This is a genomic window from Aquimarina sp., assembly GCF_977115655.1.
In genome coordinates, this window is the sequence record NZ_CDSBKO010000009.1 from 56,620 (window position 1) to 114,290 (window position 57,671).

62 protein-coding genes (1 of these 62 running past the window's edge) are annotated in these 57,671 nt (G+C 31.1%); 17 read left to right on the forward strand and 45 right to left on the reverse strand.

Going from position 1 to position 57,671, the window contains the following annotated elements:
• The 31 genes from ACZIYX_RS05665 to ACZIYX_RS05815 form a co-directional block, all read right to left on the reverse strand.
• Positions 1–308 carry the start of a hypothetical protein gene (locus ACZIYX_RS05665; protein WP_462681236.1) on the reverse strand. The gene continues 382 nt to the left of window position 1, outside the view, so only the first 308 of its 690 coding nucleotides appear in the window; its start codon is at positions 306–308; the stop codon falls past the left edge of the window.
• 186 nt (positions 309–494) lie between these two features.
• Positions 495–1,001 (reverse strand): hypothetical protein, encoded by a 507-nt coding sequence (locus tag ACZIYX_RS05670; RefSeq protein ID WP_462681237.1) that lies wholly within the window; start codon positions 999–1,001, stop codon positions 495–497.
• 10 nt (positions 1,002–1,011) lie between these two features.
• Positions 1,012–1,257: a hypothetical protein gene (locus ACZIYX_RS05675; protein ID WP_462681238.1), complete on the reverse strand. Its 246-nt coding sequence runs from the start codon at positions 1,255–1,257 to the stop codon at positions 1,012–1,014.
• Positions 1,247–1,549 (reverse strand): hypothetical protein, encoded by a 303-nt coding sequence (locus ACZIYX_RS05680; RefSeq protein WP_462681239.1) that lies wholly within the window; start codon positions 1,547–1,549, stop codon positions 1,247–1,249. Before ACZIYX_RS05680 ends, ACZIYX_RS05675 begins: the two co-directional genes overlap by 11 nt.
• Positions 1,546–1,965 carry a DUF6678 family protein gene (locus ACZIYX_RS05685; RefSeq protein WP_462681240.1) on the reverse strand — a complete coding sequence of 140 codons (420 nt, stop codon included), beginning with the start codon at positions 1,963–1,965 and terminating at the stop codon, positions 1,546–1,548. Before ACZIYX_RS05685 ends, ACZIYX_RS05680 begins: the two co-directional genes overlap by 4 nt.
• Before the next feature lie 14 nt (positions 1,966–1,979).
• Positions 1,980–2,429 carry a DUF6756 family protein gene (locus ACZIYX_RS05690; protein WP_462681241.1) on the reverse strand — a complete coding sequence of 150 codons (450 nt, stop codon included), beginning with the start codon at positions 2,427–2,429 and terminating at the stop codon, positions 1,980–1,982.
• Positions 2,422–2,838: a hypothetical protein gene (locus ACZIYX_RS05695; RefSeq protein WP_462681242.1), complete on the reverse strand. Its 417-nt coding sequence runs from the start codon at positions 2,836–2,838 to the stop codon at positions 2,422–2,424. The genes ACZIYX_RS05690 and ACZIYX_RS05695 overlap by 8 nt, the downstream gene beginning before the upstream one ends.
• Before the next feature lie 10 nt (positions 2,839–2,848).
• A complete protein-coding gene (locus ACZIYX_RS05700; protein WP_462681243.1) occupies positions 2,849–3,286 on the reverse strand; it encodes a hypothetical protein in 438 nt (145 codons plus the stop codon).
• 13 nt (positions 3,287–3,299) lie between these two features.
• A complete protein-coding gene (locus tag ACZIYX_RS05705; RefSeq protein WP_462681244.1) occupies positions 3,300–3,716 on the reverse strand; it encodes a hypothetical protein in 417 nt (138 codons plus the stop codon).
• A gap of 2 nt (positions 3,717–3,718) precedes the next feature.
• Complete coding sequence (locus ACZIYX_RS05710) at positions 3,719–4,096, reverse strand: hypothetical protein (RefSeq protein WP_462681245.1); 378 nt, start codon at positions 4,094–4,096, stop codon at positions 3,719–3,721.
• Position 4,097: 1 nt separating this feature from the next.
• Positions 4,098–4,457 (reverse strand): hypothetical protein, encoded by a 360-nt coding sequence (locus ACZIYX_RS05715; protein WP_462681246.1) that lies wholly within the window; start codon positions 4,455–4,457, stop codon positions 4,098–4,100.
• A 104-nt stretch (positions 4,458–4,561) separates the two neighbouring features.
• Entirely contained in the window at positions 4,562–4,933 is a 372-nt protein-coding gene (locus tag ACZIYX_RS05720; protein WP_462681247.1) for a hypothetical protein, read from the reverse strand.
• A 113-nt stretch (positions 4,934–5,046) separates the two neighbouring features.
• Positions 5,047–5,340, reverse strand: a complete 294-nt coding sequence (locus tag ACZIYX_RS05725) for a DUF7677 family protein (RefSeq protein ID WP_462681248.1) — start codon at positions 5,338–5,340, stop codon at positions 5,047–5,049.
• A gap of 29 nt (positions 5,341–5,369) precedes the next feature.
• Positions 5,370–5,681: a hypothetical protein gene (locus ACZIYX_RS05730; RefSeq protein WP_462681249.1), complete on the reverse strand. Its 312-nt coding sequence runs from the start codon at positions 5,679–5,681 to the stop codon at positions 5,370–5,372.
• Positions 5,678–6,124, reverse strand: a complete 447-nt coding sequence (locus tag ACZIYX_RS05735; RefSeq protein WP_462681250.1) for a hypothetical protein — start codon at positions 6,122–6,124, stop codon at positions 5,678–5,680. The genes ACZIYX_RS05730 and ACZIYX_RS05735 overlap by 4 nt, the downstream gene beginning before the upstream one ends.
• 15 nt (positions 6,125–6,139) lie before the next feature.
• Complete coding sequence (locus ACZIYX_RS05740) at positions 6,140–6,454, reverse strand: hypothetical protein (protein ID WP_462681251.1); 315 nt, start codon at positions 6,452–6,454, stop codon at positions 6,140–6,142.
• Between the two features lie 81 nt (positions 6,455–6,535).
• On the reverse strand, positions 6,536–6,847 hold the full coding sequence (locus tag ACZIYX_RS05745; protein WP_462681252.1) for a hypothetical protein: 312 nt from the start codon (positions 6,845–6,847) through the stop codon (positions 6,536–6,538).
• On the reverse strand, positions 6,828–8,834 hold the full coding sequence (locus tag ACZIYX_RS05750; RefSeq protein WP_462681253.1) for a PA3715 family protein: 2,007 nt from the start codon (positions 8,832–8,834) through the stop codon (positions 6,828–6,830). Before ACZIYX_RS05750 ends, ACZIYX_RS05745 begins: the two co-directional genes overlap by 20 nt.
• A 13-nt stretch (positions 8,835–8,847) precedes the next feature.
• The gene (locus ACZIYX_RS05755) at positions 8,848–9,420 is read right to left on the reverse strand and encodes a hypothetical protein (RefSeq protein ID WP_462681254.1); all 573 of its coding nucleotides are present in this window, start codon (positions 9,418–9,420) and stop codon (positions 8,848–8,850) included.
• Positions 9,421–9,439: 19 nt separating this feature from the next.
• Entirely contained in the window at positions 9,440–10,213 is a 774-nt protein-coding gene (locus ACZIYX_RS05760) for a hypothetical protein (RefSeq protein ID WP_462681255.1), read from the reverse strand.
• Between the two features lie 7 nt (positions 10,214–10,220).
• Positions 10,221–11,201, reverse strand: coding sequence for a hypothetical protein (locus ACZIYX_RS05765; RefSeq protein ID WP_462681256.1), 981 nt, complete (start codon positions 11,199–11,201; stop codon positions 10,221–10,223).
• Positions 11,202–11,265: 64 nt separating this feature from the next.
• Complete coding sequence (locus ACZIYX_RS05770) at positions 11,266–11,715, reverse strand: hypothetical protein (RefSeq protein WP_462681257.1); 450 nt, start codon at positions 11,713–11,715, stop codon at positions 11,266–11,268.
• Positions 11,716–11,739: 24 nt separating this feature from the next.
• Positions 11,740–12,330 carry a hypothetical protein gene (locus tag ACZIYX_RS05775; protein ID WP_462681258.1) on the reverse strand — a complete coding sequence of 197 codons (591 nt, stop codon included), beginning with the start codon at positions 12,328–12,330 and terminating at the stop codon, positions 11,740–11,742.
• Between the two features lie 38 nt (positions 12,331–12,368).
• On the reverse strand, positions 12,369–12,782 hold the full coding sequence (locus ACZIYX_RS05780) for a hypothetical protein (RefSeq protein WP_462681259.1): 414 nt from the start codon (positions 12,780–12,782) through the stop codon (positions 12,369–12,371).
• 29 nt (positions 12,783–12,811) lie between these two features.
• Positions 12,812–13,153 carry a hypothetical protein gene (locus ACZIYX_RS05785; protein ID WP_462681260.1) on the reverse strand — a complete coding sequence of 114 codons (342 nt, stop codon included), beginning with the start codon at positions 13,151–13,153 and terminating at the stop codon, positions 12,812–12,814.
• A 25-nt stretch (positions 13,154–13,178) separates the two neighbouring features.
• Entirely contained in the window at positions 13,179–14,612 is a 1,434-nt protein-coding gene (locus ACZIYX_RS05790; RefSeq protein WP_462681261.1) for a hypothetical protein, read from the reverse strand.
• A 17-nt stretch (positions 14,613–14,629) separates the two neighbouring features.
• Positions 14,630–15,019 carry a hypothetical protein gene (locus ACZIYX_RS05795; RefSeq protein WP_462681262.1) on the reverse strand — a complete coding sequence of 130 codons (390 nt, stop codon included), beginning with the start codon at positions 15,017–15,019 and terminating at the stop codon, positions 14,630–14,632.
• Positions 15,020–15,054: 35 nt separating this feature from the next.
• A complete protein-coding gene (locus ACZIYX_RS05800) occupies positions 15,055–15,621 on the reverse strand; it encodes a hypothetical protein (protein ID WP_462681263.1) in 567 nt (188 codons plus the stop codon).
• 165 nt (positions 15,622–15,786) lie between these two features.
• A complete protein-coding gene (locus ACZIYX_RS05805) occupies positions 15,787–16,524 on the reverse strand; it encodes a LytR/AlgR family response regulator transcription factor (RefSeq protein ID WP_462681264.1) in 738 nt (245 codons plus the stop codon).
• A complete protein-coding gene (locus tag ACZIYX_RS05810) occupies positions 16,524–18,716 on the reverse strand; it encodes a tetratricopeptide repeat protein (RefSeq protein ID WP_462681265.1) in 2,193 nt (730 codons plus the stop codon). The genes ACZIYX_RS05805 and ACZIYX_RS05810 overlap by 1 nt, the downstream gene beginning before the upstream one ends.
• Positions 18,717–19,059: 343 nt before the next feature.
• On the reverse strand, positions 19,060–19,737 hold the full coding sequence (locus ACZIYX_RS05815) for a DUF2461 domain-containing protein (protein WP_462681266.1): 678 nt from the start codon (positions 19,735–19,737) through the stop codon (positions 19,060–19,062).
• A 1,098-nt stretch (positions 19,738–20,835) separates the two neighbouring features.
• On the opposite strand from ACZIYX_RS05815, the gene ACZIYX_RS05820 reads away from it, so the two are divergent.
• From ACZIYX_RS05820 to recQ, 6 genes are all read left to right on the forward strand, one after another.
• The gene (locus ACZIYX_RS05820) at positions 20,836–21,399 is read left to right on the forward strand and encodes a Crp/Fnr family transcriptional regulator (protein ID WP_462681267.1); all 564 of its coding nucleotides are present in this window, start codon (positions 20,836–20,838) and stop codon (positions 21,397–21,399) included.
• A gap of 117 nt (positions 21,400–21,516) precedes the next feature.
• The gene (locus ACZIYX_RS05825) at positions 21,517–21,726 is read left to right on the forward strand and encodes a tautomerase family protein (RefSeq protein ID WP_462681268.1); all 210 of its coding nucleotides are present in this window, start codon (positions 21,517–21,519) and stop codon (positions 21,724–21,726) included.
• The gene (locus tag ACZIYX_RS05830; RefSeq protein WP_462681269.1) at positions 21,716–22,459 is read left to right on the forward strand and encodes an SDR family NAD(P)-dependent oxidoreductase; all 744 of its coding nucleotides are present in this window, start codon (positions 21,716–21,718) and stop codon (positions 22,457–22,459) included. The genes ACZIYX_RS05825 and ACZIYX_RS05830 overlap by 11 nt, the downstream gene beginning before the upstream one ends.
• A gap of 6 nt (positions 22,460–22,465) precedes the next feature.
• The gene (locus tag ACZIYX_RS05835; RefSeq protein WP_462681270.1) at positions 22,466–22,834 is read left to right on the forward strand and encodes a nuclear transport factor 2 family protein; all 369 of its coding nucleotides are present in this window, start codon (positions 22,466–22,468) and stop codon (positions 22,832–22,834) included.
• Between the two features lie 111 nt (positions 22,835–22,945).
• A complete protein-coding gene (locus ACZIYX_RS05840; protein ID WP_462681271.1) occupies positions 22,946–23,326 on the forward strand; it encodes a RidA family protein in 381 nt (126 codons plus the stop codon).
• A gap of 106 nt (positions 23,327–23,432) precedes the next feature.
• Positions 23,433–25,553 carry a DNA helicase RecQ gene (gene recQ / locus ACZIYX_RS05845; protein ID WP_462681272.1) on the forward strand — a complete coding sequence of 707 codons (2,121 nt, stop codon included), beginning with the start codon at positions 23,433–23,435 and terminating at the stop codon, positions 25,551–25,553.
• A gap of 9 nt (positions 25,554–25,562) precedes the next feature.
• Here recQ and ACZIYX_RS05850 read toward each other — a convergent pair whose 3' ends face one another.
• The 4 genes from ACZIYX_RS05850 to ACZIYX_RS05865 form a co-directional block, all read right to left on the reverse strand.
• Positions 25,563–26,480: a hypothetical protein gene (locus tag ACZIYX_RS05850; RefSeq protein WP_462681273.1), complete on the reverse strand. Its 918-nt coding sequence runs from the start codon at positions 26,478–26,480 to the stop codon at positions 25,563–25,565.
• A gap of 222 nt (positions 26,481–26,702) precedes the next feature.
• Complete coding sequence (locus tag ACZIYX_RS05855) at positions 26,703–27,509, reverse strand: aldose epimerase family protein (RefSeq protein ID WP_462681274.1); 807 nt, start codon at positions 27,507–27,509, stop codon at positions 26,703–26,705.
• Between the two features lie 13 nt (positions 27,510–27,522).
• Entirely contained in the window at positions 27,523–28,158 is a 636-nt protein-coding gene (locus ACZIYX_RS05860; protein WP_462681275.1) for an MOSC domain-containing protein, read from the reverse strand.
• Between the two features lie 16 nt (positions 28,159–28,174).
• Positions 28,175–28,960, reverse strand: a complete 786-nt coding sequence (locus ACZIYX_RS05865; protein ID WP_462681276.1) for a tRNA pseudouridine synthase A — start codon at positions 28,958–28,960, stop codon at positions 28,175–28,177.
• A 149-nt stretch (positions 28,961–29,109) separates the two neighbouring features.
• On the opposite strand from ACZIYX_RS05865, the gene ACZIYX_RS05870 reads away from it, so the two are divergent.
• The 3 genes from ACZIYX_RS05870 (at position 29,110) to ACZIYX_RS05880 (ending at position 34,054) form a co-directional block, all read left to right on the forward strand.
• On the forward strand, positions 29,110–29,487 hold the full coding sequence (locus ACZIYX_RS05870; protein ID WP_462681277.1) for a LysM peptidoglycan-binding domain-containing protein: 378 nt from the start codon (positions 29,110–29,112) through the stop codon (positions 29,485–29,487).
• Positions 29,488–29,857: 370 nt separating this feature from the next.
• Complete coding sequence (locus ACZIYX_RS05875; RefSeq protein WP_462681278.1) at positions 29,858–33,205, forward strand: reprolysin-like metallopeptidase; 3,348 nt, start codon at positions 29,858–29,860, stop codon at positions 33,203–33,205.
• 516 nt (positions 33,206–33,721) lie between these two features.
• Positions 33,722–34,054, forward strand: a complete 333-nt coding sequence (locus tag ACZIYX_RS05880) for a hypothetical protein (protein WP_462681279.1) — start codon at positions 33,722–33,724, stop codon at positions 34,052–34,054.
• A 19-nt stretch (positions 34,055–34,073) separates the two neighbouring features.
• On the opposite strand, the gene cmk is transcribed toward ACZIYX_RS05880, so the two are convergent.
• The gene (gene cmk / locus ACZIYX_RS05885; protein ID WP_462681280.1) at positions 34,074–34,772 is read right to left on the reverse strand and encodes a (d)CMP kinase; all 699 of its coding nucleotides are present in this window, start codon (positions 34,770–34,772) and stop codon (positions 34,074–34,076) included.
• A gap of 256 nt (positions 34,773–35,028) precedes the next feature.
• Between cmk and mreB the strand changes: the two genes are divergently transcribed.
• The gene (gene mreB / locus ACZIYX_RS05890; RefSeq protein WP_462681281.1) at positions 35,029–36,075 is read left to right on the forward strand and encodes a rod shape-determining protein MreB; all 1,047 of its coding nucleotides are present in this window, start codon (positions 35,029–35,031) and stop codon (positions 36,073–36,075) included.
• A 79-nt stretch (positions 36,076–36,154) separates the two neighbouring features.
• Here the strand turns inward: mreB and lon are convergent, their stop codons facing one another.
• On the reverse strand, positions 36,155–38,605 hold the full coding sequence (gene lon / locus ACZIYX_RS05895) for an endopeptidase La (protein WP_462681282.1): 2,451 nt from the start codon (positions 38,603–38,605) through the stop codon (positions 36,155–36,157).
• Between the two features lie 219 nt (positions 38,606–38,824).
• Here lon and ACZIYX_RS05900 point away from each other — a divergent pair, with 219 nt between their 5' ends.
• The 5 genes from ACZIYX_RS05900 to ACZIYX_RS05920 all read left to right on the forward strand — a co-directional run bounded on the left by ACZIYX_RS05900 (position 38,825) and on the right by ACZIYX_RS05920 (position 42,732).
• The gene (locus tag ACZIYX_RS05900; RefSeq protein ID WP_462681283.1) at positions 38,825–39,373 is read left to right on the forward strand and encodes an RNA polymerase sigma factor; all 549 of its coding nucleotides are present in this window, start codon (positions 38,825–38,827) and stop codon (positions 39,371–39,373) included.
• The gene (locus ACZIYX_RS05905; protein WP_462681284.1) at positions 39,370–39,930 is read left to right on the forward strand and encodes a hypothetical protein; all 561 of its coding nucleotides are present in this window, start codon (positions 39,370–39,372) and stop codon (positions 39,928–39,930) included. Before ACZIYX_RS05900 ends, ACZIYX_RS05905 begins: the two co-directional genes overlap by 4 nt.
• Positions 39,911–41,002 (forward strand): DUF4097 family beta strand repeat-containing protein, encoded by a 1,092-nt coding sequence (locus ACZIYX_RS05910; protein ID WP_462681285.1) that lies wholly within the window; start codon positions 39,911–39,913, stop codon positions 41,000–41,002. Before ACZIYX_RS05905 ends, ACZIYX_RS05910 begins: the two co-directional genes overlap by 20 nt.
• Positions 41,003–41,029: 27 nt before the next feature.
• The gene (locus ACZIYX_RS05915; RefSeq protein WP_462681286.1) at positions 41,030–41,764 is read left to right on the forward strand and encodes a head GIN domain-containing protein; all 735 of its coding nucleotides are present in this window, start codon (positions 41,030–41,032) and stop codon (positions 41,762–41,764) included.
• Between the two features lie 230 nt (positions 41,765–41,994).
• On the forward strand, positions 41,995–42,732 hold the full coding sequence (locus ACZIYX_RS05920) for a tyrosine-protein phosphatase (RefSeq protein WP_462681287.1): 738 nt from the start codon (positions 41,995–41,997) through the stop codon (positions 42,730–42,732).
• Here the strand turns inward: ACZIYX_RS05920 and ACZIYX_RS05925 are convergent.
• From ACZIYX_RS05925 to ACZIYX_RS05940, 4 genes are all read right to left on the reverse strand, one after another.
• Positions 42,729–45,077 (reverse strand): GumC family protein, encoded by a 2,349-nt coding sequence (locus ACZIYX_RS05925; RefSeq protein ID WP_462681288.1) that lies wholly within the window; start codon positions 45,075–45,077, stop codon positions 42,729–42,731. The two genes, ACZIYX_RS05920 and ACZIYX_RS05925, sit on opposite strands and share 4 nt — an antisense overlap.
• Before the next feature lie 7 nt (positions 45,078–45,084).
• Positions 45,085–45,864, reverse strand: coding sequence for a polysaccharide biosynthesis/export family protein (locus ACZIYX_RS05930; protein ID WP_462681289.1), 780 nt, complete (start codon positions 45,862–45,864; stop codon positions 45,085–45,087).
• 404 nt (positions 45,865–46,268) lie between these two features.
• A complete protein-coding gene (locus tag ACZIYX_RS05935; RefSeq protein WP_462681290.1) occupies positions 46,269–48,200 on the reverse strand; it encodes a polysaccharide biosynthesis protein in 1,932 nt (643 codons plus the stop codon).
• A complete protein-coding gene (locus ACZIYX_RS05940; RefSeq protein WP_462681291.1) occupies positions 48,197–49,330 on the reverse strand; it encodes a DegT/DnrJ/EryC1/StrS family aminotransferase in 1,134 nt (377 codons plus the stop codon). The genes ACZIYX_RS05935 and ACZIYX_RS05940 overlap by 4 nt, the downstream gene beginning before the upstream one ends.
• Before the next feature lie 820 nt (positions 49,331–50,150).
• Between ACZIYX_RS05940 and ACZIYX_RS05945 the strand changes: the two genes are divergently transcribed.
• Both ACZIYX_RS05945 and ACZIYX_RS05950 read left to right on the forward strand, forming a co-directional pair.
• Positions 50,151–51,431 carry an MBOAT family O-acyltransferase gene (locus ACZIYX_RS05945; protein ID WP_462681292.1) on the forward strand — a complete coding sequence of 427 codons (1,281 nt, stop codon included), beginning with the start codon at positions 50,151–50,153 and terminating at the stop codon, positions 51,429–51,431.
• Between the two features lie 35 nt (positions 51,432–51,466).
• Entirely contained in the window at positions 51,467–52,438 is a 972-nt protein-coding gene (locus tag ACZIYX_RS05950) for a hypothetical protein (RefSeq protein WP_462681293.1), read from the forward strand.
• Positions 52,439–52,453: 15 nt separating this feature from the next.
• Here the strand turns inward: ACZIYX_RS05950 and ACZIYX_RS05955 are convergent, their stop codons facing one another.
• The 4 genes from ACZIYX_RS05955 to ACZIYX_RS05970 all read right to left on the reverse strand — a co-directional run bounded on the left by ACZIYX_RS05955 (position 52,454) and on the right by ACZIYX_RS05970 (position 57,656).
• Positions 52,454–53,608, reverse strand: coding sequence for a GNAT family N-acetyltransferase (locus ACZIYX_RS05955; protein WP_462681294.1), 1,155 nt, complete (start codon positions 53,606–53,608; stop codon positions 52,454–52,456).
• Positions 53,605–54,693: a GNAT family N-acetyltransferase gene (locus ACZIYX_RS05960; RefSeq protein WP_462681295.1), complete on the reverse strand. Its 1,089-nt coding sequence runs from the start codon at positions 54,691–54,693 to the stop codon at positions 53,605–53,607. The genes ACZIYX_RS05955 and ACZIYX_RS05960 overlap by 4 nt, the downstream gene beginning before the upstream one ends.
• A 37-nt stretch (positions 54,694–54,730) precedes the next feature.
• Positions 54,731–56,962 carry a NeuD/PglB/VioB family sugar acetyltransferase gene (locus ACZIYX_RS05965; protein WP_462681296.1) on the reverse strand — a complete coding sequence of 744 codons (2,232 nt, stop codon included), beginning with the start codon at positions 56,960–56,962 and terminating at the stop codon, positions 54,731–54,733.
• Between the two features lie 88 nt (positions 56,963–57,050).
• Entirely contained in the window at positions 57,051–57,656 is a 606-nt protein-coding gene (locus tag ACZIYX_RS05970) for a sugar transferase (RefSeq protein ID WP_462681297.1), read from the reverse strand.
• Positions 57,657–57,671 lie beyond the last annotated feature (15 nt).

Consider the following 57,671-nt stretch of genomic DNA (forward strand, 5'->3'; position numbering starts at 1 on the left):
GAGGAGAATTCAGTTGTTTCTCCATGTTGATGCCAAACCACAGGAACTGTATCAGAAAGATACCCTTTTTTTGATAATAGTAAATCCGCAAAAATTCCTTTAGTACGGTTCATTTTAAAAAAACCGTTGCTGTCGGTTAAAGTTTTGTTGGAATATTTCTCAGCAATATCTTCTTTAACTAATACAGATTGGACAGGTCTCCCTAGTTCGTCAACAATAATTCCAGAATAATAATTATTCAAGTTTTCGCCACATGAATTATAGACTAGAAATATTCCTAATAGTAAAAAGGTTGCAATATGTTTCATTTTTCGAATTATTACTGACGTCAAATTTTGTTGATTCTTGTTCAAATCTCTTTGTTTATAATGCGTTTCATATTTTTAATTTTAAATTTTTCAAAAAAAGCCTTGTCATCTGAGCTTGTCGAAAGAGCGATACAATTTTTCTCCTTTACCCTATGAAAAATAACTTAATTTGACGGTTTTTTAAAACTAAATCTTTACATCAAATTCGCGTTTCAAATAATATTCAAACCATTCGGTTCTACACCACAATCCACTCATTTCCTGACATAATTCAATTTTATCATTTGTGAACAACAATTCTAACTCAAGCGTATAATCCCCATCAACAAGTTTCCATTTTGTTTCTGGAAGGAATAAAGCATATCTGTTTTTTGATTGGGCATGTTTTGGAATACATATTTGAGTTTCTTCCCAATTAATAGTTTCCAGGATGTCGACAAATTCAATTTTCTTAATCGTATTCTTTTTAAGTTCATTAAGATAAAGTTTTTCTAGTTCGATGCATAACGCTGCTTTATTAGAAATTAAGATAAACTTCTCTAAGGCATCTTTTTGATTTGGAGTAAACCATTGCTGATCGGTATCTAAATCCACCCAAACCTCAAAAGACCTTTCCAGCCATGGGATATATACCTGCGAAACAGATTTCATATATATACCATCCTCATCAATTTTCCAATTTTTTGTATCCATTACCAACCTTTTATTTCCAAACTCTTATCTCAGGTCTGCACCAACCTGTTACAATATCTAATAGGTCATATACTCTGTCTTGAAGGGTTTCGTTATCCGATAAGTTGAAAGCTAACTCTTCCAACAATTTTTGAGCAACTTCTTGCGTGCCTCCAGATTTTTTAAATTCTAGTAATATATCACGATCTTTATTTAGATGGTGATTTCCTTCTGCAATATATTCTTGTACTAGCGCTATAAATTCTTTATTTGTCATTTTTTTTAATTCTAAATGAAATATCCTTTAGTTCAAATACCTGAAAATTATGAACCGTCCAGCCTTTACCCTCTACTTTCCAATTATAGGCATCTAATTGATCGGTTACCTCATCCAACAATTCTCCTATACAAAAACTATTTACAAGCTCTTCAAACTCTGTAATTTTTTGAATCAAATCGTTATCAAATGAATGTGAAACAATAACACCTTGCACCAAATTATCCTCAAAACTTTCTACAAGCACTTCAGTTTTTTGCTCGTTGTTTTTATCTGTGAGTATTAGCTTCATTTATATCCATAAATTTTTAATCCTGATTCAACAATTTCATATTCAAACTGCTTTCCTGTTTGTAGTACTTGTTCTATGAATTCTATATTTTGAGTCTTAATTTTTGGGGCTAACGATTCTTCTCGATTTTTTCTTTCAGAACTAATTTCCGAAGGGATTAATATCCATTCTATCTCTTTTAACTCAAACACGCCCCAGCATTCTTCAAGGTATTTTTTATGGATAAAATCTGCTGTATCCGGCAAAGTTAATTCTCGTATTTTATCGTCTAAAAGCAGTTTTACCTTTACAATACAGGGTGGATTTGTTTGTTTTAATATTGAAAATAAAGCTTTCCATTTTGTAGTGTTCATAAAACTAGCTCTGCTATCTATTTCCTGTTGTAGTTTTAGTGGATATTGTTCTGGTTTAGTCATAAAAAAAGAATTAATTATCTCAATCTACTGCTATTTAATGTTTTTAGCTCTTTTCCTACTCCGATTAATTGGTCACTATGATTTTCGCAGAGTAACCATTGTTTGTTTTTATCGATCACATAATACTCAAACGCAGAGCATTCTCCAATCAATTCACCAATCACAGCCGGTTTACAATTATAAATAGGATAATACTCCTCTTGGTCATCTTCTATCATAAGCCAAACAGTATCAGATTCTTTAGGGATAATATGGATTAGCTCTTCAAAAGGTCTCTCATACGCTACAAAATAAAATGCTTCTTGTTTAAAATCTTCCCACCACCATTTTCTGTCTCCTGATTTCACAAAGCAATCCAACAATTCCAGATACAGTTTTTTTATATTTATTACCTCACAAATATCCGTCTGTTTTAATTGTAATGTTTTTATTGCTTGTTCTATTTCTACTTTAACCTCACCCATTTGTTCTTACATCGTTTTTTATAATTTCGAAGCAATCATCCAAAACATTGACCTGAACCTCAAACCCGAGTATTTCTTCTATTTCTGTTTTTCTAACTTTTTGAAATTCTAATCCAAAAACATATATTTTGTTCCATGCATTAACATTTGAATACCCGCTTTGATGATGATCATCTATGACTCCCAGAGTATTATAAAATGTGTCTTCAATAGTATCTTTAATTTTGAATGCGGTAACCCCTTTATTAGGATGGTAACTATTATTATCCTTCTTCCAAACATCGTTTATTTGAATATCATTTGATTTGGAGTTACATATCCAAACTGGATACTCTCGGGAAACAGTGTATACGTCCTTTTTCCAGTTTGTATCCAAAACAAAGTATATTTTGGTTTTTATGCTCCTCATTTTTACATTATCATTTATTACAAAGCGGGTCTATCAAATCAAACATTTCTTTCCGAGTGGGATTTTTGGGAAATGGCTTATCCAATATCTCCCTAAAGAACAGTCTATAATCGGTTACAAAATCGTTAAATTCTATATTTGTTAGTTTATTATAATCCTCTACGGTATCGGGCAGAGCCCTGGATAAAACTGTATTGTATATGTCTTCTTCAAAGTGTAAACTGTTTTGCCAATCATCGCCGGTATTTTCCCAAATTGATATCAACCCTAATACTCGTAATGGATCACTACCCATAAACTGTCGGGATCCTTTGATCGCTATAAAATCACCATGAAAATCCTCTGTGTTATTAGGATAAAAAAATAGTTTATAGCCTTTAGATTTTATAATACTTAGTGCGCTGTTATACGTATTCATTGCGTCTGCAATCCGGCATCCTTGCTCCATGTTTCTTGTGTTTTTAAGCGGTTATGATGTCTTGCCAATAGGCATCAAAGCCATTGATTTTAATTTCTTTTATATCGGTATCTGTAAAGTGAATATGAAAATCCATGCCATTTAATATAGGTTCTTCAGGAAATTTTTTGTTATAACCATCTTTATCTATTCTCCATAAATTAAAGTACACAAAAGTAGATTCTTCTTTCTTTACCTTTTGTATTCGGTGCTTTAACTCCTGTTTGGTTACATATTTGTAATAATTACCATCATTACTAAATTCTTCAATAATAAAGAAGGGAAAACTTGCATCTATTTTTATCACATCCAGTGTATTTTCATTCTTTTTACTATGGGGCTTTACTGTGGCTTCATCTTCAAAAACCGCATAAATAAGTTTGAATGTGTTGTATGTTATGAGTTCTCCTATAATATACATACTTAGTTTTTTATATCGTAATATTCAAAAGCATCTTTCAATGCATATTGTTGCTTCTTCTTTGTTTCCCAAGCCATATATTCTTCTTTAAAATCATTAAAATCACTTGGAATGCCTTTGAGCCAGTACATCTCTCCATGAAGTGTCAACATTGCCCAATGATACTCTAATTCATGCCCTAAATACTCAACATCATCTAATGATTTTGGTTCTTTATGTAAAAAACTTTGCTTTAGTTTTTTATCAGCTTGTGCATAAGTAGTATTTCCGTATGCAACCATAATATGCTTGATTAATTCACAAAATGAATAGTGATTAAAAATGACACCTTCAGTTTCCTCTTTATATTGTAAATTGTCTCTTAATTTTTGATCTTTCATCTTACTTTTTCTCTTTAAAAATGTGCTTAACAATTTGTCCATTCCAATGTGTTGTATTTCCTGTTAGTTGTTGACCCCGTAGTTCTAAGACTATGTTTTCTGCGTACGTATCTTTTGTTTCTTCCGGAATAAAATCAATACTGATTTCCTTATTGTACAACAATTCCCAGTTATAAGTTCCTATTTCGTATACTGATTCTTTACCACAGGTTGATATTTCTATTTCTGATATCTTTACCTGTTTTTTATCAAACCATAATGCTAAATAGATTGTGCTACCTGCACAGGGGTTATCGTCTGGTGTTTCTTCGCAAACCGTCGCTACCTCTGTTCTTAATTCTTTGTTTAAGTATTTTTTCATTTTCTGTGCATGTGTTGATAAACAGCAGGTACACAGTATCAAAACCATTGTAATGCTCTTTTTTCTACTTGTATTATTGATTTTAAATAATTGCACTTTATGTATCATATACTATTGCTTGTTGTTTGTTTTTCTATCCTTAGTTTTTTACAATGAATATTTATTGGTTGATATCCATCAAGGTTTAGCACAAGATTCTGATCTAAATCTTTAGAAATTTTCTTGGTATGGTAATTCAAATTATCAATTCTTGTTCCATTCCAATTAGGTTCGACAGCATCCTTATTCAGTACATCAATAAATTCATTTACTTTTCCAGAATTGAAAATTCCAGAAAAGGTAATTTTTAAATACACCTTGTTTGGATAAAAAATCTCATATAACATTACTACCAAGCTTAACCTATCTTCTTTTTCCATTTCACAGGAAACAACAATCGCGTCATGAAAATTATAGTCTAGTTCTTTTTTAAGCATTTAAAAGTATTTTATCCTTCATTTTCTTCTTTTATAATTTATTCTTCTCGCGTAGCCCACATAATCACATCACGAAAATCAATTTTAGCGCTTTTGGTCAATTCTATAAAACATTAATGCAATTCTGTTTCCCAATCTTCATAAGGGGGCTCTACTTTAAACTCCGGATCACAATAGGAACGAAGGTAATCTACGGCTCTTTTTTCTGCATATTTTGCATTAAGTACTTCTCCGTTTTCATCTAGTTCAATAACATTGGCAAATATGGCAAAGACTTGTTCTATGGCGCTTGGTTCTTCTCCATATAGTTTTATGTAATCAATACCTTTTAGTTGGTAATGTGTACCACTTGCCATAAAATATGCAAAGGTTCGTAAGGCACCGCTAAAGGATTCGCTTAGTTTCATGTGTTGTGCTTTTGGTTATCGCTAATGGGTTAAAGGTTCGTTTTAAATTTTTTCAGGATTTTACCAATCGTCTTATTATCTATTTTTTGAATAGGAAATTCTGCTATTAAAAAAGATATTCCCTCTGTACTCTTAGCGTCTATTCTTTCATAGGACTCTGTTTTTCGGTATCTACATCGTAAAAGATACACTTCTTTTCCGTTAGAGCAATAAAAATCCATTTCGTGGTTTTCTGTAAATACTAGGGGAATTTGATGTATATCGATTATTTGCCAATGATCGATTTCCCTGTCGTATCCATTTTGATATGCTGCGCGTTTTTCAAATTCGGTTACAGTCATTTCTGTATGATTTTTTCTTTTATCTCAAGGTTTTCAGAAAACACTTCAATCACTCCTTCTTCAGACGGAAATTTAGCCCTGAACACCATTTTTTCATTCTTAAAAATATCTTTTTCAATTCCTACTTCATACGTAATTAAGTCTTTATACATATCGCCAAAATGTATCTGGTTAATGTGTACCTGACTAACATTGACAAAGTATATTTTGAATACCCTGTTTTCCCCTGTTAATAATAACGTTATTTGATAATCTTCTTCTGAAACACATTTATATTCTATTTTTTGAATACGACAATCATGCAAACTTTTTTCTCCTAAATTGTGCCTTTTCGGATCAGAAATAAAAGCAAACAATTTTAGAGAAATTCTATTTTTAATGGTTTGAAGATATTCTACATAATCTTCGAACTTACCTCCTTCATAAGATTTGTTAAATTTCATTACGCCCATAAAGGATTATTTTTTAGGTATTAAAATTTCATCGGTATCCTCATCAACTATTTCCCAATTCATTTTATTCGCGATTCTAGTACCAATTTCCAGATAATGTTTTAGGGATTCGTCTGTATCAAAAAACAGTATTTCAATAAGATTTACTTCTGCAAAGCATTCTCTTTTATTTAAACTAAAGTTTCCGTGCTTATCACATTTTATTAGCGAAATCACCCCCCAGGGATAATCATCTGCATTTTTAAACTGGACTTTATCGGTTTGCTTTAACTCAGGGATCGTTTTTATAAACTCTATTAATCGCATTGTATGTTTATACATTGAGTATTTTGAATCAAATCGAATGTTTAAATATTTATATGCCACTGTAATTATTTAATTCTTTTTAACCTGAACAAAAAATCATTCTACAATTTTATAATTCTTGTCTTTATATACAATTTTAAGCTTGCTATTATGCCGTTCTATATCCCATCCGTTATTTAGCGCAAATTTTATAGAATCACTTACAAATTTTGGTGTAACCACCTTGGGTTCAAACCTGGATGGTTCATTTTCCTTATCATTTACAAATTCCCATACATCGTACCACCCAAAATCTATAGTCAAACTATTATTTTTATTACCATTAGGTCTAACATCAATAATTCCTTGAAAACGCCAGTTAAAATCAAGGTTTTCAACCTTTATAGGCCTAAACCTCCTTTTTTTCATAGGTTTTACCATTAAATTTCAATACCAAAGTTTCATTGGTCATGGTTTCTTTAGAATCGCATTCTCCATTTTTATCTTCAACATTTTTGGTTTCAGTAATCTTACTTTTTACTATAATATCAAAGTATTCATTGGTTTTTTCTTCAGACATAATGAGTGTGCGTGTAAAATCTGTAAATTCTCCTGCACAGTTAGTATCCCATTCTCCTATGTGATTCATTACCTCATAATTATGCAATACTTTTTTCAAGGTATTTCCTGATTTTATGAATAAAGAAATGGTTCTATTGCTATATGGGTTTGGTTGAGAATTATTATAACAATAGATTCTTACCCCAAAAGCCCTTTTATTTTCAGAAACCATATATGGCGCTGTGTCTATTTTTATTTCAGCTAATCTTACGGCATCAGAAATCCAACCATTTGTTTTAGAACTTTCAAAGTATTTGTGCGTTATTTCACCTGTTGTATTGTTTACCAATACTATATGACTGTTTAACTCGAACATTTGTGCATCGTATTCTCCATAAATTTCAGGAATCACTACAATGGTCTCGTTGCTATTATTGGGCTGAACTTTTGAAACAATGAGATCTGTTTTAATTTTTTGCTTGTTTAAATGGAGTTGTTCTATGACCTTGTCTACTAAACTTGCGTTTTCAGAACCATCTGTAATTATGGGCGTTATTTTTCCGTTATCGAGTATTTTAAAAACTTCGATTGTCTCACTTTTTTCTTCCATATCAGCAATACTGTTAATGGTGAGTTTATCAAGTTCTATTTTAGACTCTATTTTAAACATCCCTTCTGCTATTTCGTCATAGGCAATGACTTTTGAGTCAATAATATTTCCATCTAAATCGTAGTTAATTAAAGTGGACTCCATTTCGTGTTCTCCTTTTAGAATAGTTACCACTACGGTATGAAATTTTTGAGAGAACTCTAATCTATAGGAAGCTATTGCCCGATAGTTATGGCCTTCTTTATTAAAATCGGGATATAATTTCTCTAATTTTAACGCCTGCTCGTCAACTTTTTTATAGTCTTCTTCTTCTATAAAATTATCAAAATTTGTGTTCTCTACGAATGGTAAAGTTCTAAATAAAATAGAAGACCGTAGTTCTTCAAAACTTGAATTTCCCGAATCAGCTTCTTCCAAAGTTGCATTTTCAACTAAAACTTTAAATTGATATTCAAAATCTTTATCGTATTCTATAAATTTTCCATCTTGATGTGGGTTTTGATAATGATGCGTTTTTTCAAAATGGGCATCTGGTTCTTTATGGCGATGTGTTGTTTTCCAAATCTCTCCCGTAAAATAGTCTTCTATTTCCAGCTTTGATGTATCATAATTTTTGGCTTTTTTATAGTCTGTCAAAAATTGTTGATATTCCAGCTTCGTATTTTTCATTGTCTTAACTAAAGAGGTTTGAAAATCTTTATCCACATCCTTTTTTCTGTAGAGCATATAGTTCCTAAAGTTTCCTCCATATTGTACAATTCCTAATGAATCCCCCTTTTGGTAGATGAATACCTTATTGCACAAATAGAGCCCTTTTGTGAAATCATCTTTGGTATATCCTTTAACGTCTTCCACATCGCAAATTGCCAGTTTATGAAAGTTATTTTCAATTTTCCTTATGATTCCAAAATCCCCTATGGGTGAAATGTCTTTTCTTTTATACGCCGAATAGAACCCAAAATCGGTCTCAGATAGTCTTTCTATTACAATAGCTGCTTTATAAATCTCAAAATTTTCAGAATCGATCATATATGTAGTACCATCTATCAACTCGTATACCCCCGAAAAATCTACAACGGTATTTTCATCAGTAGTGCTACTTAAATCTTCTGCCTTAATAGTTGGTGATCCTTCTACTTGTTTAATTGCGTCTGTGGCATTATCTTCTACAGCTCCTTTTTTTTCTTTGTTATTTTCGGCACAAGAAAGTAGTGCAACAATTAATAGAATGTATAGTTTTTTCATATTGTATACGTATTTAGTTCCACACCCTCATTTCTAAGTTACAATAACCTGTTGCAATATCAAGAATATCATCTGCTCCGTCTTGCAAGATATGGTTGTTTATCTCTGTGTTTTTAATCGTGTGCAAAACACTAATTGCTTCCTCTTGGCTTCCTCCTGAGTTTTTAAATCTCAAAAGTATTTTTCTTGTGTCCTGATTGAAGCAATTGCCTTGTTTTGCAATCTTAAGAAGCGTGTTGTAAAGTTGTTTTCTTATTAGGTTTTTTAATGAAATTATTAATTCATCCAGATTTTCGTATATATGAACAATAGTGTGTATGGAAAAAACACCTATTTTATCCTTATCAGGCAAAAAACAGTAAAAATCTTCATTTACGGTATCTACCAAAAAAGGAAGAAAACCTGTATGGCTCATAAAGTGGCTTTTACCGGTGAAATGAATATCACTGTTACGATACGATATGGTATTCCATTCAAAACCATCATTAATTATAAAATAATGAGAAAACACATCTTCATTTTGGTTTTTAAGTAAAGTGAATTCCTTTTTAAAATGATTATATGCCCCTGAGTTTATACTATTCATCCTCTTAACGTCTTAATTGCTAATGAGCTTCATCATAATATGCTTTGATTTCTTTTAATATAGCATATAACGTTTTATCGTTTTTTTCTAAAGCCCTTCGTTTCCAAAATGTTATATTCCAATATTTACCATGTAAATTCTGGGAATCGGCTTTAAAATAGATATCTTTATAAAAAGCTTCTTTATCTGGTTTACTTGCTATTTCTTCATAAGCGGCAATACATGATGCTAGTTTTTTGTCGAATATTTTTTGATAAACACTTTTAGGTATACTCTTGCAGACACTATACTTATACTTATTAAAAATCTGCCCTAATCTTTCAGGGTTTCGGTATTTGTTTAAAAAACTTAAAATAAGTTTTGACTTTAACGATGCACTTTCTGTAAACAAATCATTAAAAAAAATATGATTAAATGAACGTGTTGAGTAATTGATTGATTCTCCTATAATACCATTTATCATACCTTCTTCCCCAAAATCATCAATAATTACTTTTAATAGTTGCTCGTCACAATTTGAAGGCAACTCTTTTTTGTTTATATAATCTTGCAAACAGGGGTTAACTGTATTATAATCAGCTTGATTTAGCTCTAAATATTGGTGATTCATCGTGTTATTTTGAAGTTGGGCAAGGCTGTTTTCTACTTTATCTTCATCATTAGCTATATGTATTAGCCGTTCGGTTTCTTTTTCACTTTGTGCTATAAGCTGTGAGGATTTTTCAGAAAAATAATAGCCCAGAGCAACAAGAGCAAGTCCTGTAAAAATTAATATAACAATGATCTTTTTCATAAGAAGCTTAATTACTATAGTGTTCTTGAATTTCTTTTAATATGTTATAAACCTGTTCGTTGTTATTTTCGCTAAATCGTCTGTCCCAAAAACTAAAGGGCCAGGACAATTTATAGGTGGTGGTAAATTCCCTGGAAGGGAAATCCAGAAATTCCTTATCTGAAACATCATATTGTTCATAAAAAGTTTTATATCCGGGCTCAGCAACAATACGGTCGTAAACGGTTATCAAATCATCCACTACTTGCTTGCATAATCGATCATATTTGGTCTTTGAAAAAAAGGTATAGATAAAGGCTTTGTTATACTGCCATAGTGTTTGCATACGCTCTGCAGATCTACTATCAAAGTCTTTTAGTTTGCCTTCTATATACAATAGGTTACAAAACGCTTCAAAATAACTGAAGTTTTTAGCATCATTCAAATCCCCATAATCATCTTCTAACTCACGGTACTCGTGATCGGCAGGAATTATGTACAAGACCTCATAATTAGATTTTAAATACGGTGCAGAACTGTCTTTTTGTTGAAAAACAATAGCAAAAACCTTGTTCCAGTAGTCCTGACTGTATTCTTCACTTTTAAATTGTTCAATAATTTTATTTTGTAGGGTATAAAGGTACGATGCTTGTTCTTGATAACTGTTTTGGCTCATATTGATCAAAAAATATTCATACCCATTTAAAGAATTGCGGTAGTTATGAAAATATTCAAAAGCTTTGAGTTCTGCTTCCCTTATAGAGGCATTGGCTATCGTTTCTACTATATTGTCATCTTGTTTGGTATACCGCTGCGCTCTTTTTTTATATGTGGTAAATTCTAAATAGCCATAAAATAGTGCCCCAAACAGGAATAAGACTGATGCCATTAACACTAAAATGCTAAAAGCTTTATGTTTTAGATAGCCTTTTTTTTGAATACCCAAAACTAAAAGTGTCATAACACAAAAAATAATCGAGGCGATAAGTATTTGTAATGCAAATGTCATTTTAACTTTGTTAGATTTAGTAATTCTTTTTTTTTATCAAACAACTCATTTCCAAATAGTATTGTTACTTATATTGTTTTTTTACAGGATGCACAATCATAAACCAATTGGTCAAATAGGTTACCTCAACAGTACGTTTGTTATAACCTAATGCTCCAACATCTTGTATTTGATATTCTATTTTTTGGAAAGATGCATGTTTATTTTGATATACTACTTTTTGCGTTTGCCAACTAGCAGATGAAAAAATGATTTTTATAGGGTGGATAGCCAAAATCCCAACAAGTGTAAGTAAAGGAACAATGGTGGTAATTGTTTTTGTCTTTAATCTTTTAAAGAACCAGAGGTTCCAGATTAAAACTATGGGAGTTATTATTATAATTCCTACATAAGAAAATGATTTTATAGCCTGGTTTTTAATATCAAAATCCGTAAAAGCATCTAACACAAATAATAAAAGTATTAGAAAAAAAATACTATTTAAGAATAATGATATGTACCTTTTAATAATCATTTTTATCTGTTAGCTTTTTTGGTTTTAGTCGATATCCACCGTTTTTACAATATAACCATCTTTATAATACTCTAATATCCCACAATAGCGAGTAGTGTCATTTTTACAGGCGCGAATGTTGTATGTTGCCAATTTATAGTTTTGATACATAGACAAGTCTTCTACAATCATACCGCTAAGGTCTTCTTCATTATCGATAAAATATGCAGTACCGTAATCTTGAAACACGTACAGTTTTGAACTCTTGGTATAGGTATAAAAAGCCAGAGTAGCATAAGGAGCTTCATGTGTATTCTGCGAGTATCTTTTCTCGGTATCCACCAAATTATTGTCTATCATTTCCACGACCCTTTCTTTTATGATTTTATTCAAGGAGTCCCGATCTTTAATTTCATTTTTTACCAGGTATAGATTAGGATATACTTTGGATTGTACAAACTCCATTTTTACAAAAAACAGCCTGTGGATTGTTATACCAAGAATACTGCTCCCTATTAAAAAAAGTGCCCCGAACATTCTTGCTTTTTTTTGAAAAACCCATCTAACGATTTTATAAAGCAAAAACAGCCCTATGCTTGCAAGTATGACTAAGAAAATGATTAGTAGTATTCCCATTTATTGGTTTTAGATTTATCAGTTCATACCATTTTGTTCTAAAATTCTGCTCCTTTTTCCCAAACAAGTATATGTTTAGGTACTGATGTTTTTTGTTGTACTTCGTACCAAACCGTAATCCGGGTATTTTTATCTTTTTCCCACGTAACTTCGTCTATCAAAATAGATTTACTTTGCCTTTCTTTTCGGGTGTATTTATCAGATATTTCAACTCTGAACTCTCCTTGGGCATCGTCTAAAATAAATTGCTCTATAGAGTAAGGGGTTCCGTATTTTTTAATAGCCTTTACTTTTGTTAAAAGCATTAATTCTTGAGTAGAAATAGTGTCTTTAGAATATATTAGTTCTGAATTATCAGCATGGTATTCTGAGTTTGTGATCGTTTTTTTCTCTTTTGAACTTTTAGAACAAGAGATTAAAATACACAGGATTAGAATATATGGACTCTTCATTTTTTTAATTTTATATAACTTTATTCATTTTAAATAACATCAATAACTTTTTCTAATATATAATGTATAACTCCTACTATTGCAGTAATAACAAGAAGAACCACAAGTCTGGTAATTATCGATTTTATGTTTTTTTTCAGTTTCTTTTTAAGGTAAAACACATCTAAAAGAATAAATAAAAATGCAATTATAAAGCCAATGATTAATCCAATGTGAAGCAATCCCCAATTGTAAAACATATACAATAAATACCATATTCCTTCATCAGATGCGTTGTTGGGACCTAAAACAATTCGCATATAGCATATCCCCAGTACAATAGCTGTAATTGTCCAAATTATATAGATTAAAATTTGTTTTAAGGTTTTCATCTAATTAGTGTATCTATATATTAGTTTATTTATTTTTTTGTTCCCAACACATTTTTTTTCTATCAGCCTCCTCTGGTATTTGTTTTAGATTTTGCAAAAGCTCAGGATCACTAATATCTACACCTTGTTTAACATCACACACATAGATAAAAGCATTTTTCTGGTTACCAGACGTGGTTTTGTAGACTGTATTTGTTAGTATCCACTTACCCTCTGTAAAAGAAATATAATAGTGTGCTTTATAAAATCCCCTGTCCGGAAAAGCCGTTAGGATCACAAAACCGTTGTCGTTCTTTTTTATATCAACAATTTGATTCCCTCCATCCTCTGAAAAGTTGCTGGTTTTTAAGGTTAATTTGTACTTATCACTATCATTAACAAACAATAGTAACTCATCTCCCTGATACGGTTTACTGCTTACAATCTTATCCGGGATATTATCGTTGTTTATATCGATATCTTTTATAAAGTATGAGTTATTTTTTTTATAATAGGATATATCATTGGTTTGCAATTCTACTTTATGAGATATATTTGTTTCTAACAACTCGTCATGAGTTAATATAAATCCCGTTTCGCAAGGAGTCATGACATGTGGATATGAAGGGGTAATTGTTATTCCTTCTTTGGTAAGCACCCAGGAGTAATATTCCCAATATGCTTCGCCATCTGTAAAATAGTCACACTCCTTATCTAAATCCGTATCGCTCGCATATTTTCTTTTTAATACCTGAAAGTGATCCAAATTAGGATATATATCGGTTATTCTATCCAATTTCCTTTTGTTTTTGTAATCAAAATTGTGACCTGTTGTATTATGATTTGGGTGCGCGCCACCACAATAAATAGAAGAATATTCTGAGAAGCTAAGGTATTGATCAGAAACAAGCTCTATTTTAATATTTATATCTGCCCAATCACAATCCAATCCTATCGTAGCGTATCTTGTATGTATGGTATCCAGTTTTGGGTTCATAAATTCACGCTCAGGTTTAGTAAATCCATTACCAAGTCTGAATAGCGACTTTTTTGAGTGTTTTTCTGTTAACCAAACCAGTTCTTTTGTGTCATGAACAGTTATACTATCCCTTACATATCCCAAATTCGTTAATTTATATGTATCAAGGTTCTTTGCTGTTTTGTGCAAGCCCACTTGCAATGTATGTCCATTGTTTTTCCAGGTACCGGTTATAGTATCCTTGCTTACGGATAAGGTAAACAATTCTTTTTCTTCCTTTATGTCTGAAAATTTCTCAAAAAGTATCAATTTATTATTACTAAAGCTCCCTTCTAATTGAATGTTTTTTAAATAAGGTTTGTAAAAGTAAAATGCAGTTGCACTACTATCATTATGATCTGTATCTAACTCTAAAAATATTTGATGTTTACCGATAGTTCCTTCATAGGTTTGAGCTTGAATGCTTAAGGAACAAAAAACAATTAATATAAAATATTTCATGTTATATAAGATTTATTTTACCGTACTACTATTTTATTAACTACTGTTTCCAACTCCTCAAAAGCTTTTTTCTGACCGGGAACCAACATTGTTTGCTTTATTTTTTCTGCAATTATCTCTATGATATTTCTTCTTGCTTTAACACTCTTACCAAAATAAGCATTCATGAGCGAACTTGGTATAATATGATTCATTTTTATTGTATTTTCTTCTGTAAAATATAGTTTGATTGCATGCATTGCACTTTTTTTAAGAACAATACATTTTGCCATTTGTCCATTAGTACCTGTTCTGTATTCCCATTTATCATACTCTTTAGAACTTTCAAAAGAAGATTCTGTTTTCAAAAACTTATGAAGCAGGTCTAACGAATTATATTCGTTTTTGATAGTAATTATTTTTTCCATTGGTTTATTTTTTTGTTTTTAGGTAGTTTCTTATTTTAATAATTCATTTCGATAAGGTTACCATCTAGCTTATAATTAAAAGTATAGGTAGTGCCTCCATTTTCTGGTTGCAGCATCACGACATATTCAGCTTTAGAAATATCCCCGTTTTTAGGAAATTTTATAAATGCCATGTTCAAGGTTGGATTTTTTATATTTTTTTCGTTTTCTAATTGTTTGGCAGATTTTTCAACTAATTCCCCTAATTTTGATAGGTTCATTTTTTCGTTTAATTGAAACATAAAGTCTGCTGCTTTGCTCCCTTGCGGAACTTCTAAAGAAATCTCTGAGTTTTGTTTCCAATTGCCCTGAGTTAAATTCCATTGCCCCATCTTTAAAGATTCTGGTGCTTCTGTAACGGTTACTCCTATAATATTGCCAATAGATGCATTATGGGTAATTGTTATATCTGTAAAGTAAGCACCCTCACCAAATTTGTTCTTTATTTCATTTTCTATAATTTCAAATCCTTTTGCATTGGCGGGTTGTTTATTAATTGATTCTCCGCAAGAGATTAGCGTAACTATTACTCCTATTAGCATTGTAAATTTTAATTCTTTCATTTTTAAGGTGTTTTTGTTTATTAATCATCAGATTTTCCGTAATGATTTTATGTATACCCCTATAAAAGTACAGTGCAAGAATATGTTAGAAAATAGAGAACCTATTTCCGAAGTTTTAGAATGAATAAGTGCGATACTTCAAAAAATATCCGTAAAAAAAAGGAGTTAGCTGTTATTCCAGTTTAAAAAAGCGTTTAAAAAGTGTTCTTTTTTTCGGGAAGACACAGGTATTTTTTTACCGTTTTTTAAATAAATGACACCTGATTTGTCATACCTATCTATAAATTTTAGGTTAACCATAAAAGATTGGTGTGGTCGTGTAAAATTAGCTTTAGACAGGCGTTCTTCAAATTCCTTTATGGTTTTTGAAACCATATATTTTTTATTGTTACTGCAATAAAAAGTAGTATAACCTTTGTCTGACTCACAAAATAGTAATTCGTTTAAATCTACAACCTGAAAACTATCATGAAGGGATAATACCAATGTAGAGTCTTTGTTGTTCCAAACTTCTTTTACCGTTTTTATCTGCTCTTTTTGTTCTGCTATTGGTAATGCGATGACTTTTTGTAGTGCTATTTGTAATTCTTCTACATCTACAGGTTTTAACAGATAATCTATCGCTCCAATTTTTAAGGCTTGTAAAGCATGTTCTTCATAAGCTGTAATAAAGATTACTTTAAAGTTTAGGTTTTCTGTCTGCTTTAAAAAATCGAATCCGGTACCGTCTGTAAGATTTATATCCAAAAAAATCAATTCTGGTTTACAAGCGTTTGCTACAATGACAGCATCTTTTACCGATTCGCACTCCCCTATTACTTCTACTTCTGTTTCTATTAATTGTAACAAATTAAGTAAACCTTTTCTAATATATGCTTTATCTTCGACTATTAATGCTTTCATTATACAAGTTCTGTTTTATAAGGAATTATTAAAGTAACTATTGTTCCTTGCTCGTTATACTTCTGTCTATCTTCAATAGTGACCGAGCCTTTCACCTTAAAATCTTTAGACAGCATTTTTAACCGTTCAGAAGTTATAGTGGTTGCCAATGATTTTTTATGTTGGTTTTCTTTTTCTTTTTTAGTGTCAACACCAATGCCGTTATCTGTAATCGTGCATATTAGTCCTGTATTAGAATAGTTAAAGTGCAGGTCAATTTTCCTATTATGTTTTATATTTTTGAAACCATGTTCTATAGCATTTTCGACAAATGGTTGTATAAGCATTGGTGGAATCATAAATAGCGAGCTGTCTATTGTATCCTCTACCCAAACAGTATATTCATAAGGTTCTTCTACTTCGATATTTTGAAGTTCTACATAGTTTTCTACAGCAATTAATTCCTGGCTAAGAGACACTGTTTTATCCCTGGAGTTTTCTAAAGTAATCCGAAGTAGTTTTGAAAATTTAGACAAGTACAAAACTGCTTTTCTATCTTCTTTGTTTAAAATCATGCCTTGTAATACAGAAAGTGCATTAAATATAAAATGAGGTGTCATTTGCGAACGCAATAACTTTTGCTCTGTTATTATGTTTTGAGTTTTGGATTTTTCGTTCCTTAACTTTAAAAAGAATATAATTGCCCCCAGAATTAAAGTGACCAATAAAAAAGCGATCACACCAAGTAGCAGGTTTCGTTGTGACTTTTCTAAGTCATTGGTTGTGGTTTTAACTGTTTGTGTAAGTTTTAGTTCTCTTTTTTCTGCGGATTCCAGCTCGTTTTTGTATTTATATTCATATTCTAATTGGGTAATCTTCTCTATATTTTCCTTATTAAAAAGACTGTCATTTACTATTTTGAATTGTTGGTGGCTTAAAAATGCTTTTTCGTACTGCCCTATTTTATAATTTATTTGGGAGAGCAGGTTATAAGCATTTTCCTTGTGTTTTAAAAGTTTATATTTGGTTGCCAGTTGTGCTGCTTTTTCTGCATTTGTTAATGCCAGATCGTATTTTTGCATAGTATAATATGCACTAGCCATCCCTATATAAGAATCTAATAAATCGTATTGTTTTTGATTAACAGAAGTAATTTTATTGGATTCTTTAAAGTTTGCCAAAGCTTCTGGATATTTTTTAATTCCTAAATTAGCATAACCTAAACCATTAAGGCTAATGGCCAACTGTTCCTCATCCTTGATTTTCCTGCTGCGCTCAATCACTTCGGTAAAGTAAGGGATAGCTGTTTTAAATTCTTTTTTATCGATGTAGATGCTCCCAATATTATTTTTTATACCAGTAATACTTTTCCCATTGTGATCAACCTGTTTAATATCTAAGGCTTTTTTATAAAAGCTTAATGCTTTATCATAAAGCTGTTGCTGTCTGTACACATTTCCTATATTGGTAAACGACTGAAAAATACCTGTAGAATCTTTAGATTTTTTTGCAATGTCTAACGATTTGTTATGGTATTCTATAGACCGTGGATAATTACCTTGGTCAAGATACACTATAGCCATTGAATTCCAACAACTAAGTATTCCGTGATCATTTTTACTTTTTGTATACGCTTCTAATGCTTTTTTAAAGTTAACCAAGGCTTCTTCATATTTTCCGGTATCCGAATAAATATCCCCTATATTATAAAGATAATTAGGGATATTCTTTTTTACCCCTAGTTTTGTATCTATAGCTAATGCCTCTTTATAATATTGTAAAGCTAGTTTTGAGTTCCCCTTATAATTGTATAAAACTCCCAAAGCATTATAACAACCGGCTAATCCTTTTAAATCATCTATAGAAGTGTATAATTCTATAGCTTTCTTATAATTATTTACAGACACCTCAAAATTAGCTTGTTCCATATAAGTAATCCCCTTCATATAAAAACTGCGGGCTTTTCCTTTTACAGACTTTATTTCGTCTGCAAGTTTTCCTGCTTGTTCGGCGTATGCTAAGGATTTAGGAGGATCGTTTCTATAGTGGTAATAAGCTAAATGATTAAGGATTTTTACCCTTACTGTATCCTTTTTTGTGTAGATTTTTAGTTCTTGTTTTAAACTGTCTATTTTTTTATCCTGAGCTAAAATAGTTGTAGAAAAAAACAAAAGGAAGAATACACTAATAATAGATGTATGTATTAGTTTCATAAACTAAAGAACAGTTATTAAATTTTTAAATCAAAAAAGCAGGAAATTATTCTGCCCTATCTTACTTTGTGGATATACCTATACAAATACTAAAAAAAGAAACTCGTAGTAACATAAAAAAACGCTCCTAAGCAATACTATATCTAAATCAACATAAAATAACAGTAATCTTTCTAGTAAAAAATCGAATTTCTACGTTAAAAATACTCGTCATAGCTCTGCTATGACTGCGTTTTTTGCCTTGAACTTCGATTTTTTCCTTTATAAATCTTTTATGCCATTTCATATTAATTTAGCAATAACAGAAAGCCCTTTTACTTTTGTATACCACGCTTTTTTCTCTCTACTCTATCAAAGATACCCCATTAAGATCTGTGGTCAATACATCGCTCATATAATCAAAAAACGGTCTTAATAATTCAAAATGATATATTACTTTATCTAAAAAATCACTTGCAAATACTTCTTTATCTGTAAAACCATGTTGCACAAAAAATGATTTGTTTTTAATTAAATCTATGGCAGGATGATCTTTACTAAATCCTTTTGGAGCTGTTTTTACTTGGTATTCGGTATTAAAACCACCAAAAGCTTTGTTAAAATCGGGGGTATTTAATATTTCACGAATTTCCTGATCGTCCATTTCAAATTCTTTTCTAAGGCGAAGTAAATCTGCAGCTTCGGGACTAAAAAAACCACCAGCAACAAGAGAATTTCCTGGTTCAAGGCGTAAATAATATCCCCCTCTTCGATGTGCTCCTGCCCTGCTAAAACTCACACTACGATGCACATTATAAGGGGTTTTATCTTTACTAAAACGAATATCCCTGTTAATCCTGAATATTTTTGTTTTTTCGATCTCATCTTTTTCATTCAATCGCTCTACAACAGATGTATAAAAAGATTTTAACAGTTTTTCATTATCCTGATAAATCTTTCTGTTTGCATCCATCCAATCCCGATGGTTATTATTTTTTAATTCTGTCAAAAACTCAAATACAGTTTGTGGTATAGTACTCATAAAGGTTTTCTTTGCTCCTAAAAATACTAAAATCTGATTTTCTTCTCAGAGTTTAACTCAATTTTATAACTCTCATACCAACTATACTTTTACCCGAATTATCAATGTCATTAAGTTAAGAATTTAAACTATTGATTTAAAGTTTGTTAATAATGGATTCCTACCTACGCCAGAATGACAGAATAACCAAAACACAATACTTTCTACTTGTCATTCCGGTAATTTGTCATCCCGTTGAAGAACGGAACTGGAATCCATGATGGAAATAAAGGGGTATTTTGCTTTTACCGATATTTAATCTTCAAAAAGATATAGCTTAACTTAATGACATTTCCAGGATTATGCAACAGAACTTTGTGATGAGACTTTGAGATACCACAAATATAGCTAAATTAATATGAAATGGCATAAAAGATTTATAAAGGAAAAAATCGAAGTTCAAGGCAAAAAACGCAGTCATAGCAAAGCTATGACGAGTATTTTTAACGTAGAAATTCGATTTTTTACTAGAAAGATTAATGTTATTTTATGTTGATTTAGCTATACAATGATTTTCTTAGTTTTAGCATAGCAATTTACCCTGAATTTATCAAAGGGCTATGGTTAAATTAAAACAAACAAGTGTAACGGCTATATTTACAATAGATTAGTTGTACAATCCGGGTTTAATCCACCATACAGGGTATAGTTTCTGTGAGCTTGCATCGGGGTTGCTGATTTTATCATTTAAAAAAAATGAGCTGTTTTTTTATTCATGGAAGGGAGAAATGGAAAAAAATGTTCTATTACAGTAAATTCGAAAGGTAATTGATACAAGTAAGGTTATGGAAGGTATTTTCTGAAAATATTTTTTTATTTTCGAAGTAAGCTTTGAGGCTTTATACCATTTTAGTTTTAAAATTGCACATATACAAATTAAATATATTTTTTAAGTATTCAAGGCAAAAGCTTGTACCAGGATTGATCTGCCATTAAGTTTTTTAATAAAGAACAGGTAGAAAAGAAATAATGTATTTAGTGCTGTTTCAAAGTTAAAATGGCATTACTACCTTCTGCTTTTGTTGCCCATACTAATTATTGCCAATACAAAAAATAAAAATGAAACACCCATTACGACAACATATTGAAGAACTAATAGATCTTACCGATAAAGAGTTTGATTTTATTTTGAGTCATTTTGGAGAAATAAAAAAACGCAAGCATCAATATATAGTCCAGGAAGGAGAATTTGTAAATAAAGAATTTTGGGTGCTAAAAGGTTGTTTAAAAAGTTATTTTATTGACAAAGCAGGCAAAGAACATATCCTTCAATTTGGAATGGAAAATTGGTGGATTACAGATTATGAATCTTTTGTAAAACAAACCAGATCCAAAACTTTCATAGATTGTATTGAGGATAGTGAATTGTTATATATAACTTTTGAAAACAGGGAGAAACTAACCTCTGAAATGCATAAAATGGAGCGCTTTTGGGCAAAAAAAAGTAAAATTGGCAGAATTGCACTTCAAAACAGAATTTTATCTTTATTAAAAAACTCTACCAAAGAACAGTATAACTTACTCCTCGAACAATATCCTAAGCTTTTTCAACGTGTTCCCAAAAAAATGATTGCCGCTTATTTAGGAGTTTCCAGAGAAACACTTAGCAGGCTTAATTCGTAGGTTTATTTTTTCTATCCATCGATCAAAGTGATATATATCACTTTAAAGAAGTGATAAACCTCCTTCCTCATTATTTAATTGCATGGCATCTTTGTATGACAATTTAAAATTAAAAAAATGCCATACATTAATATTAAAGTTACTGATGAACAGGTAACAAAAGAGCAAAAATATCAATTAATAAAAGGTGTAACACAACTAATAGTTGATATACTTAACAAAAACCCAAAAACAACTCATGTGGTTATCGAAGAAATACCAATCGAAAACTGGGGGATCAACGGGATGCAATATTTAGGAACTAAAACTAAGGAAAATGAAAAATAAAACTATAATCATTACTGGTGCATCTGCCGGAATTGGTAAAGAAATTGCAAAGTATTTTATTACACGAGAAAGTAATGTTGTAATGAACTCTTCTAATGAAGATAATTTAAAAAAGGCATACCAAGAATTAGGCTCTCCTGCAAATGCAGTTTATTTGGCAGGGGATATCAGTAAGCAAGAAACAGGTAAAAAACTTGTTCATCTGGCCTTAAAAAAATTTAACTCTGTAGATGTTTTAATCAATAATGCAGGGGTATTTTCTCCAAAACCATTTTTGGAAGTTAAAGAAAAAGATTTGGACCTTTACTGGAATGTAAATCTAAAAGGAACTTTTTTTACTTCTCAAGCTGTTGTCCCTCAAATGATAAAACAAAAAAACGGGGCTATAATAAATATAGGAACAGTTTTAGTAGACCATGCAATTGATGGATTTCCGGCAACGGCTCCTTTAACAAGTAAAGGGGCAATACATTCTTTAACCAGACAATTGGCCGCAGAATTTGGCAAAAACAATATAAAAGTCAATACCATTGCGCCCGGAATAATAAGAAGTCCGTTACAAAGTAAAATTGGAATTGAAAACGCCGATAGTTTAGCAAGTTTGCATTTATTAAACAGAATTGGAGAGGCTAACGAAATTGCAGAAGCAGCGTATTATTTGGCAACTTCTAATTTTGTAACAGGAGAAACTATTAATGTAGCAGGCGGACATACTATTGGACATGCTATCTAAAAAAAAATGTATACAAAATATATAAAAGAAATAGAAGATCTGATCCATAATTACTTTGAAGGAATTTATTATGGGGACATAGCCAAACTTGAAGCCTGTTTTCATGAAAACGCACATATCTATGGAGACATAAAAGAGGTTGATTATTTAAAAAGTATAAAAGAATATCTTTATACAGTAAAAAACAGGCAAAGCCCTAAAGATTTAGGCGAAACTTTGAAAATGAAAACTATAGGGATAGACATTATGGGTAAAATTGCTTTGGCAAAATTACACGTACCTATGTTGGGATATAATTATTATGATTATTTATCTCTTTTTAATATCAATAATGAATGGAAAATTGTAAATAAAATATTTACACATGTAGAGTAAGTAAAGAAATTTTGACAGATAAACAAGATAGCAGTTTAAATTAAGTATATAAACTGCTATTTTTATATCGTAAAAAAGTAATACCAGTCCTTTAATGATATAAAAATATTTATGAATAGAAAATTAATAAGTTCGGGTTCAAGTTTTGAAAAAGAAATAGGATATTCAAGAGCTGTTGTTGATGGTGACTGGGTTTTTGTTTCGGGAACAACAGGATATAACTATGATACAATGACTATTGAAAATGATGTGGTTTCCCAAACAGAACAATGCATGAAAAATATAGTCTCGGCATTAGAAAAATCCGGCTCAAAAATAGAAGATGTAGTAAGGGTTACTTACATTTTGCCCAATGCTTCTGATTTTGAAAAATGCTGGCCTACTCTTCGTAATTATTTTGGAGAAGTAAGACCATCTGCTACTATGTTTTCTGCCGGATTGGCAGACCCAAAAATGAAAATAGAAATACAGGTCACTGCAATAAAAAAATAAAGCAAATGTGATATTACATCAACAGCCAACCAATAAAAAGCAAATACATATAACCTTATTGGGATAAAAATTTATTTTAACAGGCTATTTTCTTTTCTTTGCACCTATGCCAGAACCACAACAACTTTTATCTACTTTAAAAGAATATTTTGGGTACGATAGCTTTCGCCCATTACAAAAAAAAATAATCGATTCTGTATTTTCAGGAAACGATAATTTAGTAATAATGCCTACAGGAGGAGGAAAATCTATATGTTTTCAACTACCTGCTTTGTTATTGCCCGGAGTAACATTGGTAATTTCTCCGTTAATTGCATTAATGAAAGATCAGGTAGATGGCTTACGGGCCAATGGTATTGCTGCTTCTTTTATCAATAGTAGCCAAACAGAAAGCCAACAGCAAGATATTTATACAAAACTATCCGGCAAAGAGATCAAACTCTTATATATTGCACCAGAAAGCCTTTCGTTTTTGGACGCAGTATTTTCTCAAGTAGAAATTAGTTTGATAGCGATAGATGAAGCTCATTGCATTTCCTCATGGGGACATGATTTCAGACCTGCATATACGCAATTGGGATATCTAAAAAAACGGTTTCCCAAAACCCCTGTTATAGCATTAACGGCAACTGCGGATAAAGCTACACGACAAGATATTTGTGACCAATTAAATATTACAGATGCCAAACAACACCTTGCATCTTTTGATAGGGCAAACCTAAGTCTGGAAGTACGCCCTGGTAATAAAAGAATTGAGCAAATAATAGATTTTTTAAAAGATAAACCCAATGATTGTGGTATTATCTACTGCCTAAGCAGAAAAACAACCGAAATGCTGGTTGAAAAATTAAAAAGTGAAGGGTTTAATGCCGAAGCTTATCATGCCGGGGTAGATCATCACAAAAGATCTCTGGTACAAGAAGGCTTTATTAATGATACCGTTCAAATTGTTTGTGCTACTATAGCTTTTGGAATGGGTATCGACAAATCTAACGTTCGTTGGGTTATACATTATAACCTACCCAAAAATATAGAAGGATATTATCAGGAAATTGGTCGTGCCGGCAGGGATGGGTTACCATCCTCTACCCTCCTGTTTCATAGCTATGCAGATGTAGTGCAGTTACAAAAATTTGCTAATACATCTGGTAACCAAGAGGTACAATTAGCAAAACTGGATCGTATGAAGCAATATGCAGATTCATTAAGTTGCCGAAGAAAAATATTGCTTAGCTATTTTGGAGAACTAATAGAAAAAGATTGTGGTAACTGTGATGTATGTAAAAACCCTCCATTATTTATAGATGGCACCATCATTGCCCAAAAAGCACTGTCTACAGTAGCCAGAACCAAAGAACAAGAACCCATGGGTACGGTTATCGATATTTTACGCGGTGCACAAAATGCAGCTATACAGGATAAAGGATACCAAAATATTAAGACCTTTGGTATCGGAAATGATATATCTTGGAAAGATTGGCAACAATATATCATACAATTGATCAATCAAGGATATTTGGAAATTGCTTTTCATCAAAACAATAAATTAAAACTAACTGCACTTTCTAAAAAAATATTATTTGATGGTGAAAAAGTAAGCCTTGCCCACCTACAGGAATTTGAAAAGATAAAGCAAGCTGCTATAGAGCAAACAGACAAAGGTGCCGCCCCTACTCTTTTTGAAAAACTAAGGCAATTACGATTAGAACTTGCAAAAGAAGCAGATATCCCCGCATACCAAATTTTTAGTGATGCTACTTTAAAAGAAATGGAAAAATACAGACCAATGAGCGATGCCGAATTTATGCAAATCAGCGGTGTAGGGAGGCAAAAGATGCAAAATTATGGATATCAGTTCATTAAAGCTATTATTGATTTTTCGGCTGAAAAAACAAAGAAAAAAAGAAAAGCTAGTACCAATAAAGGAAATACCCATAAAGAAACCTTGGCTTTATATCAACAAGGACTCTCTGTTTCAGAAATAGCCGCACAACGCAAATTGGCAGAGTCTACAATCTTTGCGCATATTATGAAACTTCATGATAGCGGAGAAAATATAGACTTAAAACAATTTGTAACTATAGAAGATATAAATTCTGTAAAAAAGGCAAAAATAGAACTAGATGACCCGGATACTCTAAAATCCTATTTTGAGTATTTTGAGGAAACTTTGGATTACAACACTATCAGATTGGCATTAACCATATTAGAAAAAGAAGACTCTTAATCAAAAGTTTTAATATGCTGTGGTAAGGGTATTATGAAATACATCTGCCAGTTTTATTTCTAAAAAATGAATTACTTCTTTTTTTGGAACGTTATTTTGATACATTTTAAAAGCCTCTGCAATATTACTATCTTTTAATATTTTAAAATCGTTAGTAGAGTTTCGAAAATCTTCTAGTTGTAGGTTCCATTGTAAAAGAGTATTTAATAATTCTTTGTGTGATGCATATTTTTTTTCTAAAACTATTAATTTTTCTTCATCAATAGGATCTTTAACTTTACTACTATTTATTTTTCCATACATAGTAATATATTCCTCCTCTACAGAGCGATCTAATTGTTTTGCTTCTGCTACTAACTTTAAATAAGCATCGTATAACCTTTCATTATAAAACTCTATAAACTTTAAATGGTTATCCATTTGTAAAAGGTAATCTACAGCAGCATCTTTATACATGGTACCACCAATATCTTCTGCCTTTATTAGTGTTTCCTTTAATGGATATAAGATTGGTTCCTGTTGTTTAAGTAGTCTTTCAAAGCCTTCTTTTTTGGGTAAGGTTGTTATTTGATACGTCACCTCTTTTGGCAATCCTATAAAATGATATCTCCTGTATTTAATTTCTATAGAATCATTTTTTTTAATAATCGCTTTCTGCCTCTTTTCAAGATCTTTTATATCATTATCTTGTTTGCCGGCATCTTCATTTTTTTCTGGATTCAAAAGTGTCTTATTGTCAGATTTATTGGCAAAAGTATACTCCTCATCAAAAATATATCTAAAAAACTTATAGTCTTTAGACGCTTCTGTATAATTATTAGTTAAGCGTATACCCCGAATATAATCTTCATTCAATAAACCGTCATCATTACTACAAGATAGAAAGACAAAATAAATAAGAATTAATATGTATGCACACCTTTTCAAAATATCTGGTTACCATTGTTTCTTTTAAAACCTGTATAGCAAAATATCACACAATTGTAATACAAGATCAGTCAATTAACTATATTATTGAGAAAAAACCTCTGTTAATACAATTTTGGGGCGTTAGCAAAATCTCATCTTTTTAATAATCAATCTAATAGTAACTTATTTTTTTTAAATTAATTGTGTGCCAGTATAAAACAATAATAATCTATGTCTCATTTATTTTAAGGAGGATTGAGCAAAAATAGTTACTTCAAAACGCTCTAATCCAGAACTATAATCAAATCCTGTATGCAATTTATTTGCAGAAACACCCGATGGATAAAATGTAACAGGCTCTATACAAACCATATTGCTAACCTCTGTCCAAAGCATTATGTGTTTAAAGCCTTTTGTTTTTATAGCTACTTTTAAGTTTCCATTGTTTTGTATAGTAACCTCTTTACCGTCTTTTATCAAAAGGGCCGGTGCCCCGGCTTGCAAAATATCTTTTAGGCCTATTTCCTGATTTTCTGATTTTAAAACCATTTTGGGGTCATAAATTTTAAATGCCGGATGAAAACCTAGCATAAACGGCATATCTTTTTCTGATTGTATTTCAAAATAAATTTTCAGAGACTCATCGGTAAGCTCAAAAGTTTTGATAAACTGAAAATCATAAGGCCAATCTAAAAACTCTTGTGTAGACTTGTCTGGAAATTTAGGATTACTAACCTGTGTATTTGCTATATAATTTTTGCTATAACTAACCTTATTATTCTCTACGGTGTTGGTACTGTACAATAAGGTTCTTAAAATCCCGTGTTGATCTAGTCTTGCTTCTTTTTTAGGAGTTTTAATTAAAAAATTATTCTCTTTTGTAGCCCCAATTATAGGAAACATCTCTATTTCTGTATTTCCCCATCCCGGATCCCCTTTTTGATGTAATATCTCTATATTATTTACTTGATAACTTACCAATTCTCCTTTATCGATAGTAATTACAGATTTTTTATCTGCACTATATAGTATTATTTTATCAGACATATTCTGTAAAGTATTAAATCCTTTTTCTGAAATATTTTTTATCTTCCTCTGTAATTAAAGGATCTAAAAGTGCTTTTTTTATTAGATCCTCATGCTCTTTGTTATAATGAAATCGTAAAATATTTAATTCTGTTATTGTTATTCCGTCCTTATGTTCCTTTTCTAAAACAAATGTATCTCCTACAGAAACATTTCCTGGTTCTATGACCCTAAGATAAACTCCCGAGCGCAAGGAATCTATAAATTGTTTTACCATAGCTTGATCTCCAAAACGAATACCCAGTTTAAAACAAGGTTGTCTTGTTCTGGAGATTTGAATAATTGCGCTACCCAATCTGTATACCGAACCTATTTTGATATTTTTTTCATCAAAGCCTTTTACCGTTATGTTTTCTCCAAACATTCCATAATTCCATTCCAAATTCGGGTATTTAGCCTTCCAGTAGCTATAATGATCTGCTGCGTACAGATAACAAGCTTTGTTTGATCCGCCATGATACCTCCTATCTATAACATGATCATTTTTTACATCTTCCTTACCCAAATATATTGGCAAATCCACAGGGTATTTATAAATGCCTGTCTTTATTTCTTTTCCTTTCCAAAGCACGGTTTTTGGCTCTCCTGTATTTGTTGATATTACCTTCAAAATATAAAATATTGGTTTATTCAAATTCTACACTATTTAATATCAAACCAGAACCTGGTACAATATGCTCTAAAACAATCTCTTCAGCATTTGGATCCAGAGTTTTTTTTATAAAATCAATATCAATTTTTCCTTTTCCTAAATCCAGCAATACTCCCATCATTAGCCTAATTTGATTTCTTTTAAATCCTTTTCCTTTTACTTGCAAAAGATAGCTATCTTTTGGAAAAAAATTAGCGGTATATTTTCTGTTTTTTTTAATCTCGCAATGTATTATTTCGCCTTCCAGAATAGTTTTTTCTGAGGGGCGATGACAATACGATCTAAAATTGTGTTTTCCTTCAAATAATTTTGCAGCTTGTTGCATTATCAAAATATCAATATCTTCTGCAATGTTATACATAAACGGAGCACAAAACGGATGAAATTTTTCTCCGAAAGAAAATAAATATACATATTCCTTAATTTTTGAAGATTGAATAATATTAAAGTTTTCATTGGTTTCTTCTATTTCCAAGGCTCTGATATCTTGCGGAAGATTTTGATTGAAATCTGAAAAAAAAAATTCTGTATCGATAGGGTCTTGATCTACAAATAGTTCAATATATGTTTGATTTGCAGAAACCTTTGCATCTGTTCTGCCTGTAGCTAAAACCTTAAAATTTTTATGCCCCAAAACATACGCTATCGTTCTCTCTACCATTCGCTGTAATGTATTGACTGTAGGCTGTTTTTGCCAACCGTGATAACGAAAACCCAAATATTGTAATTTAATAATATAATAAAATCGTTTACGAAACATAGATTGTATTTTTTTATCCGCCGAATATAGATAAAATATGTATTTCAACGATGATGCCCTGTTTTTTAATCCCAAAATTATGTGAACAACATTCTATAATTTGCTATATTTGGGTAAAGCTAATTAATAATTTAAAATCAAACTTAGTTATGATAAAAGCAAAATATCAAAGTGTTCTTGATTTAGGGCAAAAACTAAATATACAAGATGGAGACGTTTCAGAAGAAAATGGAACTCTTAAGATTAAAGGTGTAGCCAACACACAATATGAAAAAAATCTACTTTGGGACGAAATAAAAGAAATAGGAGGAGATAACCCATCTGATATTATGGCTGATATAAAAGTTTCAGACACTTCTGTATATCATAGACATACTGTAAAAGGTGGAGAATCTTTAAGTAAAATTGCCAAGCACTATTATGGGGATCCTATGAAATACAAAGAAATTTTTGAAGCAAATAAAAATATCTTAAAAAACCCTGATGTTATTCATCCCGATCAGGAGCTTATTATACCCAATCTATAAATTAACAGATATATCAATACAAATTAAAAAGACCGCTTTTTTAAAGCGGTCTTTTTAATTTGTATTAAGTTACCAAATACCATAGGATTAACCAGAAAACAAAATTTGTTTTAAAAAGCAATCTACCCAGTGAGTATACTTTGGGATATTAATCTTATTCTACTTTTTATAATTTATAGTCAAAAAAAATATTAGCCCGCCTAAAATCCGACTTCTTCATTATAATAAAAATTTAAAAATGTACAACTAAACCAGTGTTATTTTACGTAAAAACCATTAAAAAATCGTTTTTTGTGTTAAATCATCAATATTTAAGTGAAATTTTAGAGTATATCTCTACTTTTATCCCCTAACTCAAACTCAATTACACATGAAAACACGATTATCTTTATTCGTGAGCTTATTTATAATAAGCTATGTTTTTGGTCAAGGCAATAATCCTTGGCAAAAAACCAGTTCTGCAAAAAGTCTTAATATCATCGAGACAAAAAAAGATCTACCAAACAAAAATCTCTTTACACTGGATATTCAAGCTATGAAAACAGCGCTTAGTAATACCCCTTTAAGAGGAAAATCATCTAGATCTGCTACTATTATGAATTTCCCGAATGCTGAAGGGAATATGGAATCTTTTACGGTATTTGAAGCTCCTGTGATGCATCCGGATTTAGCTGCAAAATATCCTAATATCAAATCTTATGCCGGACAAGGAATAGAAGATCCTAGTGCTACTATTAGATTTAGTATTTCTCCTTCTGGATTACAAAGTATACGTATATCCGGAATTTCTAAAGCTGTATTTATAGAACCGTATACTAAAAGTGAATCTGTTTATACGATATACTCCAGAGATCAAAGATCAGGGGTTGCAGATAGAATAAACTGCTCTGTAGATGAAAAAACTCCTAATTTTTCAGACACCCATTCTGCTACTCAAAAAAATGCAGATGACGGAGTTTTAAGATCGTATAGATTAGCTGTTTCTACTACAGGGGAGTATACCCAATTTCATGGAGGGACAAAAGCAGGAGCCATGGCTGCTATTAATGCTACCATGACCCGTGTTAATGGCATTTATGAAACTGATTTTGGAGTAACCATGGTTTTAATTGCCAATAATGACGCAGTAGTATACACTAATGCCAATACAGATCCTTACACTGGCAGCTATAACAGTCAACTACAATCTACATTAACAAGTGTTATTGGAGAATCTAATTATGATATTGGTCACGTATTTGTTCTTGCTCCCAAAAACGGTAATGCCGGGTGTATAGGATGTGTATGTGTTAATAATAAAAAAGGAAGCGGATTTTCTTCCAGAAACACTCCACAAGGGGATATTTATGATGTAGATTATGTAGCGCATGAAATGGGGCATCAATTTGGAGGGAATCATACTTTTACATATAAAAGTGATGCCGATAGCAATATTCAAGTAGAACCTGGAAGTGGAACCACTATTATGGGGTATGCCGGGATTACAGACGATCATAATACCCCCCCGGACCAACAAACAGATGTGCAGCCAAATAGTGATCCCTATTTTCATGCAGTAACAATCGAGCAGATTACAAATTATGTAAAATCAACTAGTTGTCAAACAAATACAAATACTGGTAATGCAATACCAACCGCAAATGCGGGTGCAGATTATACTATTCCCAAAGGGACTCCATTTGTATTAACAGGTCAAGGCACAGATGCTAACAGCGGAGATGCGTTAACCTATTGCTGGGAACAAACTGATCGTCGTGTTGGAACAATACCCAGTACTACAGCTACTTCTGGGGTTGCCTTTAGATCTTATACCCCTACTGCATCAAATCAAAGGTACTTTCCTAGATTAGAGACTATTAAAACAGGGGCTACTTCATGGAGATGGGAGGCTGTTCCTAATGTAACAAGAGCATTAAACTTTAGGTTAACTGTAAGAGATAATAAAGCTGGTGGTGGTGCAAACAATAGCGATAACATGAAAGTTAATGTTACAGCTTCTGCCGGTCCTTTTATAGTTAATTCGCCCAATACCAACGTTAGCTGGCCTGCAGGTTCTACACAAACTGTAACCTGGGATGTTGCCGGTACAACAGGAAACGGAATTAATGCAACCAACGTAGATATTTTATTATCTACAGACGGAGGAAATACATATCCTGTTACTATCGCTACGGCAGTACCTAATGATGGTTCTCATAGCATAACAGTACCAAATTCTCAAGGAACACAAAACAGAATTATGGTAAAAGGATCGGGAAATATATTCTTTGATATCTCTAATACCAATTTTGAAATCACTGGCGGAGGCGGAACAGATACACAAGCTCCTTCTACTCCTGCTAATCTCACTACATCTAACGTAACAAAAAACACTATTGATCTTTCTTGGAGTGCTGCAACAGATAATATTGGTGTTAGCGGGTATGATGTTTATCAAGGAAATACTGTTATTGGTTCTGTAACAACAACTACTTATCAGGCAACAGGGTTATCTCCAGATACCGCATATACTTTTAGAGTAAAAGCCAAAGATGCTGCTGGAAACCAATCTGGTTTCAGTAATACTGCCAGTGCTACTACTCTGCCAGGAAATACTGGTGGAGGGTGCTCTGGAGGGATTAGTTCTTTCCCATATAAAGAAGGATTAGAAAACACATTGGGTGCATGGACACAAGCAACTAATGATGATATTAACTGGACTTTAAAATCCAATGGAACTCCTTCAAATAACACAGGACCATCCAGTGCTGCTCAAGGTACTTATTATGCCTATATCGAAGCTTCTGGAAACGGATCTGGGTTTCCAAACAAAAGAGCAATATTAAATTCTCCTTGTATAGACCTTACTACTGCACCACAAGCATCTTTCTCTTTCCAGTATCACATGTATGGAACTAGTATGGGAACACTAACCTTAGAAGCAAGTACCGATAATGGAGCTAACTGGACATCGCTTTGGACAAAATCTGGTAATCAAGGAAACTCATGGGTGTCTGCCACAGTAGATTTAGCTGCTTATACAGGTGCATCTCTTACTTTACGATTTAATGGTATTACCAGCGCATCCTGGAGTGGAGATATGGCTATTGATGACATTAGTTTAACTACTGGAACTGTAAACCCTCCTGCTTGTACAGATGTAAATTTATCTATTACTTTTGATAATTATCCAGAAGAGACAAGTTGGGAAATCACAAACAGCAACAATCAAGTGGTTGCCTCTGGGGGAACCTACGCTTCTCAAGCAGATGGTTCTACTATTAACCTTACAGAATGCTTAAGTGCCGGCACCTATACATTTACAATTAAAGATAGCTATGGAGATGGTATTTGCTGCCAACAAGGTAATGGATCTTATGCCTTAACTTCTGGTAGTACTTCTCTTGCCTCTGGCGGATCTTTTGGAAACTCGGAAGCTACTAAATTTACTATTGGTAATAGTGCGCGGGATGCTGTTGTAGATAGCTTTAGTACTACACGGGCATCTTTAATATCTATATACCCAAATCCTGTTAATGGTTCTAATACCCTGCTTAGGGTCACAGCCCCTTCAGATAGTATTTCTATAATTATTTATGATCTGTTTGGAAGAAGTGTCTATAAAAAGGATAATATTAAAAATAAATCTTTTAACCCTGGTAATCTTGCTAAAGGAACTTATCTGGTTAAATTAAAAGTAGACACCAAAACATCAATCAACAAATTAATTATTAATTAATGATTTGAATCTTGGTGAAAATTTGATAACAAAGAGAGGGTGAAAATCAAACACCTTCTCTTTTTTATAGTAAATTTTTCAAAAAAATAGTTATAAAAGAAGCCTTCGCCAAAAAAATAGAAACCATTAATAATAATTCAACTAAATTTTGATAGAATTTACTTTTAAGACCTCTTTGCTTTGTTATACAATTTACACTTTGAAATAGCTCTAATAAATTATTTCTTTTTCATCTGTTCTTCGTTAAAAAATATAATTGTAACTATACTTTGGTTTAGTTCTGCAAAAGTGCTATACTTGATACCTGATCAAGTATGGGCAAGCTTTTTGCCTTGAATATTCAAAAAGTGGTCGATTTTTTTATAGCAAATCCAAAATACATTTGGCATTACCTATTACCAGATAATCGTGAAATCTTGTTTTTAATCGAAAAAATAAGTTGGCTTTAACAAAAAACCATTAATAGATTATGGTTTTAACGTATTTTTATACTATCCAAGTTACACTATAATTTCTATGAAAAAAATACTACTACTAATTTTTCTTTTTTTATCCTCACACAACTATGCTCAATCCTTGTCCAAGACAAAAATTATATATGAGCGTAAAGATAATATTATAATGAACGATGGAAAAAACTATGAAATTGTAGTAAACAAACCATTTTATTCTGTTCGTGATTCAACTATTCCAAGACATAAACAAGTTTCTGATCATGTTTTTCGATTAAATCGTGTTTTGATTTTAAGAAATGAAGATACTTATATTGAATTAATTGAATGGGTAAAGGAAAACATGAAAACATATCAATCTAAAAAACTTGTAAATTTTATAGAGAGTAATATCTGATTCTTTGGTTTTTATGCAATTAACCGATTTTTATTGCCTTTTTTGCCAAGTTTAAAATTTGTTCAAACTGTTCTTCCAAAGTAAGGTTTGAATTATCAATTTTGATTGCATCCTCTGCTTTTCTAAGAGGAGAATCTTTTCTTGTACTATCAATATGATCTCTGTTCACTACGTTTTTCAAAACGTCTTCGTATGTTACATTTTCGCCTCTTTCTTTGAGCTCTGTATATCTTCGTTCAGCTCGATCCTTGGCAGTAGCCGTCATAAATAACTTCAACTCTGCATCCGGAAAAACAACAGTACCTATATCTCTGCCATCCATGACAATACCTTTTTTGACACCCATTTTTTTTTGTTGCTCTACCAGTTTTCTTCTAACCATAGAAACCGCAGCTATCTTACTAACATGTTTAGATACTTTTAAAGATCTTATTTCTTGTTCAACAATTTCACCATTAAGTAAAACTTCGGCCAATCCTGTTTTAGAATTAATAGCAAATTCAATATTAATATCTGAAAGGCTTTTTTCTAATGCTTCTTGATCAAAATAAGATTCATTTATATATCCTTTTCTCATAGCGTACAACGAAACTGCTCTATACATTGCCCCGGTATCTACATAAATATACCCTAATGCTTTAGCCAGTTGTTTTGCTACTGTACTTTTTCCTGTTGAAGAGTGCCCGTCAATGGCTATAATAATCTTTTTTTCTTCCAAATTTTAAAATGCTAGCATGTTTATCAAAAGGCAAAAATAGAGTAAAGATCCGGAATATCTAAGGCAGTCAAAAAATAAAATACAACAAATCTATGTATACTGCTTATATGCAAAATAAAATAATACTAGTATAAAGCTTCAAAAATACAATAATTACAATTAAACCGAGTTATTTACCTTTAAACCCCTATTCTATTGCATGGTAATAAACTACTCACACACCTTGAATCATTTTTACTAACCAAAACAAGCAGTTATGGGTTTTTTTGATTTTTTAAACGAAAAAATTGCAATAGATCTAGGCACTTCAAACACGCTTATTACTTATAAAGGAAAAATAGTAATAGACAATCCATCCATAATTAGCATACATCAAATTACTGGAAAAATTATTGCCGTAGGTAAAGAAGCTGGTATGATGCGTGGAAAAATCAATAAAAATATAAAGACGATCTCTCCTTTCAAAAATGGTGTTATTTCTAATTTTGATGCTGCAGAAAAAATGTTAGCTACTTTTATCAAAGGGTTATCTGTTTTTAACTCTACTATATTTTCCTCGTCGTACAATATGATAATATCTATTCCTTGTGGTAGTACCGAAGTAGAAATGAGAGCTGTAAAAGAGTCTGCAAAACGCCTGAATGCAAAAAAAATATTTTTAATTCACGAACCTATTGCTGCTGCTATTGGTGGCGGAATAGATATATTAAAGCCAAAAGGAAATATGGTTATAGATATTGGTGGTGGAACTACAGAAATTGCGGTGATATCTTTGGGCAGAATAATAAGCGGGCAATCTGTAAAAATAGCAGGTAATGTATTTAATGAGGATATTATTCATTACGTACGAGAATCACACAATCTTCATATAGGGGAATCCATGGCCGAAAAAATAAAAATAAAAATTGGGGCTGCCGTAGATAAATTAGAATCGCCTCCAGAAAATATGTATGCTGAAGGAAGAGATCTTCTTACAGGAAAGCCTAAACAAATTCAGTTATCCTATACTGAAATTAAAAAAAGTTTAGATAAATCTATTGCTCAAATAGAAAATTCCATTCTTGAAACTCTTTCAGAAATTCCTCCTGAAATTTCTGCAGACATATATAATTCTGGTATTTTCTTAACCGGCGGGGGGTCATTGTTAAGAGGGCTTGATGAAAGATTGTCCAGAAGCACAGAACTACCTGTTTATCTTGGCGATCAACCATTAAAAACGGTTGTTAAAGGTAGCGAGATTGTCTTAAAAAACCTGAATTTATATACCAATGTTCTTGTACAAAAAGAAAGCAATTTTTCCTAAAAAAGAAGTTTTTCTGTAAAAAATAAGTCTTTTATATTTTTACAGAAAAACTTCTTTGTAGTTTCATGCTTTAATCTATTTACAATTTTTTAGCATTTTTAACTTTAGTGTCTGTTAAAGCTAATTTAAGAACATCGCTCATATCTTTAACATAATGAAATGTAAGTCCTTTTAGATAATCGGCTTTGATCTCATTAATATCTCGTTTATTATCTTCACAAAGTAAAATTTCTTTAATATACGCTCTCTTTGCGGCAAGGATTTTTTCTTTAATTCCGCCAACTGGTAATACTTTTCCTCTTAAAGTGATTTCTCCTGTCATTGCAAGGCTTTTCTTCACTTTGCGTTGTGTGAATAAAGACACTAGCGAAGTAAGCATTGTTACTCCTGCACTAGGTCCGTCTTTTGGTGTTGCCCCTTCAGGAACATGTATATGTACATTATAATTATCAAAAATATCTGGGTTGATCCCTAAATCTACAGCATTTGCCTTAATATATTCCATTGCAATAGTAGCAGATTCTTTCATTACTTTACCCAGGTTTCCTGTAATGGTTAGGTTTCCTTTTCCTTTGGACAGGATAGATTCTATAAACAATATATCTCCTCCTACACTTGTCCAGGCTAACCCGGTTACTACCCCCGCCACATCATTATTTTCATACTTATCCCGTTCTAATTTTGGTGCCCCCAAAACCTCTACAATATCCTCATTACTAATCTTTATATTATACTCCTCCTCCATCGCTATATTTTTGGCTGCATACCGAACCATTTTAGCAATTTGCTTTTCAAGACCTCTTACTCCGGACTCTCTGGTGTAGCCTTCAATTATTTTTTCTAATTGTGTTTTTCCTATTTTGATATGCGATTTATCCAATCCGTGCTCTTGTAATTGTTTTGGCAACAGATGTTGTTTTGCTATTTCTACTTTTTCTTCAATAGTATATCCGGTCACATTAATGATCTCCATACGATCCCGAAGCGCTGGTTGTATTGTTCCTAAGCTATTAGATGTAGCAATAAACATTACTTTGGATAGATCAAATCCCATTTCCAGGAAGTTGTCATGAAATTCTGAATTTTGTTCAGGGTCTAAAACCTCTAAAAGCGCAGAGGACGGATCTCCCTGATTACCAACCGATAACTTATCTATTTCATCTAAAACAAAAACCGGATTACTGGTACCTGCTTTTTTAAGGCTTTGTATAATTCTACCCGGCATAGCACCAATATATGTTTTTCTATGCCCTCGTATTTCTGCTTCATCACGAAGTCCTCCTAGTGATATTCTTACATATTCTCTTCCTAATGCTTCGGCTACAGATTTCCCCAAAGATGTTTTACCTACTCCCGGGGGTCCGTATAAACATAATATAGGGGATTTCATATCATTACGCAATTTTAATACTGCAAGATATTCTATAATACGCCGTTTTACTTCGTCTAAACCGTAGTGATCCCTATCCAAAACTTTCATAGCACGTTTTAGATCAAATTTATCGGTACTAAACTCGTTCCATGGTAAGTCCAAAAATAAATCCAGATAATTACGTTGTATAGAGTATTCTGCTACCTGCGGGTTCATGCGTTGCATTTTGGCAAGTTCTTTTTCAAAATGCTTTTTTACTTTTTCTTCCCACTTTTTATCATTACTGCGCACACGCATTTCTTCTATTTCATCTTCATGAGAAACCCCTCCCAGTTCTTCCTGAATAGTTTTCATTTGTTGATGTAAAAAATACTCGCGTTGTTGTTGGCTCATATCATGCTGAACCTTACTTTGAATATCATTTTTAAGCTCTAATTTCTGAAACTCGACATTCATATATTTTAGAGTCGCCAATGCTCTTTCTTTAAGGTCATTTACCTCTAAAAGTTTTTGTTTTTCTTCTACGGGAAGATTCAAATTAGAAGACACAAAATTTATCAAAAAAGAATTACTTTCAATATTCTTAATTGCAAAAGAGGCTTCAGACGGGATTGTGGGGCTCTCTTTTATTATTTCGAGAGCAAGATCTTTTATAGAATCAATTATAGCACTAAATTCTTTATTTTCTTTTGCTGGCCTGGCTTCGGGAACTTCTTTTACCTTTGCTTTAATGTATGGCACTTCTTCTACGACTTCGTCTATATAAAAACGTTTTTTTCCTTGCAAAATCACAGTAGTATTACCATCTGGCATTTTTAATACTCTTAAAATACGAGCAACTACCCCAACAGTATTAATATCTTTGAAAGAAGGGTTTTCTATCTTCTCTTCTTTTTGAGAAACAACACCTATGGTTTTGCTTCCATTATTTGCATCGTTAAGAAGTTGAATAGATTTATCTCTTCCTGCCGTTATAGGAATTACTACACCCGGAAACAATACTGTATTTCTTAATGGTAAGATTGATAGTACATCAGGTAAATCTTCTTTGTCTATTTCTTCTTCATCTTCTGGAGTCATTAAAGGGATTAACTCTGCGTCTTCTTCTATTCCCTGAAATGACAAACTGTCAAGTGTTGTAAATTTGGTTTTTGCCATATGTATATATAAAAGTCATTTTGTCATTACAACAAAACTATATTCTTTTTTAAATTAATTTTAACTGATTAAATCGCTTGTAATACTCTATAAAACAAGGTATTTATTATTGATTTTATATATCTAAATCAATTGTTGTGCCACAAGTTTTTAAAAAAAAAATGGAAAACTGTAACAAAGTATCTCTTTATATATCTTTATGATAAAGTAAATTATTTTTTGTCACTAACCCAACTAAATACAGAGCAATTAATTGCAAAATGTCGAGAGCAAGATCAAAATGCGCAGCTCGAAACTTATAATCGTTATTATAAAGCGATGTACAATACGGCATTAAGGATTATAAAAGATACTACAGAAGCTGAAGATATCATGCAAGAATCTTTTTTGATTGCTTTTACTAAATTATCTATGTTAGACGATAATGCTTTATTTGGTGCCTGGTTAAAAAGGATAGTTATTAATCTGAGTTTGACAACCTCTCAAAAAAAAGATATTCATAAAGAGGTGGCTTTAGAAACTATAGAATATGCTCTTACAGATAGTGATGGTGTCACAGATGAAGATTTAATATCTATAAAAGCAGATACTATATTAAATACGCTTATGCAACTTAGAGATAGTTATAGCACAGCTTTATCCTTGCATCTGATAGAAGGATATGATTATGAAGAGATTTGCCAGATTATGAACATATCCTATTCTAATTGTCGTACGCTTATTTCGCGCGCAAAAGAAAGCTTACGTAAAAAATTACAATTTGTATGAAAAATAATGAAATAGAAAAATTATTTGAAGGCTTAAAAGAAAAATTAGACATTCATGAACCTTCTACGGATCATCAAGCAATGTTTTTAGAAAAATTAAAGCAACAAAAAGAAGTTGTACAATTACATCCTAAAAAAAGATCTTGGTATAGACCTTTGAGTATAGCTGCCTCTATAGCAATAGTATTTGGAATAACAATAATGGCATTTATTGCTAATCCTAAACAGGAAATAGATTTAGCTTACGTGTCTCCACAAATGAAAGAAACACAAAGCTTTTTCATCTCTGCAATTCAAGTACAACTTGAAGAAATAAATGAAGTTTCTTCTATAGAAACTAAAGGATTAGTCTTAGATGCGATGAATCAACTAGAAAAATTAGAAGCAGACTATAATTTCTTAAAAAAAGATCTTTTTCAAAGCGGAAATGATAAACGTGTAATTAGTGCTATGATCAAGAACTTTCAAAAACGTGCAAATTTATTAGAAGAGGTACTTCAAAAAATTAATGATATTAACGAATTTAAAAAAACAAACAATGAAAACCTTATACTATAACATACTATGTTTGTTGCTAATCCCAACACTGGTTTTAGCAAGCGATGGAGATTTGAAAGGAAAATATACGAAAGAAAAGACATTGAAAAAAGATTTTACTGTTAATGCCAATGCTTTATTAAAAATTAGTAATAATTACGGAAATCTGGATATAACTTCGTGGAATGAAAATCGAATTGTCATTCAAATAAGTATTAAAGTTAGCGGAAACGATGAAGAAAAAGTAATTAAAAAACTAGAATCTATCGATGTGGAATTTGACGCATCCTCGCAAATAGTAAGTGCCAAAACAATTTTTAATAAAGATAATAATTCTTGGTGGGACAAATGGACCAGCGGTTGGAATGATAATTTGAATATGAAAATCAACTATACTATAAAGGTACCAATAACAAACAGTGTAGACCTTAATAATGATTATGGGAGTATTACTTTGGATAAAATAAAAGGAGATACAAAAATTAATTGTGACTATGGTCAAATTATCCTTGGGGAACTACTTGGCGATAATAATGACATCAACATAGATTACACTAACAATAGTACTATAACATATATAAAAAATGGAAAAATAAATGCCGATTACTCTGATTTTGAAATAGAAAACAGCGAGTATATCGCCTTAAATGCCGATTATACTCAATCCAAGTTTAAAACTATTAAAAACTTAACTTACAATTGTGATTATGGGGGGATTCGTATCGAAAACGGAGGTGAAATTACCGGGGATTCTGATTATGTAAATACTAAAATTGGTACTATATCAAAAGAATTACAAATTAATTCTGATTATGGATCTATCGAAGTTCGTTCTTTACAACCATCCTTTAACAATGTAACGATCAAAACAGATTATACAAGTGTTTCTATTGGTTATGAAGACCAATGTGCTTATGATTTTTCTATCCATACCTCGTATGGTGGTATCAAACTGGATGAAAGCATTCTAACACAAAAAAAATATGTTAAAGATTCTCAAAAAGACTATCAAGGACATTATGGAAAATCTAATAGTGGCAATACTATTCATATAACTTCCAGCTATGGAGGAGTTAAAATTGTAAAAAATTAAAGTATATAAATTAAATCAATCTATAAAATGAGAACAGTACTATTCATTCTGGGTTTAACTATTTGCAGTGTTAATTTGCTACAAGCGCAATGGTGGGAAAATGGAAAAAAAATCAAAGGAGATGGTAATATCGTTACCAAAAACAGAAGCACATCAGATTACGATCAAATAAAGGTAAAAGGAAGTCTGGATGTATCTTTAATATCCGGAACCGAAGGACAAATCGTTATTGAAGGTGAAAGCAATTTGATAGAATATATTGTAACCGAAGTAGAAAGCGATATATTAAGGGTTTATGTAAAAAAAGGGTACAATATACAGCCTTCCCAAAACAAGAAATTAATCATTACAGTTCCTTTCAAAGACATCTCTCAGGTTACTTTATCAGGATCCGGAGATATTTATAGTTCTGACACTATTACGACTACAGATTTCAAAACTGGTGTTTCTGGATCAGGAGATGTTAGATTGGTTGTTTCTGCAAAAAATATATGGTGCCAGGTTACTGGTAGTGGTGATTTGGATTTAAAAGGCTCTGCAGAAAACTTTAACGGAAACGTGTCTGGTTCTGGAAATCTTGCTGCTTTTGATCTTAATTCAAAAAATGTAACTGCCAGTGTATCCGGATCCGGAGATATTGAAGTTATGGCTACCTCCTCTTTAAAAGCCCGAATATCGGGATCCGGGGATATATTTTATAAAGGTGATCCCCAAAAAGAAGATAAAAAAGTATCGGGGTCGGGAGATATTACAAAAAGATAAACATTTGTAGATCATAACAAAACTGCTTAAGGCTGTAGAGTCTTAAGCAGTTGTCTTTTTCAAAAACATTGTTTAAACGTCTAAATCTTCTGTTACAACAATGGTGGTACATTTTAATTCCGGTTTTTTTTTATTTCCAGATTAAAAAGCTCAAGTAGCTTTCTATAAAAAATTTCCATTTTTCCGTTATATTTCATTATTTTACAGATCACCCCAAAAACAAGTTTATATTGCTATTTTTACGAAAAAAAGATGTTCCTTTTCATCAAATTATCCCTGAAGGATATGTAGATATACACTCTCACTTACTTCATGGTATTGATGATGGTGTAAAAACCATATACCAATCTACCTACATTTTGGAACAATTTGAAAAATTAGGCATACAAAAAGTAATTACCACACCTCATGTTTTAAAAGATATTTGGCCTAATTCCTCAAAAACTATATTAAAAACCCTAAAAGAACTTAAAACAGTACTCACACCATTAGGGGTTTCAAAAATTGAATTGCATGCCAGTGCAGAATATATGATGGATGATTTATTTCTTGAAAGATTAAAAAACAAAGATATTTTACCTTTACATCAAGATTATATCCTTGTAGAAATGTCTACATTCAGCCCTCCTATTAATCTCAAAGAGATAATATTTGAAATTAAACTTGCTGGATACATTCCTGTTTTGGCACATCCTGAAAGGTATTCGTTTTATCAAAATAATTTAAAAGAGTATGATGAATTAAAAAATTTGGGTTTTTTATTTCAGCTCAATCTTTTGTCTTTATCCGGATATTATGGAAAGGATATTAAGTCCTTTTCTAAAAAATTAATAGATTATAATTATATTGATTTTACAGGCACAGATATACATAACTACTATCAATTAGAAATTCTGGAAAAGGGGTTTAATACTCCTATTGCCAAAAAAGTGGAAACAATTATGAGAAATAATTTAATTTTCTCTTAATTTTTTTTACCATATCCATACCCATAATTATAGCCTGTTTTTGTATCTGTTGCGTTTAACAATACTGCTATATTTGGTAAGCGTTTTTCTTTATATAAATTCTCAGGAACTTGTAACACCTTTTTATCTGAAAAGTTTTCTCTTACAATATAAATACTTAAATCAGCATATTTTGTAATTAATAATGTATCTGTAACTAAACTAACCGGAGCTGTATCTACAATTATATAGTCATAATTTTTTTGAAGATATGCAAATATTGTACCTACTCTATCTTGCATCAAAAGTTCTGCAGGATTAGGAGGAATTGCCCCTGATGGTATAATATCAAAAGAATCTTCTTCTTTATCTTTAAAAATAATATCTTCGGGACTTAGCTCTTTATTCATAATATAATTAGTAAGCCCTTTAGTATTTTTTCCGAAAGGAAGGTCAAAAAACCTATGCATTTTGGGATCTCTTAAGTCTGTTCCCAAATAAGCTACTTTTTTGCCCGAAATAGCCAATGTTTTGGCTAGATTTGAGGACACCAAAGTCTTTCCTTCTCCAGAGATAGTAGATGTTACAAAAATTATTTTACCATCTGTTTTATCTATTCCTGTCATAAGAAAATCCAGATTTGTTCTTAAAATCCTAAAGGCTTCTGCTACTGAAGATCTGTCATTTTGAGAAATCAGTATCTTTTCTTTAGATTTTACTTTTGGGATAGATCCAATAATTGGCATAGAAAGCACTTTTTCTAAATCTTCGCGAGAGCTTACCTTGGTATTTAACAGATCAGAAGTATAAATAACAAAAAACGGTATCATTAAGCCAAGAAAAAAAGCTCCTGCATATATTGTTTTTTTATTGGGTGATACCGGATAAGAGCCTAAAGTAGAGGCTCTGTCTATTACCCGGGCATTAGAAAGGGTAATATGGCTGGTTATCTCTGCTTCTTCTCTTTTTTGTAATAAATAAAGATATAATTGTTCCTTGATTGATTGTTCTCGTTCAATCACTCTAAGGTCTTTTTGTCGAATAGGAGCACTATATAATTTGCCACTAAAATACTGATCCTGAGTCCTAAGACTCTTTAAACGTATGTCTATTGAATTTTTCAGGCTATTTAAACTACCTATTAAAACTTGTCGTAATCCATCAATTTGTTGATCTATATTTACAACAACAGGATTTTGCTCGCTAGAAGATTTGAGTAATCGTTGTCTTTGAAGAATTAATATATTGTACCTAGATACTGTATTAGTAATTGTTGGGTCTTCAAACCCCAGGTTTGCCGGCACAAGATCATATTTTCCATCTTGACTTAATACAAATCTCCTCATAGATTCTATAAGTCTATGTTGTGTATTTAACAATTCTATTTCTTGTACATTTCTTGAATCTATATCAGCAACTCTTTGTGTTTGAGCTCCTATATCATTAGTCAATCCATATTTAGCCAAATATCCCGCAGCCTCATCATCTACTTCTGTCAAATCTCCGGAAATAAGATTTAAACGATCATTTATAAAATCTGCTGTTCTGGCAGATGCTTGTTTTTTATTCTCTATAGTTGCTTTATTATATTCTTCTACAAGATCATTGATAATATCTTTTGCTTTTTCTTTTACAGGGTCATTCAAAGAAATATTAACAATAGAGGAATTTTTCATGGGCAGAATAGATAATCTTCCCCTGTAGGATTCTGCAACTAATTTTACAGGTGATATTAATATTTTTATAGTTTCACCAATATTAGACTCTATAGTATTTATGCTTGGTGTAATAACTATATCTCCAACACTGCTACTAATAGTTTTACCAAAAGAGTGACTACTTAATTTATTCCCTTTTTCATCTAAAAAAGAAAAAGAAGTCCCGGAATCTATCTTTACATGAAATATCTTTGATTTTGTTTTTACAATTGTATCATGAGACAGAAAATTAATCTCGATTAATGATTTTGGATAATTTTCTACTTCTAAAATTCGTCCTTCACTAAAATATCTAACATTTAATTTTAAATTATTGACTACATTGGTCAACAATGTCCTAGACTTTATTATTTGAATCTCATTTTCAATTGAATTTTGAGTGTTGTCCAGTAAACCAAGGTCTTTAAAAGCAGATAGCTCAGACTCGCTAATATTTTGATCTTGAGAGATCATTATGGAAGAGGAAACATTATATTGTGGAATTGTGTATCTTACTTTAAGATATGCTCCTGTCATAAAAACAAAAACAGCTAAGGCAAACCAATACCATCGTTTAATATATTTTGTTATTTGATCTCTAAGATTAAAACTAAATCCTGAAGAATCAATTGTTGTTTTTTTTGCAGACGTGTTATTATTTGAGATCATACTCTTATTATCTTAAAATCAAAGTTACCACAGATAAAACCACACTTATTATACTTATAACAACACCAATTGTGTTTTCACGAGATTTAGATTCTTTTATCCTTGATACATTTGGCTCTACATATAGTACATCGTTTTGAGCTAAATAATAAACAGGGGATTCAAAAATATTCTTGGATGTAAGATCCAAACGATGGTAGGTGTTTTCACCATCATTCTCTCTAATTACCATTACATTGTCTCTTTTCCCTTTAATTGTCATATCGCCTGCTAAACCAAGTGCTTCTATAATGGTAACTCTTTCATTAGGCACATTATATGATCCTGGCCTTACAACTTCTCCCATTACAGTAATCTTAAAGTTTTTTAACCTTACATTTACTATAGGGTCATTTATATAAATTTTTAATTTTTCCTTAATCAGGTTCTTTACCTGTACCCTGGTTAATCCAGCTATTTTTATACTACCCAAAACAGGAAAATCAATATTTCCTTCTTCATCTATCAAATAAGTAGGCTCTGTTGAATTACCAGAACTTGTTCCTCCTGCCAAACCATCATTAATAGAAGTTCCCTGCTTAATATTAAAAGGTATAGCTGCATCCATATCTGCCGCTGATACAAAAATACTTACTATATCATCTACTTTAAAGACTGGTGTGAATGAGTTTGTTGAAGAAATTTTTTCTAAATTCGAAGAATCTTGAAAATACACAACATTTTCAGGGGTTTTACATGAAAAAACAAAAACCAACCCTAAAAATAATAACAAAAATCTACTCCCCATATTTTAATACTTTATAAGTAATCCTAAAATGAACCACAAAAATATAATTTTATTTAATTCTGCAATGAGAATTTACCCTATCTATTGTGTTATCTTAATCTGACTTTGAAATAGTGTATATTAAATCTTTGCTTTTTTACTCATCATACCATTAAAAATAGAATCATAACTATACTTCGGTCTGACTTAGTATAAGTGCTATGCAAAAATTTTACTGCTTAAAGTGAGAAAAAAGCAACTTCCCATTTTTGGCATATTTTTGGAACTTATTTGTATTATAAAAATATCAGGAAAGTTTGTATTCCAAAACAAACTAACTTTTATCTTAAAATTGCTTCAAATTATTTACCAACCTCGATCTCCCTTACATTTACTTATTTAATTTGAAGCAGATATTAAATAAATTAAACAAAAATACCCAGTCTATTTCTATTTCTTTCTTTGTTTATTTTATCTATACTTTCAAAAGTAGAATTTTTAGAAATAAATTCCGGAACAATCTCTTTTAATTTACTAACAATTTGGTGGTCCTGATTAAGCAGATTCATAATACAAAGATCATCTATTTTATCTTTTATCATATCGCAATCGTTATCATCAAATTTACTTATCATTATTTTTTTATGATATGTAGGCAAAGTGTTTTCAGTATCTGCCAAAAGTTCTTCAAATAGTTTTTCTCCTGGTCTAAGTCCTGTAACTTTTATGTCTATATCATCTGGATATTTTAGTCCAGACAATCTTATCATTTTTTTAGCAAGGTCAAAAATCTTTACGGATTCTCCCATGTCAAAGATAAAAATCTCTCCTCCTTTTCCCATTGTACCTGCTTCAATTACTAATTGAGAGGCTTCTGGTATGGTCATAAAAAAACGAGTTACGTCTTTATGTGTCACTGTTAATGGCCCTCCTTTTTGAATTTGCTTTTTAAACAGTGGGATTACCGATCCATTAGATCCAAGTACATTTCCAAATCTGGTGGTAATAAATTTTGTATTACTGGTAGCGTTAATACACTTTATATACATTTCTGCAACTCTTTTGGTTGCTCCCATTACATTTGTAGGATTAACGGCTTTATCTGTGGAAACAAAAACAAATTTATCTACACCATACTCCGATGATAAGTCTGCTAGTTTTCTAGTTCCCAATACATTAATTTTAATAGCTTCGCAAGGGTTGTTTTCCATAAGAGGAACATGCTTATAGGCAGCGGCATGAAAAACCATATTTGGTCTGTACTTTTGAAATATAGTTTCAACCCTTTGATGGTCTCTTATATCTGCAACTATAGGGGTAAAATTAACTACTCCTTTACTTAAAAGTTCTTGTTGTAAATCGTACAAAGGAGATTCTGCCTGATCTACCAAAACAAGGTGTTTATAACTATAGTAAGATGCTTGTCTTACTATTTCGCTACCAATAGAACCTGCTGCCCCTGTAATCATAATAACCTTATCTTTAAGCTCTTTGGCTATATTTTGGTTATCCATACAAATAGGGGCTCTTTCTAATAAGTCTTCTATTTGAATTTCTTTGATCTGTGAAACATTTAGTTTACCATCTATCCAATCATTAACAGCTGGTACTATTTTTACGGTAACAGGTAGTTTAAGAAGGTTATCTGAAATTTCAGATAATCTTTTCTTATCAATATGTGGTATGGAGACTATTATCTCTTTAATATTGTTCTTTACAATAAAATTTTTATCAATTGTGGTCGAAGCATATACTTTGATTCCATTAATTGTTTTTCCTATTTTTTGAGAGTTGTCATCTATAAATCCAACAACTGAAAAAGAAGATCTATTGGAATCATTGGTTATCGCCATCAGAGTTATTAAACCGGAATCTCCTGCTCCATAAATTAATATTCTTGATGTTTCTCCTATTTTAGATTTAATATAATAAAAACAGTACTTAAATATTAAACGACTTGTTGTAAGTGTAATAATATTTAGTAAATAATGTATACAAATTATAGATACAGGGATGTTTAATAGTTCTGGAATCAAGGACAATCTACTAAAAGCCATTAAAAACCCTGTTATACTTATTAAAACTGTTACCGCCAGAAATAGATTATAGGCATCCCTCATTCCTGTATGCCTGACTACTCCCTTATACGAACCAATCAACAAAAAACTTGATATAGCCAAAACTGTTACTATTGGCAATTGATATGCAAAGTTTGTAGTCTCGAAATCTAGTCCGATTCCAAATCTAATTACGTATGCTAAAAGAAAATTAAATACTGTAATTAATACATCGATAGACAAAACAAGCCATTTTGAAGCATGCTTATGTGAATTATTGATTAGGTAGCTTTTTATCATCTCAATACATTTTTAATTACCGATACTATTTTATGTAAATCTTCTTCTTCAAGATTAGATCCACTAGGTAAGCAAAGACCTCTATCAAACAAATCATCGGAAACCCCGTTTAGATAAGTATCACAATCTGCAAAAACAGGTTGTTGGTGCATAGGTTTCCACAAGGGTCTTGATTCTATATTTTCTTCAGCTAATGATAATCTTATTTTTTCTCTTAATTGATAAGAACTAGTCTCTATACAGGTTAACCATCTATTGGATATATATCCTGAAGGTTCTTCTAAAAATTTTATTTCTGAAGAATCTGCAAGGTTTTTTTTATAAAACTCAAAATTGCTACGTCTGTTATTTACATGGTTTTCCAGAACCTCCATCTGTCCTCTTCCGATTCCGGCTGTTATATTGCTCATTCTGTAATTATAACCAATTTCAGAATGCTCATAATGAGGGGCATTATCTCTGGACTGAGTTGCCCAAAAAACAGCTTTTTCTTTATGCTCTTGTTTTTTAGAAACCAAAGCCCCGCCTCCGGATGTTGTAATAATTTTATTTCCGTTAAAAGACAGAATCGCAATATCCCCAAAAGTTCCACATTTAATTCCTTGATACGAACTCCCTAAAGCTTCTGCACTATCTTCTAGCACAGGTATTTTATATTTTTCTGCAACTTGATGAATCGCTTCTACATTATATGGCATGCCATATAAATGAACTGCAATAATTGCTTTTGGTTTTTTGCCTTTAGTTATTTTATCTTTTATGGCAATTTCTAACTGTTCTGGACAGATATTCCAAGTAGATCTTTCACTATCCACAAATACTGGTTTCGCTCCAAGATATACTATTGGATTAGCAGAAGCTGCAAATGTCATGCTTTGGCATAACACTTCATCTCCTAATGTAACCCCTAATAATTTTAATCCCAGATGCAACGATGCTGTTCCTGAGCTTAAAGCAGCTACATGAACATTTTCCTGAAGATATGTTTGGATATCTTTTTCGAACCCATTAACATTTGGACCAAGTGGTGCTACCCAATTTGTATCAAATGCTTCTTTTACAAATTTTTGCTCTGTTCCACCCATGTGTGGTGAAGAAAGCCATATTTTTTTTGAATCAATTATATTCATGATTTTCCCATTAATAATGAACAATAATATCTAATTGACTAAATTATAACTACATGTTATATCTAATCAACATCTTTTTAATGACAATCTAATAAACAATAGGAAGAAAGGGGGTAGAACTTCCTTTATTTTCGAATTTACTTTATAATAATTTTCCATGGCTAAAATAGCTTAGTTAAATCAATTAACAATCTAAATTCTAGTTTTTTAGACAGGATACTAAAAAAAACGTTCAATGAACAATACTAAGTTAAGTACTGCTTTGTTTTACTGTAATTCCGTAAGAAAAATACTATAGATTTTAGCACAAAATCACTTGTAAAAACAAACACAGTTATTAAATTTCGATACAAAATTAACCATAATTAATATTAAAATCATGATTTCATATTAATTATATGTAATTTTTTTGGTTATACAATAATACTATATATACTTTAAAAAAAAGTAAGGAAAAACCCTTTTTACAAAGGGGGATTTTACCCTAAAGGGGTACATAAATTTATGGTATTAAAAAATTACAAAAAAAAATCAATAAACACTTGATTTATAAAATAAATTAAGTAAAATTTAAGCCTTTTTAAAAGCTTTAGAAAATATTTTTATAAAATCTAAAGTTTTAAGAATTAACTATTACCCATACTAGCAGATGTTATTTAATTCGTTAGATTTTTTCATTTTTTTACCAGTAGTTTTTATACTCTATTGGTTTGTCTTTCATAAAAAAATTCAGATTCAGAATTTCTTTATTCTTTTTGCTAGTTATATATTTTATGGTTTATGGGACTGGAGGTTTCTTTTATTAATTTTAGCAAGCACTTTGGTTGATTTTTTTGTTGGCCAAGCTATCTATAACAACAATTCAAAAAAGAAAAGAAAAAAATGGCTATGTACAAGCCTTGTTTTTAACATTGGTCTTTTAGGCTTCTTCAAGTATTACAATTTTTTTATAGATTCATGGGTAGATTTTCTTTCTGTTTTTGGGTATGATATTAAGAGTACCTGGACTCTACAAATTATTCTGCCAGTTGGGATTTCTTTTTACACTTTTCAAACTATGTCATATTCTTTGGATATATACTATAAAAGGCTTGAACCTACCAAGAATTTCATTTCCTTTGCTACATTTGTAAGTTTTTTTCCTCAACTAGTTGCTGGTCCAATCGAAAGAGCTTCTAACCTTTTATCTCAAATTACTACTAAAAGAGTTTTTAACTATACCCAATGTACAGATGGTTTAAAACTAATCTTATGGGGGTTATTTAAAAAAGTAGTTATTGCAGATTCTATTGCTCCTATTGTAGATGATGTTTTTGCTAATTACAATGATTATCCTGCTTCTACTCTTATAATGGGTGTTTCTTTGTTTAGTTTTCAGGTATATGGTGATTTTAGTGGTTATTCTGATATAGCAATAGGAACTGCCAAATTGTTTGGGATAGAGTTAATGTCTAACTTTAAATTTCCAAATTTTTCAAGAAATGTTGCCGAATATTGGCAACGATGGCATGTGTCTTTATCTACCTGGTTTCGGCATTATCTATATATACCTCTGGGAGGGAGCCGCGTTAGTAAACTTAAATCTATTAGAAATATTATTATTATCTTTTTGGTAAGTGGTTTTTGGCATGGTGCAAACTGGACTTTTATAGTATGGGGAGGAATCCATGCGGTATTATATATACCTGTTTTTTTAATGGGCAGAAATCGAATATATATGCATACTGTTGTAGCCGAAAATCGTTGGTTTCCAACGATAAAAGAAGTATTACAAATATTGCTTACATTTTTTCTGATAACATTTTCGAGAGTATTTTTTAGATCGCAATCTATTACAGATGCTTTTGGCTTTTTAAAACAAATATCCTCTCATTGGTATTATGAAACATACCAACACCCCCATGGATATCGTATGGTTGATTATTTTATTTTGCTTGGGGTTTTTGTGTTATATGAATTTAGAATTAGAAAAGATGAACGAGCTCCTTTTAAATTTACTTCTAAAATCACAAGATTTGTTATATACACATTAGTTATTTTAGGGATGTTATTATTTTTTGATGATAGTATAGACAGATCCTTTATTTATTTTCAATTTTAATTTTTTAGGGTTAAAAGAATAATATTTGATATAAAATGAAAAAGCTTATCTTAAAAAGTATATTATATGTTTTCTTAATACTTATAGCATTAGAAGGAATAGTTCGTGTATTTTATTTAGGAAAAGACACTCCTGCTCGTTTTCTGGATACTTATAAAGTAGAAAAATGGAAACCAAATCAAAATGGATATTCTGTTACCGGAAATCGAAGGCAAAACTTTTCTGAATATCATATTAATGCATTTGGTTACAATTCGTATCGAGAATTTACACCTGCAAAAAACAAAATAGAGATTGCCCTTGTAGGGGATTCTTTTATTGAAGGTTTTCATCAAAATTACTATAATTCTATTGGTAAAAAAATTGAAAATGCTATACCTTCTATAGAAGTGTATGAATATGGGTATGCCGGATATGATTTTGCAGATCAATTGCATCTGGTTCACTCTTATAAAGAACAATTTGATTTAATCGATCATGTTATTTTGGGTATAAAATTTTCTAATGATCTAACCCGGGGAGAATACAATGTCGTTAAAAGCAGATTAGCTTTAGAGTCTCCTTTGCATAAATTATTTAAAAAAAGTAAACTTTTGGTTTATTGTAAAAGCATAGGGATTTTAGACCCCCCGCAAGAATTAATGTACCGTATGCTTAACGTCATAAAATCTAGAAAAAAAACAGCCAAACAAAATGATATCGAAATTCAGAAATTGAAAGAAGAAAATGATAGAATGTACTTAGAAAATTTTAAAAATCTGATTTCAAAATACGGGTATAACAAGGACCGTTTTACTCTTCTGTTAGATTCGGGAATAACAAGTCCTGTATTCTTGTCTTATCTAGAAGAAAACAAATTTAATTATATTGATTTTTCTTCTTTGTTTAAAAACTCTGACCAATCTACCACTCTTATTTATGATCGACATTGGAACAATCATGGCAGAAACCTTATTGCAGAAAGCATAGTTGAATATTTAAACCATATTGGTTTTGCGAAAAAATAGAAAACCTTTTGCTTTTTAACAAAAAACAACTTTTTGCATTTTAGATTTTCCTGCTATTATATATGTTTTTTCTTTTTTAGAAACTTCCAATACTTTTATATCCGAAACATTTTCTATGCTACTATATAAAAAATCAAAAATTATGTTTCTCAAAAAAGCATAATCGTCATTATTAAAATCGACAACAGGGTATTCTTTACTGTATTCTGCTTTTTCTATAGGAAACGTTTCATACTTTAACCCTATAGTATTATCATTTTTTTTGCGCTTTGCTTTGTATTTTTTATATCGAACATAAGCTATTTTAAAAATCAGTTCTTTTATAAAAGATTTTATATATTCTAAGTTTCCATAAAATGCTGCTGCGCTGTTATTTTTTGGAAAAATAATTTGATGTTCAAAATTATATATATGATTGCTCCATTCTCTCTTATAAGTAAGATCTCCCATTCCCATCTCATAAGATATATGATTATTGGCAATACACCAATCCAGTTTCTTATAAATTTCTAAACTTCCTAAACTAAATTTAGCATAATCTATATCATAAGAAGAAATGGCACTAAAAAGCCGTTTATAAAAATGATGATTAAGAGATACTACAATTGGTTTATTATTGTCATAAACAACAAACATAGAAGCTCTTTTTTCATTAATTAAAGAAAAGTACATTTTTTTATAATACTCCCAACGCAAAAGGCTCTGACTCTCATCATTACGCTGTTGAAATCTTTTCACCAGCATTTTTTCCAGAGCATTCATTAAAAAATTATATTCCTCTTGCTTTATTGTTCCGTAATATGTTTTATAAGATATATTAAAGCACGATTCTAGTCTGTTAATTTTTCTTCTAATTCCTTTGGCATTACTCTTAAAACGATATTTTATATAAGCATCGGCAGAGGTAAACCCTTCTAAAAAAATAGCATATCCCTTAAAAAACTGTGTTATTTTTTTGACTTTAAAAGAATCTTTATTAGAGATTGGTTTCAAATAATCAGGTATAAAAAAGATAGAATAAATCGTTTTTGGTGTACTACCCCGATTATCTTCATAATCCGGATTGATTATAGGCTCTTCTTTTTTAAGACATTCTACTCTTGAAAATATTTTTGGAATTATTGTTTTCTCAAAGAGTTCAAAAAAATAATCTATACGAGTTTTTTTCATGCATTTAATCTATAAAATGGAAAAAAATAATCTTTCACATTTTGTTTATGAACACATGTATATTCTGTATTAGAAAGCTTACACAGTTCGTCATAAACTTGTTCATTAACTATTTTTCTACCAGTATAAAAAACAACATCTTTATCTTTTGGAAAAAGAGATTTTTTATGTTTGTATAAACCATCCCCATCTTTCAACCCTCCTCCTAAAACATAGTAACTGATTCCTTTTTTTATAGCCCATTCTATAATTTTAACTCTCAGAAAATCATTTGGTCTGTAACTAAAATACTCTGCATTTGTTCCTCCTAAGAATGCAAAAATTGTACTTCTGTATTCAATTATAAGCTCGATTGAAATTGGGGTATCTTTACAATACGCTATTGCTATTGAAAAATTATCTACGTTAGAGAGTATGAGATTTTCAAAATAGGAACTGGAAAAAAAATAGATACTATCTGCATTATTACGATTCATAGTATCTACATATATATCATTAAATATTTTGATAATATTTTTGGTTACTTCTTTTTTATGAAAAATTTTAAATTCTAAACTATAATTGACTGCTTTTCTATAGTTATTTCTAACTTTTGGCAAAAAACCTTTCCATTGTTCTTCAAAACTATCCATAATCCGCCCTCTTACATTTGAAAGTGTTTTGGTTAGACTACCAGAATACATGTAATGATTATCATTTAAACTAAAACGAATAAACTCTGCTACTACATTATTTTCTTTATACCACTGATCTACATGGCTCCAAAAAGAAACAATATCTTGTTCTAATACTCCATCGTTAAATAATGGGCCACTATATCCATAAGGACTTATAACATCAAAATAGGGATATTTTTGTCCTTTAAGATTAATTTCTCTATAAACAAAAGGCATTAGAATAACTGGTGTATCATCTTTCTTAAATAGAAAATACTTCAGTTTTTCAAAATCCTTCTCAAAATGCTTCAAATGTTCTGCGGAATAATATACATTATTATCCCATTCATTATGAAGAAGCGTCTTATATTCTATGACATCTGAGCTATCATCAAGGTTTTTAATAAATAGTTTATAATTTTGCTTCAATTGTTAAAAGATTAGTTGGTTGGTTGTTTTTTTTATTTTATCGGTGTTCTTTTAATTCATTGTTTTGAAAAAAATAATCTTTAATTTTTTTAGATAATACCTGAGACAACCAAATAATTCTTCCACAATGTTCTACATGCCATACTGCTTTACCATCAAATACATTTCCGGCAAGTAATGGTCCTACAATATGTAAGTTTTCAGAAGCCTCTAAATCATCATTTACTTCAAAACCTATTTTGGATTTATTAGGTTTACAATACTTTTTTTGTATTGCATTTTTCAATAGTTCAGGGATATTTTTTTTATCAAAATTAGTACCTCCAATACAGTTTATTACTATATGTACCGGGGTCTCATAAATTTTATCTTTTCCGGATTCTGTATCTAAATATTCTAAAAAGTACTCTCCAGAAATGTTCTCTTCAATATTTTTAAATCTTCCTGCAATATGTTTGAATCTATTTTCTGTTTTTAAGTACTCTACTGTTTTTGAATAATGAAATCCTGCACACCGTTGTCGTCGTCCTATCTCATTACCATAATGACAAGCAAATTTTTCTAGTTCTTCTGGGTTAAGTTTGCTTAACAAATCCCCAAAGGCTTTAGATATAATATCTACAGTAGAAGCTGCTCCAAGATGCATTTGATCTGCATAATCCAAATCTCTGAATGTGGCTTCAGCAATAATTTTTGCTGTAATATTTTTTTCTTTTGCTAATGCTTGTAAGTTAAATGGTGTATATTCCTTTTGTCCTTTTTCATCAACTACAGCATCTGGTAGCAAGCCTTGCGTTGAAAGAATGGTGTATTTATTTATTTGATTGTTTATATTTTCAATATCATTTAATTTATACAGCATTTCAAGACCACTTGCATTAGCGCCCACGATAAGAACATTTACTTTCTTATTTGGTGTTTTCTCTAAAAATAATTTTATTTTTTCTAAGATTTTTGTTAATTCTGGCTTGTAAGGGTCGTTTATAAAAAATAAATTGTCTTTTTCTATTAAGTTTTCATTTTTCCACAACGCGTTAACGGGTAAAGATCCCGTAGATAATATCACTTTTTCTGAGGATACTGTTTTTTTGTTATTTAATGTTATTGTATACTTATTTTCTTCTTTATCAATATCAATAACTTCTGCATTAATGTAATCGACATCTATTAATCCTTTAGCCTTAAAATATTCTAATCTGTTTTTTACTTTTTCATTAATATACCATCCAAAAAAGCGACGAGGAATAAAAAGGTTTTTCCACTCATTATTTTCTATTTCCTTAGCATGTGTTACAATCCAATCCAGAGATAAAGCTCCTCCGTCCTTTTTTAATTCATCTAACAGCCAATTTTTATTATTATTAAGCCACTCAATAAATTTTCCAAGTTCTGGTTCTGGCAAAAAGTTTTTTAATGATGTTATTAAATGTACCGAGAAACCGGATCTTGATCCATAAGGAATCCCTGTATGAAATTCTTGATATTTATCTATTATACTAATATGAATTTTATTTTTTGTATTAGTTTTTTTAATAAGATCCAAAAAATGTAAGATAGTAAAAGAGGAAGAAATACCTGAGCCAATAAAAGTAATATCAGATTGTTTTGGTTTGTCATTAAGTTGTACTTCTTGTTTTTTTGTTTTTATTACTTTACCTGGATTACCTACTACTGTGGAGTAATCCGGAACATCATTTAAGACTACTGTTCCTGCTCCAATAGTACACCATTTACCTATTTTTACCTTTGGTATTACGACTGCTCCTACTCCTACGTGTGATCCTTCTCCTACTTCTACATGGCCACACAGGGCTGCTTTGGGTGAAATATGGGCAAAATCTCCTATTATATTATCATGGTCAATACTTGCTGCTGTATTAATGATGACATGCTCACCTATAATAGTATTTGGCTGGACTATAGCTCCTGCAAAAACAACTGTCCCATCCCCTATTTTTGCAGTAGGAGCAATAATAGCAGATGGGTGTATCGCTTTTTCGAAACTACTTTTCAAAAAACCTGCAATCTCTGCTCTTTCTGCATTTATTCCTACAGCTATTATTACAGGATATCCTTCATGAGGAAAATCTTTTAAATTACCTCTGGCTCCTGTAGTTACATTTTTGGATGCGTAATGACGTCCTGATGGTTTATCATCAAAAGTCTCTGATACTTCGTATCCGTTATTTTCTAATACTTCTCTTATAACTTGGGAATGCCCCCCAGCTCCATAAATTCTTATTTTTTTAGATGTCTTGTTTATTTCCATTTTCCTAATTACTATATTTAAGTTGACTTGTGTTGGCTATATATATTATAATTTGCTCAAAAAGAACTGTTTTATAAGTTTTTGAATTTTAGTTATTACCATTCCACGCTGGCATAGTAATATTTTGATTTGTATTTACTCCTTCTTTTTTAATTACTTTTTTTAAGGTTAGCAATAATATTTTAATGTCCAGAATAAAACTTACATTCTCTACATACCATACATCATATTCAAATTTCTGATTCCAGGATATGGTATTTCGTCCTTTTACCTGAGCCCATCCGGTTATACCTGGTCGCATATCATGTCTTTTTTGTTGTACTTTATTATACAAAGGTAAATATTCTACCAAAAGTGGTCTTGGACCTATTAAGCTCATATCTCCTTTTAAAACATTAATTAGTTGTAAAATTTCATCTAATGAGTATTTTCGAATAAAGGCGCCTGTTTTGGTTATACGAGAAACATTATGCACATTCTTTTTATCCTCGGTCTTTAAATCGGACATGGTTTTAAATTTAATTATTTTAAAAAGTTTACCATTTTTTCCGGGTCTTGGTTGAAAAAAGAAAGGTTTGCCTTTGTTTACAACCAGTAATATCAAAACAATCGTAACTATAATTGGCAATAGTAGTAAAATACCAAAAAATGAAAGTATAAAATCCAAAATTCGTTTTATAAATGATTTATACATATAATATATTTAATA

Bases quoted from the DNA above. Each gene is read 5' to 3' on its own strand.
- ACZIYX_RS05670 (WP_462681237.1), bottom strand. From the start codon at position 1,001: ATGGATACAAAAAATTGGAAAATTGATGAGGATGGTATATATATGAAA.
- ACZIYX_RS05675 (WP_462681238.1), bottom strand. From the start codon at position 1,257: ATGACAAATAAAGAATTTATAGCGCTAGTACAAGAATATATTGCAGAA.
- ACZIYX_RS05680 (WP_462681239.1), bottom strand. From the start codon at position 1,549: ATGAAGCTAATACTCACAGATAAAAACAACGAGCAAAAAACTGAAGTG.
- ACZIYX_RS05685 (WP_462681240.1), bottom strand. From the start codon at position 1,965: ATGACTAAACCAGAACAATATCCACTAAAACTACAACAGGAAATAGAT.
- ACZIYX_RS05690 (WP_462681241.1), bottom strand. From the start codon at position 2,429: ATGGGTGAGGTTAAAGTAGAAATAGAACAAGCAATAAAAACATTACAA.
- ACZIYX_RS05695 (WP_462681242.1), bottom strand. From the start codon at position 2,838: ATGAGGAGCATAAAAACCAAAATATACTTTGTTTTGGATACAAACTGG.
- ACZIYX_RS05700 (WP_462681243.1), bottom strand. From the start codon at position 3,286: ATGGAGCAAGGATGCCGGATTGCAGACGCAATGAATACGTATAACAGC.
- ACZIYX_RS05705 (WP_462681244.1), bottom strand. From the start codon at position 3,716: ATGTATATTATAGGAGAACTCATAACATACAACACATTCAAACTTATT.
- ACZIYX_RS05710 (WP_462681245.1), bottom strand. From the start codon at position 4,096: ATGAAAGATCAAAAATTAAGAGACAATTTACAATATAAAGAGGAAACT.
- ACZIYX_RS05715 (WP_462681246.1), bottom strand. From the start codon at position 4,457: ATGAAAAAATACTTAAACAAAGAATTAAGAACAGAGGTAGCGACGGTT.
- ACZIYX_RS05720 (WP_462681247.1), bottom strand. From the start codon at position 4,933: ATGCTTAAAAAAGAACTAGACTATAATTTTCATGACGCGATTGTTGTT.
- ACZIYX_RS05725 (WP_462681248.1), bottom strand. From the start codon at position 5,340: ATGAAACTAAGCGAATCCTTTAGCGGTGCCTTACGAACCTTTGCATAT.
- ACZIYX_RS05730 (WP_462681249.1), bottom strand. From the start codon at position 5,681: ATGACTGTAACCGAATTTGAAAAACGCGCAGCATATCAAAATGGATAC.
- ACZIYX_RS05735 (WP_462681250.1), bottom strand. From the start codon at position 6,124: ATGAAATTTAACAAATCTTATGAAGGAGGTAAGTTCGAAGATTATGTA.
- ACZIYX_RS05740 (WP_462681251.1), bottom strand. From the start codon at position 6,454: ATGTATAAACATACAATGCGATTAATAGAGTTTATAAAAACGATCCCT.
- ACZIYX_RS05745 (WP_462681252.1), bottom strand. From the start codon at position 6,847: ATGAAAAAAAGGAGGTTTAGGCCTATAAAGGTTGAAAACCTTGATTTT.
- ACZIYX_RS05750 (WP_462681253.1), bottom strand. From the start codon at position 8,834: ATGAAAAAACTATACATTCTATTAATTGTTGCACTACTTTCTTGTGCC.
- ACZIYX_RS05755 (WP_462681254.1), bottom strand. From the start codon at position 9,420: ATGAATAGTATAAACTCAGGGGCATATAATCATTTTAAAAAGGAATTC.
- ACZIYX_RS05760 (WP_462681255.1), bottom strand. From the start codon at position 10,213: ATGAAAAAGATCATTGTTATATTAATTTTTACAGGACTTGCTCTTGTT.
- ACZIYX_RS05765 (WP_462681256.1), bottom strand. From the start codon at position 11,201: ATGACATTTGCATTACAAATACTTATCGCCTCGATTATTTTTTGTGTT.
- ACZIYX_RS05770 (WP_462681257.1), bottom strand. From the start codon at position 11,715: ATGATTATTAAAAGGTACATATCATTATTCTTAAATAGTATTTTTTTT.
- ACZIYX_RS05775 (WP_462681258.1), bottom strand. From the start codon at position 12,330: ATGGGAATACTACTAATCATTTTCTTAGTCATACTTGCAAGCATAGGG.
- ACZIYX_RS05780 (WP_462681259.1), bottom strand. From the start codon at position 12,782: ATGAAGAGTCCATATATTCTAATCCTGTGTATTTTAATCTCTTGTTCT.
- ACZIYX_RS05785 (WP_462681260.1), bottom strand. From the start codon at position 13,153: ATGAAAACCTTAAAACAAATTTTAATCTATATAATTTGGACAATTACA.
- ACZIYX_RS05790 (WP_462681261.1), bottom strand. From the start codon at position 14,612: ATGAAATATTTTATATTAATTGTTTTTTGTTCCTTAAGCATTCAAGCT.
- ACZIYX_RS05795 (WP_462681262.1), bottom strand. From the start codon at position 15,019: ATGGAAAAAATAATTACTATCAAAAACGAATATAATTCGTTAGACCTG.
- ACZIYX_RS05800 (WP_462681263.1), bottom strand. From the start codon at position 15,621: ATGAAAGAATTAAAATTTACAATGCTAATAGGAGTAATAGTTACGCTA.
- ACZIYX_RS05805 (WP_462681264.1), bottom strand. From the start codon at position 16,524: ATGAAAGCATTAATAGTCGAAGATAAAGCATATATTAGAAAAGGTTTA.
- ACZIYX_RS05810 (WP_462681265.1), bottom strand. From the start codon at position 18,716: ATGAAACTAATACATACATCTATTATTAGTGTATTCTTCCTTTTGTTT.
- ACZIYX_RS05815 (WP_462681266.1), bottom strand. From the start codon at position 19,737: ATGAGTACTATACCACAAACTGTATTTGAGTTTTTGACAGAATTAAAA.
- ACZIYX_RS05820 (WP_462681267.1), top strand. From the start codon at position 20,836: ATGAAACACCCATTACGACAACATATTGAAGAACTAATAGATCTTACC.
- ACZIYX_RS05825 (WP_462681268.1), top strand. From the start codon at position 21,517: ATGCCATACATTAATATTAAAGTTACTGATGAACAGGTAACAAAAGAG.
- ACZIYX_RS05830 (WP_462681269.1), top strand. From the start codon at position 21,716: ATGAAAAATAAAACTATAATCATTACTGGTGCATCTGCCGGAATTGGT.
- ACZIYX_RS05835 (WP_462681270.1), top strand. From the start codon at position 22,466: ATGTATACAAAATATATAAAAGAAATAGAAGATCTGATCCATAATTAC.
- ACZIYX_RS05840 (WP_462681271.1), top strand. From the start codon at position 22,946: ATGAATAGAAAATTAATAAGTTCGGGTTCAAGTTTTGAAAAAGAAATA.
- recQ (WP_462681272.1), top strand. From the start codon at position 23,433: ATGCCAGAACCACAACAACTTTTATCTACTTTAAAAGAATATTTTGGG.
- ACZIYX_RS05855 (WP_462681274.1), bottom strand. From the start codon at position 27,509: ATGTCTGATAAAATAATACTATATAGTGCAGATAAAAAATCTGTAATT.
- ACZIYX_RS05865 (WP_462681276.1), bottom strand. From the start codon at position 28,960: ATGTTTCGTAAACGATTTTATTATATTATTAAATTACAATATTTGGGT.
- ACZIYX_RS05870 (WP_462681277.1), top strand. From the start codon at position 29,110: ATGATAAAAGCAAAATATCAAAGTGTTCTTGATTTAGGGCAAAAACTA.
- ACZIYX_RS05875 (WP_462681278.1), top strand. From the start codon at position 29,858: ATGAAAACACGATTATCTTTATTCGTGAGCTTATTTATAATAAGCTAT.
- ACZIYX_RS05880 (WP_462681279.1), top strand. From the start codon at position 33,722: ATGAAAAAAATACTACTACTAATTTTTCTTTTTTTATCCTCACACAAC.
- mreB (WP_462681281.1), top strand. From the start codon at position 35,029: ATGGGTTTTTTTGATTTTTTAAACGAAAAAATTGCAATAGATCTAGGC.
- lon (WP_462681282.1), bottom strand. From the start codon at position 38,605: ATGGCAAAAACCAAATTTACAACACTTGACAGTTTGTCATTTCAGGGA.
- ACZIYX_RS05905 (WP_462681284.1), top strand. From the start codon at position 39,370: ATGAAAAATAATGAAATAGAAAAATTATTTGAAGGCTTAAAAGAAAAA.
- ACZIYX_RS05910 (WP_462681285.1), top strand. From the start codon at position 39,911: ATGAAAACCTTATACTATAACATACTATGTTTGTTGCTAATCCCAACA.
- ACZIYX_RS05915 (WP_462681286.1), top strand. From the start codon at position 41,030: ATGAGAACAGTACTATTCATTCTGGGTTTAACTATTTGCAGTGTTAAT.
- ACZIYX_RS05925 (WP_462681288.1), bottom strand. From the start codon at position 45,077: ATGATCTCAAATAATAACACGTCTGCAAAAAAAACAACAATTGATTCT.
- ACZIYX_RS05930 (WP_462681289.1), bottom strand. From the start codon at position 45,864: ATGGGGAGTAGATTTTTGTTATTATTTTTAGGGTTGGTTTTTGTTTTT.
- ACZIYX_RS05935 (WP_462681290.1), bottom strand. From the start codon at position 48,200: ATGATAAAAAGCTACCTAATCAATAATTCACATAAGCATGCTTCAAAA.
- ACZIYX_RS05940 (WP_462681291.1), bottom strand. From the start codon at position 49,330: ATGAATATAATTGATTCAAAAAAAATATGGCTTTCTTCACCACACATG.
- ACZIYX_RS05950 (WP_462681293.1), top strand. From the start codon at position 51,467: ATGAAAAAGCTTATCTTAAAAAGTATATTATATGTTTTCTTAATACTT.
- ACZIYX_RS05955 (WP_462681294.1), bottom strand. From the start codon at position 53,608: ATGAAAAAAACTCGTATAGATTATTTTTTTGAACTCTTTGAGAAAACA.
- ACZIYX_RS05965 (WP_462681296.1), bottom strand. From the start codon at position 56,962: ATGGAAATAAACAAGACATCTAAAAAAATAAGAATTTATGGAGCTGGG.
- ACZIYX_RS05970 (WP_462681297.1), bottom strand. From the start codon at position 57,656: ATGTATAAATCATTTATAAAACGAATTTTGGATTTTATACTTTCATTT.